General features: G+C 49.0%; 46 protein-coding genes, 1 tRNA gene and 2 pseudogenes (1 of these 49 running past the window's edge). 32 read left to right on the plus strand and 17 right to left on the minus strand.

The window, feature by feature from the left end:
• The 8 genes and pseudogenes from AC4IFB_RS00200 to AC4IFB_RS00235 all read left to right on the plus strand — a co-directional run.
• Positions 1 to 503 (plus strand): annotated as a pseudogene (locus tag AC4IFB_RS00200) (alpha-amylase family glycosyl hydrolase); the annotation flags it as partial.
• 370 nt (positions 504 to 873) lie between these two features.
• Positions 874 to 1,437 carry a hypothetical protein gene (locus AC4IFB_RS00205; RefSeq protein ID WP_490779033.1) on the plus strand — a complete coding sequence of 188 codons (564 nt, stop codon included), beginning with the start codon at positions 874 to 876 and terminating at the stop codon, positions 1,435 to 1,437.
• 170 nt (positions 1,438 to 1,607) lie between these two features.
• Entirely contained in the window at positions 1,608 to 2,138 is a 531-nt protein-coding gene (locus AC4IFB_RS00210; RefSeq protein WP_490779034.1) for a hypothetical protein, read from the plus strand.
• A 14-nt stretch (positions 2,139 to 2,152) separates the two neighbouring features.
• Positions 2,153 to 11,992 (plus strand): calcium-binding protein, encoded by a 9,840-nt coding sequence (locus AC4IFB_RS00215; RefSeq protein WP_490779035.1) that lies wholly within the window; start codon positions 2,153 to 2,155, stop codon positions 11,990 to 11,992.
• Between the two features lie 710 nt (positions 11,993 to 12,702).
• Entirely contained in the window at positions 12,703 to 16,431 is a 3,729-nt protein-coding gene (locus AC4IFB_RS00220) for a Kelch repeat-containing protein (protein ID WP_490779036.1), read from the plus strand.
• 6 nt (positions 16,432 to 16,437) lie between these two features.
• Positions 16,438 to 17,094 (plus strand): hypothetical protein, encoded by a 657-nt coding sequence (locus AC4IFB_RS00225; protein WP_490779037.1) that lies wholly within the window; start codon positions 16,438 to 16,440, stop codon positions 17,092 to 17,094.
• A 682-nt stretch (positions 17,095 to 17,776) separates the two neighbouring features.
• Positions 17,777 to 18,070, plus strand: coding sequence for a hypothetical protein (locus AC4IFB_RS00230; protein WP_490779038.1), 294 nt, complete (start codon positions 17,777 to 17,779; stop codon positions 18,068 to 18,070).
• 601 nt (positions 18,071 to 18,671) lie between these two features.
• The gene (locus tag AC4IFB_RS00235; RefSeq protein ID WP_490775912.1) at positions 18,672 to 19,274 is read left to right on the plus strand and encodes an SRPBCC family protein; all 603 of its coding nucleotides are present in this window, start codon (positions 18,672 to 18,674) and stop codon (positions 19,272 to 19,274) included.
• Positions 19,275 to 19,446: 172 nt separating this feature from the next.
• Here AC4IFB_RS00235 and AC4IFB_RS00240 read toward each other — a convergent pair whose 3' ends face one another.
• The 3 genes from AC4IFB_RS00240 to argS all read right to left on the minus strand — a co-directional run bounded on the left by AC4IFB_RS00240 (position 19,447) and on the right by argS (position 22,633).
• Entirely contained in the window at positions 19,447 to 20,019 is a 573-nt protein-coding gene (locus AC4IFB_RS00240; RefSeq protein ID WP_490779039.1) for an NnrU family protein, read from the minus strand.
• Between the two features lie 263 nt (positions 20,020 to 20,282).
• Complete coding sequence (locus AC4IFB_RS00245) at positions 20,283 to 20,867, minus strand: SPOR domain-containing protein (RefSeq protein WP_490779040.1); 585 nt, start codon at positions 20,865 to 20,867, stop codon at positions 20,283 to 20,285.
• Positions 20,868 to 20,872: 5 nt separating this feature from the next.
• Positions 20,873 to 22,633, minus strand: a complete 1,761-nt coding sequence (gene argS / locus AC4IFB_RS00250) for an arginine--tRNA ligase (protein ID WP_490779041.1) — start codon at positions 22,631 to 22,633, stop codon at positions 20,873 to 20,875.
• Positions 22,634 to 22,868: 235 nt separating this feature from the next.
• On the opposite strand from argS, the gene AC4IFB_RS00255 reads away from it, so the two are divergent.
• The 7 genes from AC4IFB_RS00255 (at position 22,869) to phoU (ending at position 29,708) form a co-directional block, all read left to right on the plus strand.
• Positions 22,869 to 23,222 (plus strand): PilZ domain-containing protein, encoded by a 354-nt coding sequence (locus tag AC4IFB_RS00255; RefSeq protein ID WP_490775908.1) that lies wholly within the window; start codon positions 22,869 to 22,871, stop codon positions 23,220 to 23,222.
• Positions 23,223 to 23,380: 158 nt separating this feature from the next.
• Positions 23,381 to 24,073, plus strand: coding sequence for a phosphate regulon transcriptional regulator PhoB (gene phoB, locus AC4IFB_RS00260; RefSeq protein WP_490775907.1), 693 nt, complete (start codon positions 23,381 to 23,383; stop codon positions 24,071 to 24,073).
• 198 nt (positions 24,074 to 24,271) lie between these two features.
• Positions 24,272 to 25,315 (plus strand): PstS family phosphate ABC transporter substrate-binding protein, encoded by a 1,044-nt coding sequence (locus AC4IFB_RS00265; RefSeq protein WP_490775906.1) that lies wholly within the window; start codon positions 24,272 to 24,274, stop codon positions 25,313 to 25,315.
• A 78-nt stretch (positions 25,316 to 25,393) separates the two neighbouring features.
• Positions 25,394 to 26,776: a phosphate ABC transporter permease subunit PstC gene (gene pstC / locus AC4IFB_RS00270; protein ID WP_490779042.1), complete on the plus strand. Its 1,383-nt coding sequence runs from the start codon at positions 25,394 to 25,396 to the stop codon at positions 26,774 to 26,776.
• Entirely contained in the window at positions 26,769 to 28,067 is a 1,299-nt protein-coding gene (gene pstA, locus AC4IFB_RS00275) for a phosphate ABC transporter permease PstA (RefSeq protein WP_490775904.1), read from the plus strand. The genes pstC and pstA overlap by 8 nt, the downstream gene beginning before the upstream one ends.
• A 33-nt stretch (positions 28,068 to 28,100) precedes the next feature.
• Positions 28,101 to 28,961, plus strand: a complete 861-nt coding sequence (pstB, locus tag AC4IFB_RS00280) for a phosphate ABC transporter ATP-binding protein PstB (RefSeq protein ID WP_490775903.1) — start codon at positions 28,101 to 28,103, stop codon at positions 28,959 to 28,961.
• Positions 28,962 to 28,979: 18 nt separating this feature from the next.
• Positions 28,980 to 29,708, plus strand: coding sequence for a phosphate signaling complex protein PhoU (gene phoU, locus AC4IFB_RS00285; RefSeq protein WP_490775902.1), 729 nt, complete (start codon positions 28,980 to 28,982; stop codon positions 29,706 to 29,708).
• 305 nt (positions 29,709 to 30,013) lie between these two features.
• Here the strand turns inward: phoU and AC4IFB_RS00290 are convergent, their stop codons facing one another.
• Positions 30,014 to 32,212: a primosomal protein N' gene (locus AC4IFB_RS00290; RefSeq protein ID WP_490779043.1), complete on the minus strand. Its 2,199-nt coding sequence runs from the start codon at positions 32,210 to 32,212 to the stop codon at positions 30,014 to 30,016.
• Positions 32,213 to 32,550: 338 nt separating this feature from the next.
• Between AC4IFB_RS00290 and AC4IFB_RS00295 the strand changes: the two genes are divergently transcribed.
• Together AC4IFB_RS00295 and AC4IFB_RS00300 are read left to right on the plus strand one after the other, a co-directional pair.
• On the plus strand, positions 32,551 to 33,429 hold the full coding sequence (locus AC4IFB_RS00295) for a fructosamine kinase family protein (protein WP_490779044.1): 879 nt from the start codon (positions 32,551 to 32,553) through the stop codon (positions 33,427 to 33,429).
• A 125-nt stretch (positions 33,430 to 33,554) separates the two neighbouring features.
• Positions 33,555 to 33,668 (plus strand): annotated as a pseudogene (locus AC4IFB_RS00300) (fructosamine kinase family protein); the annotation flags it as partial.
• A 457-nt stretch (positions 33,669 to 34,125) separates the two neighbouring features.
• On the opposite strand, the gene hisC reads toward AC4IFB_RS00300, so the two are convergent.
• From hisC to AC4IFB_RS00330, 6 genes are all read right to left on the minus strand, one after another.
• A complete protein-coding gene (gene hisC, locus AC4IFB_RS00305) occupies positions 34,126 to 35,181 on the minus strand; it encodes a histidinol-phosphate transaminase (RefSeq protein WP_490775899.1) in 1,056 nt (351 codons plus the stop codon).
• A 5-nt stretch (positions 35,182 to 35,186) separates the two neighbouring features.
• Positions 35,187 to 36,497: a histidinol dehydrogenase gene (gene hisD / locus AC4IFB_RS00310; RefSeq protein WP_490779045.1), complete on the minus strand. Its 1,311-nt coding sequence runs from the start codon at positions 36,495 to 36,497 to the stop codon at positions 35,187 to 35,189.
• Positions 36,498 to 36,599: 102 nt separating this feature from the next.
• Positions 36,600 to 37,238 carry an ATP phosphoribosyltransferase gene (hisG, locus tag AC4IFB_RS00315; protein WP_490775897.1) on the minus strand — a complete coding sequence of 213 codons (639 nt, stop codon included), beginning with the start codon at positions 37,236 to 37,238 and terminating at the stop codon, positions 36,600 to 36,602.
• A gap of 167 nt (positions 37,239 to 37,405) precedes the next feature.
• Complete coding sequence (gene murA, locus AC4IFB_RS00320) at positions 37,406 to 38,665, minus strand: UDP-N-acetylglucosamine 1-carboxyvinyltransferase (protein ID WP_490779046.1); 1,260 nt, start codon at positions 38,663 to 38,665, stop codon at positions 37,406 to 37,408.
• Positions 38,666 to 39,155: 490 nt separating this feature from the next.
• The gene (locus AC4IFB_RS00325; protein WP_490779047.1) at positions 39,156 to 40,226 is read right to left on the minus strand and encodes an adenylate/guanylate cyclase domain-containing protein; all 1,071 of its coding nucleotides are present in this window, start codon (positions 40,224 to 40,226) and stop codon (positions 39,156 to 39,158) included.
• A gap of 338 nt (positions 40,227 to 40,564) precedes the next feature.
• Positions 40,565 to 41,728, minus strand: a complete 1,164-nt coding sequence (locus AC4IFB_RS00330; RefSeq protein WP_490779048.1) for a trypsin-like peptidase domain-containing protein — start codon at positions 41,726 to 41,728, stop codon at positions 40,565 to 40,567.
• Positions 41,729 to 41,875: 147 nt separating this feature from the next.
• Here AC4IFB_RS00330 and AC4IFB_RS00335 point away from each other — a divergent pair, with 147 nt between their 5' ends.
• From AC4IFB_RS00335 to AC4IFB_RS00360, 6 genes are all read left to right on the plus strand, one after another.
• Complete coding sequence (locus AC4IFB_RS00335) at positions 41,876 to 42,628, plus strand: Nif3-like dinuclear metal center hexameric protein (RefSeq protein ID WP_490779049.1); 753 nt, start codon at positions 41,876 to 41,878, stop codon at positions 42,626 to 42,628.
• A gap of 209 nt (positions 42,629 to 42,837) precedes the next feature.
• Entirely contained in the window at positions 42,838 to 43,437 is a 600-nt protein-coding gene (petA, locus tag AC4IFB_RS00340; RefSeq protein ID WP_490775892.1) for a ubiquinol-cytochrome c reductase iron-sulfur subunit, read from the plus strand.
• A complete protein-coding gene (locus AC4IFB_RS00345; protein ID WP_490779050.1) occupies positions 43,434 to 44,675 on the plus strand; it encodes a cytochrome b in 1,242 nt (413 codons plus the stop codon). Before petA ends, AC4IFB_RS00345 begins: the two co-directional genes overlap by 4 nt.
• Positions 44,672 to 45,409, plus strand: a complete 738-nt coding sequence (locus AC4IFB_RS00350) for a cytochrome c1 (RefSeq protein WP_490779051.1) — start codon at positions 44,672 to 44,674, stop codon at positions 45,407 to 45,409. Before AC4IFB_RS00345 ends, AC4IFB_RS00350 begins: the two co-directional genes overlap by 4 nt.
• Before the next feature lie 134 nt (positions 45,410 to 45,543).
• Positions 45,544 to 46,167, plus strand: a complete 624-nt coding sequence (sspA, locus tag AC4IFB_RS00355; protein WP_490775889.1) for a stringent starvation protein SspA — start codon at positions 45,544 to 45,546, stop codon at positions 46,165 to 46,167.
• 50 nt (positions 46,168 to 46,217) lie between these two features.
• Positions 46,218 to 46,616, plus strand: coding sequence for a ClpXP protease specificity-enhancing factor (locus AC4IFB_RS00360; RefSeq protein WP_490779052.1), 399 nt, complete (start codon positions 46,218 to 46,220; stop codon positions 46,614 to 46,616).
• Between the two features lies 1 nt (position 46,617).
• Here AC4IFB_RS00360 and AC4IFB_RS00365 read toward each other — a convergent pair whose 3' ends face one another.
• Positions 46,618 to 46,965, minus strand: coding sequence for a DUF3301 domain-containing protein (locus tag AC4IFB_RS00365; RefSeq protein WP_490775887.1), 348 nt, complete (start codon positions 46,963 to 46,965; stop codon positions 46,618 to 46,620).
• A 77-nt stretch (positions 46,966 to 47,042) separates the two neighbouring features.
• On the opposite strand from AC4IFB_RS00365, the gene AC4IFB_RS00370 reads away from it, so the two are divergent.
• Together AC4IFB_RS00370 and AC4IFB_RS00375 are read left to right on the plus strand one after the other, a co-directional pair.
• The gene (locus AC4IFB_RS00370; RefSeq protein ID WP_490775886.1) at positions 47,043 to 47,558 is read left to right on the plus strand and encodes an O-acetyl-ADP-ribose deacetylase; all 516 of its coding nucleotides are present in this window, start codon (positions 47,043 to 47,045) and stop codon (positions 47,556 to 47,558) included.
• An 86-nt stretch (positions 47,559 to 47,644) separates the two neighbouring features.
• Positions 47,645 to 47,869: an RND transporter gene (locus AC4IFB_RS00375; RefSeq protein WP_490779053.1), complete on the plus strand. Its 225-nt coding sequence runs from the start codon at positions 47,645 to 47,647 to the stop codon at positions 47,867 to 47,869.
• 50 nt (positions 47,870 to 47,919) lie between these two features.
• Here the strand turns inward: AC4IFB_RS00375 and AC4IFB_RS00380 are convergent, their stop codons facing one another.
• The 5 genes from AC4IFB_RS00380 to thiS form a co-directional block, all read right to left on the minus strand.
• On the minus strand, positions 47,920 to 48,723 hold the full coding sequence (locus tag AC4IFB_RS00380; protein WP_490775884.1) for an ABC transporter permease: 804 nt from the start codon (positions 48,721 to 48,723) through the stop codon (positions 47,920 to 47,922).
• Positions 48,720 to 49,316 (minus strand): ABC transporter ATP-binding protein, encoded by a 597-nt coding sequence (locus AC4IFB_RS00385; RefSeq protein ID WP_490775883.1) that lies wholly within the window; start codon positions 49,314 to 49,316, stop codon positions 48,720 to 48,722. Before AC4IFB_RS00385 ends, AC4IFB_RS00380 begins: the two co-directional genes overlap by 4 nt.
• Complete coding sequence (trmB, locus tag AC4IFB_RS00390) at positions 49,316 to 50,008, minus strand: tRNA (guanosine(46)-N7)-methyltransferase TrmB (protein ID WP_490779054.1); 693 nt, start codon at positions 50,006 to 50,008, stop codon at positions 49,316 to 49,318. The genes AC4IFB_RS00385 and trmB overlap by 1 nt, the downstream gene beginning before the upstream one ends.
• Positions 50,009 to 50,141: 133 nt before the next feature.
• On the minus strand, positions 50,142 to 50,936 hold the full coding sequence (locus AC4IFB_RS00395) for a thiazole synthase (protein WP_490775881.1): 795 nt from the start codon (positions 50,934 to 50,936) through the stop codon (positions 50,142 to 50,144).
• Positions 50,937 to 51,010: 74 nt separating this feature from the next.
• On the minus strand, positions 51,011 to 51,211 hold the full coding sequence (gene thiS / locus AC4IFB_RS00400) for a sulfur carrier protein ThiS (RefSeq protein WP_490775880.1): 201 nt from the start codon (positions 51,209 to 51,211) through the stop codon (positions 51,011 to 51,013).
• Between the two features lie 141 nt (positions 51,212 to 51,352).
• On the opposite strand from thiS, the gene AC4IFB_RS00405 reads away from it, so the two are divergent.
• The 3 genes from AC4IFB_RS00405 (at position 51,353) to AC4IFB_RS00415 (ending at position 53,508) form a co-directional block, all read left to right on the plus strand.
• Positions 51,353 to 53,170, plus strand: a complete 1,818-nt coding sequence (locus AC4IFB_RS00405) for an AMP-dependent synthetase/ligase (protein ID WP_490775879.1) — start codon at positions 51,353 to 51,355, stop codon at positions 53,168 to 53,170.
• A gap of 17 nt (positions 53,171 to 53,187) precedes the next feature.
• The gene (locus tag AC4IFB_RS00410; RefSeq protein ID WP_490775878.1) at positions 53,188 to 53,391 is read left to right on the plus strand and encodes a hypothetical protein; all 204 of its coding nucleotides are present in this window, start codon (positions 53,188 to 53,190) and stop codon (positions 53,389 to 53,391) included.
• Between the two features lie 43 nt (positions 53,392 to 53,434).
• Positions 53,435 to 53,508 (plus strand) — tRNA-Gly (locus AC4IFB_RS00415).
• A gap of 35 nt (positions 53,509 to 53,543) precedes the next feature.
• Here AC4IFB_RS00415 and AC4IFB_RS00420 read toward each other — a convergent pair.
• Complete coding sequence (locus AC4IFB_RS00420; protein WP_490775877.1) at positions 53,544 to 53,795, minus strand: hypothetical protein; 252 nt, start codon at positions 53,793 to 53,795, stop codon at positions 53,544 to 53,546.
• 314 nt (positions 53,796 to 54,109) lie between these two features.
• On the opposite strand from AC4IFB_RS00420, the gene AC4IFB_RS00425 reads away from it, so the two are divergent.
• The 4 genes from AC4IFB_RS00425 to mutY all read left to right on the plus strand — a co-directional run.
• Positions 54,110 to 54,514 carry a hypothetical protein gene (locus AC4IFB_RS00425; RefSeq protein WP_490779055.1) on the plus strand — a complete coding sequence of 135 codons (405 nt, stop codon included), beginning with the start codon at positions 54,110 to 54,112 and terminating at the stop codon, positions 54,512 to 54,514.
• 130 nt (positions 54,515 to 54,644) lie between these two features.
• The gene (locus tag AC4IFB_RS00430) at positions 54,645 to 54,971 is read left to right on the plus strand and encodes a putative signal transducing protein (RefSeq protein ID WP_490775875.1); all 327 of its coding nucleotides are present in this window, start codon (positions 54,645 to 54,647) and stop codon (positions 54,969 to 54,971) included.
• 3 nt (positions 54,972 to 54,974) lie between these two features.
• Positions 54,975 to 57,116 (plus strand): AsmA family protein, encoded by a 2,142-nt coding sequence (locus AC4IFB_RS00435; protein ID WP_490779056.1) that lies wholly within the window; start codon positions 54,975 to 54,977, stop codon positions 57,114 to 57,116.
• A protein-coding gene (gene mutY / locus AC4IFB_RS00440) for an A/G-specific adenine glycosylase (protein WP_490779057.1) crosses the window boundary here: on the plus strand, positions 57,113 to 57,671 show its beginning. 575 nt of this gene lie beyond the right edge of the window; 559 of the gene's 1,134 nt are visible here — the first part of the coding sequence; its start codon is at positions 57,113 to 57,115; its stop codon lies beyond the right edge, outside the window. The genes AC4IFB_RS00435 and mutY overlap by 4 nt, the downstream gene beginning before the upstream one ends.

A 57,671-nucleotide genomic window follows, 5' to 3' on the forward strand; every position in this document is an offset into this window, starting at 1 on the left:
CCCTATTGACCTGTATGAGTTACGTTGACCTCAATCCGATCCGGGCAAAGATAGCCGATCGACCGGAAGCATCAGACTTCACCTCCATCCAGGATCGCATCAGACATTATCAAAAAACACTTGAGCAAACAGGGAATCGTGTAGAAGCAACAACCGCAGCACCAGAGCATTTAGAGCCGTTCGTTGGTGGCGAGCATCAAGACAAAACCTCTGGTTTGAACTTTAGCCTGCCAGACTATCTGGAACTGACCGATTGGGCCGGGCGAGCAATCAGAGAGGATAAATCTAGTGAAATTCCCTCAGATCTAGCACCAATCCTGGAGCGGTTTAATATCAACTCGGAAGCCTGGTTCGATAGCTTAAAGAACTATGGCAAAAACTACAATACAGTCATAGGAACAAGGGAAGGGATCAAGCAGTTCACTCAAGCAATAGGTAGAGGAAGGAAGTGGTTCTGCGCGAGTGGGTTTTCGTTGCAGATCTATCAGACATCACCCACCTGATATCTTTAAAGCCCAGCCAAGGTTATTTATGCCAATTAAAGTGTTTGGCAGGATGCTTCTTTCTCCTTATTCGGAAAATCCATATCAAGATCGCTCAATGAGAAGATGATTGTCGGCTAAACCTCTTGGATTAGTCGATGCTGGCCACAATTTTATTCCAATAGAAACAAATGGAAGCTGGGGAGCCTATTTTCTTCCTTCAAATGATGCCTGTCCTGATTAGTCTTAAATGCCTGTCCTGATTAGTCTTTGAAGACAGCGGCATGACATTGCCGGTTGGACTGATCGTATAGATTGGTTCTCACAACAAAAACAAGTATGATAATTTAGGTAATTAAATGGAATTTAAACAAAGATCAAGGAAGAAACGATGCAATTCCTATTCAACACTGACAATAGTGAATCTTTACGTGATTTGCTACCTGGACACAACCAAATGACAAATCACCAGATACAAGCGAGGAAAGTCATGGCTTTTGTCAATGAATATGCAACTGATGAAGATATTGATAAATATGATTTGAATGGAATATGGGATCAATATCACCCCGCCTGGAAAGGCGATTACTATCTTGGGCATAAACCAAAATTTACTATTGATCGTGATCAAAATATATTTTTTATGCCTATTCGTAGCGGAAGGTATGATGAGTCAAATAGAACGACTGCATTGTTATGGATTAATGGGCGTCATGTTATTGTGGAACTGGATACTATAGGTGGCTTGAACCCTAATGGGATAAAAAGTGATCCGTATCGGATGAGGTGGGAGTTGGCTGGCTATCATCCTCAGTTAGGTGGCCAGGAGTCAAAGGATCAGATTATGAGTATTCTTAAAAAGGCATTGATTGCCTATGGGTATTCTGGTGTGAGAAAACAGTTGCCCAATACAATCGTGGAATTTGTAAAGCAAATGAGTTGCTGGGCGCGGTAGAGAGTATTGATGATCTGCGTGAATAATCGTTTTTGTAGTTTTATGAAGACAGCGGCATGATTATGTCGATTAAACTGATCGCGTAGATTGGTTCTCTCAAAAAAGCAAGTATGATAATTTAGTAGCTTAAGTGCTTAAATAGAAATTAAACAAAGATCAAGGACGAAACTATGCAAACCCTATCCAATACTGAATCCTTTCGTGATTTACTACCTGGAATCAACCAAAATACAAATCACAAGATACAAGCGAGAAAAGATATGGCTTTTGTAAATGAATATGCAACTGACGAAGATATTGAAAAATATGATTTGTATGGAATATGGGACAAATTTCATCCCTTAAGGAAAGGAAAATACTATATTGGGCAACGACCTAGTTTTTGTATTGATAGAGAAAAAAATATATTTCTACTAAAAGTGGGAGGCGGTGGAAGAGAAGATCCAACAATAACAAAATTTCTACTTTGGATAGATCAAAAATATATTGTTGTAGATTTAGAATATGGTAAAGGAACTAGTAGTAGTATACATGATACTCCTTATATCATAGTCTGGGATCTTATAAAGTATTTTGCTGCTCCTGATATCCAATTATCTAAGGATGAAATATTAATTTTACTTAAAGATGCGCTAAACGCGTATGGTTTGTTAGGGGTTTATAGACAAGCACCTAATACAAATGTTGAATTTAACTTCTAGTCAAGGATGATCATATGTCAATCACTGCTGAGCAAGCAAACCAACGACTCAATTCTATCTATACAATAGACCATCTTAATGATTTAATAAATGAACTAGATGCATCTGGAACGTCTGGCACAACAATGCTGTTTAGTGGAGATGGTACTCTAGATATCGCTGAATCTCTATCACTAATAGCGCCTGGTGAAGGTCTAAGGTTGATTGGGGATACTGAGGCCGCAGTTTTTTTACATAATAACGATCTGCTTAACGATAAGTTGTATGATTTATTTGGTACAAATGCAAGACAAGAAGGATCGACAGCATACCAATATCTTAATGGGACAGCAGAATATATAGATGGAGAAATGGTTCCTAATACAAGGCAACCAAATGGTGCGTGGGACAATGTTTCGAGACGATTTGTAGAAGAAGCAACAGGCGAAGTACGTGTACTAATTAATAACGGCTCTCTGGATGGCATATTGGCACAAACGGAGATTCCTGCATTACTAAACAATCCTCAGATAACACGCGTTGAAGGTATACCGATTAGTGAGTTTAGAGATCTGAGTAATCCAACTGCCGTATTTTCACATTTAAGTATTATCTCGCAAATGAATGTGAGGCTCAGTGGTTTGGAATTTGTGGATATTGGTGATTCTTTTTCTGTTACACCAGGTGACTATTTAAGTAACGAGTTATTGGAAACAGATACTTATATTAAAAATAATCCAGGGAAGCATCAAATAGCGCTAGATTATTTTAGTTCGTTAGATAGTGCAGAATTTAGTGCGTTAAGAAATCAACTAGGAAGTTTAGTAGCATCTGCAGAATCACTGGCGAGTAGATATGACCTTTACAAACATGCCAATAGGTTAGGCATATTTGGAGCAATGATTGGTTTAACTGTTGTAGCTTATCAAGCTATGGAAGCAGAAACGGAAGAAGAACGTAATACGTTTTTAGAACAGTGGGCAGTAGACACCGCAGGATCGGAGATAGGTGCAATATCTGGGGCTGCCATAGGTGCTGCTGTAATTGCTGCAGTGGGTATAGTCAGTGCACCTGTAACTGCTGTATTGGTATTCGGTGCAAGTGTTGTTGGTGGGCTATTTGGCTCTGATGTTGCGAATGAATTCTATGATTGGTTTGGTGATCTGAATGATGACCAAAAACTTAATATAGTACAGCGCCTAGGTGATCTTTTCTTCGGTGAAGATGAGGGTTCTTCTGGTGAATTGCCAACAGATACCAATGGCGGCATGTTTTTATTCGATAGTGTGACCGGGTTTGACAAGGTACTACGAGATCGAATTGTAGATTATGCGAAAGAGAATATTGCTTGGCGATACGCTTTACGTGAATTGAATCCCTTCGGTGTTGATGACGCTGACTATGAACAACACAATGAAGATGACTCATTAGATCTTTATGATAATCAGACTAATGAAGGGGTAATGACCGATGCTTGGTTAGAAAACAGGGCAAATTTCCTTATTTTTGAGCGACTGTATCGAGATTCAGGTGGAACAGGTGGCGTCTACGAACTCTTACTCGATATGCCTCAAGCAGTGCCAGGTGATATACATTATGTAGATTGGGTTAATGATGATTATTACGAATTAACCATCGATCGTTTAGATTTAGGTATAACAGATACTAGGCAGATTATTTTCGGCAGCGATGACTCAGAAACATTTTCTGGTGAGGATAATGACGACTATATTTCTGGCGGTGGTGGAGGTGATATTCTTCATGGTAATGCCGGAAATGACTTGATAGAGGGTAATGAAGGTGTTGACTCTATTCTTGGTGACGATGGAGACGACGCATTATATGGGGGAGAAGGTATAGATTTTATCAGGGGGGGTAACGATCGGGATTTGTTAGTTGGTGGACTGGGTGAAGACAACCTCGCCGGCGATAACGGAATCGATGTCCTCTATGGTGATAATCGGTATTACGACGAAGCTCTAGGTGAATATGTACTCGTGGATGATGGTGTATCCGATCGGTTGGAAGGTGGAGAAGGAGAAGATCTCTACTATGCCGGTGCTGGTGACGTGATCAGTGATTCGGACGGCGCAGGCAATGTCTGTATGAGTGTTACAACCGGTAGCGGAGAGAATGTCTACGTGTTGCTCGGGCTCCACGCCATCAGGCAAATTGGTGATAGCAATGTGTATCAAGAGTACAATGACTATTATGATGTGACGATTCACTACACCCTCAACGGCAATACTCTTCTGGTCAGTGATGCCAGAAATCCCGCGAATACAATCACTATAGAAAACTACAGCGCTGCAAATCTCGGTATAAATACAGAAAACAGATATAACGAGCCAAACTGGTTAGATAGTGAACATATCAGCTATTGGTGGGATTTGTATCGTGATATGGAGTATTCCGACTATTATAATGTACCTTGGGAAACGTCTGAAAATATTTTCTTCAATGCAGTCAGAATGGTGCCCCGTTTCATCCCGCGTTCATGGGAAATCGTGCTTGGTGATTCCGTAAACAATGTTCAAGGCACGGACCTAGATGATCCAATTACCGGTAATGATCAAAATGACAACATCGACGGCGGCAGAGGCGATGACATTATCGTCGGCGCTTCAGGGGACGATTGGCTTGCCGGTGGTGAAGGAAATGACAATTTAACGGGTGATGATGGCTCCGATAATCTCAACGGAGATGATGGAAACGATAACCTCAATGGTGGTGATGGCAGTGATTACCTGCATGGTGGTGCGGGTGACGACATCCTGGATGGCGGAGCCGGCGCTGATCGAGTAATCGGTGGTGACGGTAACGATATTCTGTATGCAGGACATGAAGATGTATTGAACGGCGGAACAGGTGACGACCGTTTTGTGTACAACGCGGGAGACGGTGATGTATTGATTATCAGCCACTCCTATTCCAGCTCATCTGAAGCTGTGAGTCAGGATGTTTTACAACTTACAGGTGGCATTGACCCTGGTAATGTCGCTGTGAGCCGCGTCGACGATAACCTCTGTTTAACGTTTCTGGATAGTGGCGATGTAATAACAGTAAGTTACTATTTTTCTTCTCTTGATTCCGTTAATGGCCTGACCGGTATCGAATTTGACGATGGTACTCGTTGGGATACCGCCTGGTTTGAAAACTGGACGGATCAGACAGGAAACGGGGATGATCAACTTACAGGCACGGCAGATGCCGACCTGCTTGATGGGCACGCCGGGGATGATCGGATTAATGGTGCCGAAGGTGACGATACGCTTCACGGAGGGGATGGAGACGATGTGCTGCATGGTGATGCGGGCGATGACACATTAACCGCCTCGGAAGGTAACGATTGGTTATATGGTGATGCCGGTAATGACTATCTCGATAGCGGTAGTGGTTATGATCATCTGTGGGGAGGTGATGGTAACGACCATTTGATCAGCGGAAGTGGAGAAGGCTGGGATGAGCTCCATGGTGGCGATGGCGATGACTTACTCGAATGTCATCGGGGTGTCTGTAACGGCGGTGCCGGTGATGATACCTATATTCATATCGCAGGGCAGGGTGATGTTCGCATTAACAATCTCTCATCGGCGGATGATAGCCCTGAAAGCAGTGAATTCGATGAATTGATTCTCCGCGGTATTGACAGTACTGATGTTAATTGGGTAAGTCGTCGAGAGATTATCCGCTCATTTGGCAGCTTTGCCGGAAATGCATTAGTGATCAGTTATTCTATTGATGGTGATTTTGAGACAGTGGTGCTCGATGGGTACTTTAATCGGGATGGCGGTAGTGATCAAACTCTCGACAGAATAACTTTCGATGATGGAGTCTCGTGGAGTTTTGATGATGTGAATGCCATGGTGCGTGCGGCAACTGATGGTAATGACAGTCTGTTTGCCCATGACGATGGCGACACGCTTTCTGGTTTAGCTGGTGATGACAATCTGCATGGTTCAGATGGTGACGATCAGTTGTTTGGAGGTGAGGGAAGAGATTACCTGGATGGGGGAGACGGGAACGATGTGCTCTCCGGTGGCGTTGGAAATGATCGTTTGAATGGTGGTCGTGGCTCAGATGTATATCTTTATAACCTGGGAGACGGGAACGACCAAATTTACGATAATGAATCTGGGCTTTCTGTTACTGATATCAGTGATGTCAATACTGTCAGGCTTGGAGAAGGAATATCTCTGGATAGTATCCGTTTTCGTTCCACTCAATATTACGGACATGTCTATGATCCTACCCCAGAGTATTCAAGTTTGCCTGGTGATTCTCTATTGATCGAGTTTTTGGATACAGGTGAGTCACTTCTCCTCCAGCACTATTTTTCGGAGTATTTACAATCAGACACCGGGAGGTTGTATAACTATGAGATAGAGTTTTCTGATGGAACGTCGATTACCTTCGATGAAGTTCTGGCAATGGTAACCGATACGAGTGCGGACTCAGATAACTACCTTGGGGATAGTAGCAATAATACGATTGAACTCCAGCAAGGCGACGATTTTGCTAACGGATGGGATGGTGATGACCAGTTAGATGGCGGGGAAGGAGATGATTTACTCTATGGCGCGGAGGGTAATGATGAGTTAATTGGTGGTCAAGGCAGTGATACGCTTCATGGTGACCAAGATGATGATACTCTGCTCGGTGGGGCTGGTAATGACCTGTTAGCGGGTGGTTGGGGTAATGATGAATTGATCGGTGGAGATGGTGATGATGAACTGGATGGTGGGTACGGTAACGATGTTCTAAACGGTGGTGCTGGTAATGATGCTTTAAGTGGGGGGGGTGGGGATGATGTCTATCTCTTTAGCATTGGGGACGGTCAGTGCACGATCGATAATCATGACGCGATTTCGAGCAGTCGTGATTTGTTACGATTTGGAACTGGTATAGAGGTTTCAGATGTAACAATGGCCCGTGAGGGGTTGGATCTGGTTATCACTCTGAATGGTGGAACAGATCGTGTAACCGTAACAAATCATTTCACCGGTGGGAGTAACGGCGAATATGCGCTTAATGCCATTGAGTTTTCAGATGGAACAGTATGGACTGCACAAACTATCTCAGATTCAATATTGGTGCCCAGTACAGGGGATGACTTGCTCTATGCGGTAGCAGAAGGCAGCGTTATCAATGGGCAATTAGGCGATGATACCCTGGTTGGCGCTGAGGGTGATGATCATTTCTCTGGTGGCGAGGGTAATGACAGCTTGGACGGAGGCGCCGGTGAAGATATGTTGTTAGGAAACCAAGGTGACGATGAGATCCTTGGTGGAGAGGGCAGTGACATATTATTAGGTGAATCTGGTAATGATATTTTACAAGGTGGTCTGGGTGATGATCGTATCGACGGTGGTGAAGGGGTAGACCAGCTTCATGGAGATGAAGGTGATGACCAGTTAACAACTTCCGCAGGAATAAATACCTTATATGGTGGGGCTGGTAACGATACCTATTTACTTGGTCAGGTTGCTGGTGAAAATACCATCATTAATCGCAATGGTTTAAATGAAAATGCTTATGACAGGATTGTCTTTGATGAAGGGATTACTCCTGACATGGTTGTACTGTCACGTGATGAGGATGATCTGCTTATCGAATGTGCTGGGTCTACAACACGTGTCGAGAGATTTTGTATCGCCAATATCAATGAGCGAATTGATGCGCTTATTTTTCTAGATGGTACCTATTGGAGCTATGATGATGTTTTAAGCGGATTGCTTGAAGGGGATGATACTGATCAGCACCTGGTTGGGTATGACTCAGATGACCTGATCGATGGCCAGGCCGGAAATGACACAATCAATGGTATGTTGGGTGATGATCAGCTCTTTGGTGGTGCTGGTAATGACCTGCTTATAGGCCAAAGCGGAAATGATCAATTGTCAGGTGGTACGGGAGATGACCGTCTGGAAGGTGGTGAAGGCAACGACACCTACCGCTATGTAAGTGGTGATGGGCATGATGTTATTTTTGATATCAATGATGTCAATCATATTGAGATTGTCGATCTGGTGTCGGATCAGATCGATATCAATCGCTCTGGCGACGATCTGATCATTACTGACCTTGTAGGTGGTGGACAGATTACTGTTTTGAATCAGTTCGGGGGAATCAACAACTCTGCTGTTATAACCCCTATTCAGGAGGTCCACTTCTCTGATGGTGTCATCTGGGATGCTGAAGAGTTGCTTAACCAGACTGTTCAGGGTGGCGCCGGTGATGATGTACTCGAGGGCACCTCTGATGCGGACGTAATTCAAGCGCTGGCCGGTAATGACGATGTACTTACGCGCGAAGGCGATGATTATGCCGATGGTGGAGCCGGCGATGATTATCTGTTCGGTGAGCAAGGAAACGACCTGCTACTGGGTGGTGAGGGTATCGATTATGTTTTGGGTATGGAAGGAAATGACCACTTGGAAGGTGGTAGTGGTAACGACATCATAATTGGTTCAAACATATGGCCGTACTACTATGAGCTGTCCGAACTGAGGGCTCAGTTCACCAGTGACAACTTTGGAGTAGATACTTGGGATCAGCCTTATTGGGTGGATGATACACGAACAGAGTATGACATTCTCCAAGGCGGTGAGGGAGCTGATGTTCTGATTGGTTCAGGGGAGTTATATGGTGGTAGTGGTAATGACAGTTTGTTAGGAAGTGGTGTTCTGTATGGCGGTGAAGGAGATGATCACCTGATCGCTGAGGGTGTCGATGATAGCGTGTCAGGGGAATACTATGTGAGAGATGACCCTGATTCGCCAGGTTCCTACTATCAACGTTATAGACTTGCCGTCTATAACGAAGATTATGGCATGTCTTTGTTAGATGGCGGGCAAGGTAATGACTTGCTAGAGGGGCGCGGTAATACAACCTATCGTTTTAATCTTGGTGATGGACAAGACACAATCATAAATAATGACAACTCCCAACGGGGGCTCAGGGGAAGAGTGCTATTTGGAGATGGTGTTGATTCGTCTACGGTCGTATTCGAACGTCAAGGTATGGATCTGATCGTTAGTTATGGTGGGGCTGGTGATGGTATCACGATCCAGAATTGGTTCGAGTTAATTAATAGCCCAGGATATTCCTATCACAACACCTATCGCTGGCAAGTGGAGCAGTTTGAATTTACCGACGGAACAATCGTCAGTGCGGAAGATGCTTCGTCAGGTTTGACGACAGACGAGGGGCCGTATGCTGATGAGCCTCCTTTTACTGCAGACCCAAGAACGCTGATTGGTGATGATTGGTATAACCAGTTATGGGGTTCCGTAGGAGATGATAATCTGTCCGGTGGAGGAGGGTACGATGATCTTCATGGCTCGGGAGGTGACGATATTCTCCGGGGTGGGACCGGGCCTGACTTATTAGAGGGTGGTGATGGTAATGACACCTATCTATATGCTTCAGGTGATGGTCTGGATATTATCGACAATCAGGATAGCGATGGTGGCCGGGATGTACTGCGTTTTGAAGAAGGCATATCACCAAGCGACGTTACCCTTACCCGTGACAGAACCAATCTGGTACTAACCTTTACCGGTGGTGGTGTCTCTGTCGTCAGTTACTTTCAGGATGACGGTGCGAATACCTTCGCATTGGATGCAATCGAATTCCACGATGGTACAACTTGGGATTATGACTATGTTGCGTCTCATCTGACTTTAGGTACTGAAAGTGATGACGAACTCTATGGTAATACTTCTGGTGACGTATTGGATGGACTTGTTGGTGACGACACGCTTTACGGTTCCGGTGGTAATGATCAACTTTCAGGTGGTGAAGGCGCTGATCGTCTCTATGGTCAGGAGGGCGCTGACACGATATCAGGCGATAGCGAAGATGACCTGCTCTATGGCGGTACCGGAAATGACTCGCTGCAAGGTGGTTTAGGTAATGACAACTTGGTAGGTGGTTTGGGCGATGACGCCCTCAGCGGTGGTGCTGGCGATGACCACTATTATTACAGCCTCGGAAATGGACAGGATGTCATAGACAACACCGGTGGCGGTGTCGACCGTCTCTTTTTTACCGATGTGACCAGTGATCGGCTGAGTTTTCATCAGGATGGGGACGATCTTGTGATTCTGGTTGATGGGGATCTTGAACAGTCGGTTCGAGTAACCAGCCATTTCCTGGGTGGAGATGCTGTGATTGATCTCATTCAGACTGGTGAAGCCAATGAAATTTATGCCGAACAGATAGGCGGACTCCTAACCCCGTTGCCTGAGGCGCCAGCCCCTGACAACGATGGTCAAGATGCTCCTACCACAGGGGGTGATGAAGGTGCGACCGACTCGGGTGATACAACTCCGCCGGATACAGGTGGTGATACCGGTACTGGAGCCGATCCTGTTGACGACAGTACGACCATCGATCCTGTAACACCTCCGACGCCATCTGGAGACGATACCCTGACTGGTAGTGATGCTCACGAGACGTTGATTGTCGGTGCGGGTAACGACACCCTTGGCGGTGGCCTTGGTAATGACCTGCTTCTCGGTGGTACAGGTGATGATACCTACATCTTCACCGGTGGGCAGGATAGCTTGCTGGAAACCTCGGGTGTCGACCGTTTGCGTTTTGAAAACGGCATCACCTTCAGTCAGGTTGCCTCCGGTCTCCTCAAGTCAGGTGACGATCTGGTGTTGAGCATCAACGGCGGTCCCGATCAGATAACTCTGGGTAATTTTTTCTTGGGTGGCGACTATTTGGTGGAAACCATAGAGTTCGCTACCGGGGGATCAATCAGCGCTGAGCAGATCTTCGGTGCCTTCGGGTTGGCCGTACCTGCCGCGCAGCCGGATTTCTCTCAGACCCTGATCGGAGAATCAACGGATGATGCTGCTTTGAGTGGTGGTGATCAGGCCGACCTGATTCAGGGTTTCAATGGCAACGATCAGTTATTGGGTAATGGGGGTGATGATCGTCTTGATGGTGGCAATGGCGCCGATAGTCTGAATGGGGGTGCGGGCAATGATGCTTTGGTTGGTGGCCGAGGTAATGACACCTATGTCTTCATGGCAGGTGGTGGACAAGACTTGATCGACAACCAAGGCGGTGGCTTTGATACTTTGCAATTTGAGGGTATCGATTTCGGTCAGGTCGCCAGTGGTCTGACGAGATCAGGAGATAACTTGATCCTAAGCATCAGTGGTGGTGATGACCAAGTAACTCTGCAGAATTTTTTCCTGGGTGGTGATCATGCTGTTGACCGTTTTGTGTTTACCAGTGGTGGTGAAATCAGCGCCGATCAGATTTTTGGCGCCTTCGGATTGAGTAATCCAGATCCACAGGGCTCTCCTGACTACACAAATCTTCCAGATGAACGGGGATATGAAACGGTAACCTTGGGTGATGGGAGCGATAGTCTCTATCTTGCATCAAACGGCAACGATTTTATCGATGGTGGAGCAGGAGACGATCAGCTGCAAGGTAATGGGGGCAATGACTATCTGATGGGGGGATTCGGTAACGATCTCTATCTGATCGGAGCGTCCTCGGGGCAGGATCGGATCAACAATTACGATGCCGGTGATAGTGGAACGGACACGCTTCGATTTGAAGAGGCAACGGTTGATGCTCTGTGGTTTAGCCGTACAGGTGACGACCTGACAATTACCCTGGCGGGTAGTGATGAGCAGGTGACGGTCGATCAGTGGTACAGCGATCCTGCCCAAGAGGTGGATCGGATCGAGGCGGGCGGTTCTGTGCTGCTTAGCCAGCAGGTAGATCAATTGGTCATGGCAATGGCAAGTTACGATGCGCCTTCCGGTGTTGGCAATGTTATTCCTCAGGATGCGGCTGACGCTCTTCAGCCACTACTTGCTGAGAGCTGGCAGGCCACTGCCTAGTGTGGTGCGTCATACTAATTGACGATTATAGAAGCCAGCTCAGGCCAGGAGAGAAGGCGCAATGCGCAGGGAATGGCCCGCCCTTTCCAAGCATTGCAACGCAGTATCCTGGCCTGAGCTGGCTTCCCTTCGGGCGAGACGCTAAGCGGTCATCCGCGTTGCACCCCAAGGGCACTTCCTTCGGGGCGTTGCGCACCTTGGAAAGGGCCTGCTATTCCCGGCGGCACGCGCCTAGTGGCTGACCACTTAGCGTCTCGCCAGAATCGTCGATTAGTTTGACGCACCACACTAGTCTGGATTTATTTCGTTCTTCCAGACTGCCCTCCAAGGTCAACCTTGCCGGGATATTCATGAAACTGTAAAGGTTGCATGTGGTTTTGAAGTTTTCGGCAAGATTTTTGGTGGGGCATGGCCCCGCTCTTGCACTTATTCCAGTAGGTAGTGCGTGGCCCTACTGTATCAGTAATGTACTCGCTGAAGATGAGGCGTGCATGTCTTTACTCAAGCCTTCTCCTTGAATATAGATCAAGTCTAACTATTAAATGTTTAGAAAGTAAATGACTTGCTCTAATTGTGGTTATCTATGCTACTCTTTTATCTGTTTTAAAAAGTTGACTGTATACAGGCTCTTTAGAGCTGATTAGGTCGAAGCTGTGCTCTGCAGTTTTGTGTGTCAGTCTTGCCTAACTGAAGTGAAGGGGCTTTTCCACTTGAGCCGTCCTACCTATATATCAACGATCCACTACTTTTGGTTGTTCCTTTCTCTATTACCTTTCGCTACAGCTAATGCCGGTCTCAGCGTGAAATATGAGACACGCAATGCTGAATCATGTCGTGAGATGGTCAATGAGAACTATGATGCCCTCATCGAGAAGATGCGAAAAAGCGGGAGCTCATCCCGTAGTCTCTTGAGTGTCGAGACCCGAGGGCGGCATGTTGATTTGAATGATTGCAAGGTGATGCATCAGAAGGAGCAGTTGGCTGTTTTGGATCAGGCTTATGATCGTCTCTCAAAGGTGGTGGATCTCTACAGAACCCAAGGGGTAGTGAACGTAGCGCTACATCGGGTTTTGGCGGAAGATTTTAGATCGATAAACAGGCTGCCTAAGTCTGATTATCATAGCGCTTATCTTCGTCTATATAGCGATTATCAACGATACAAATCCGCAGCCCCCGCTGCGACTCAAAAAAACATTAACAAACAGCTTGTGCACCAGTGTGTTGATGAGTTTGGCAAAGTTACTTTGAGTGATCGTCCCTGTATAGCTGAATTATCTGTCCAACAGAACAAATTACCGCTAGAGCGTGATGCGGGTAGTACGAACCCGAAAGTTTGTAGCGAGCTCAAACAGAAAGCGAGTCAGGCGAAACGGCGTTATCAAAAGGCAATCTCCACATTGATCGCCATAGACCCGGATTCACCGGAACTTGATGATGAATGGAAGCTTGTTGATGAAGTACGTATTGACGCCCTATATGACTATAAATATCAACTTACACGGGCTGGGTGGGCTGGTTGTCCAGTCGATGTAAAAGAGCAACCAAAACCTGATACTCCATCTGATAGTCGCTCTCCAGTGGCAGGTCCTGATCCTTTTTTGGATCTATCCTTTGCCGCGGGCCGATTGCTCTATGCAGGAGAGCCTGGTAATAAAATAAGAGGTAACACGACCACACAGTTGAAGAGTGGCTCGATCCTTCAATATGGTGGGGGTCTGATAGCACCAGGTCATATACTTCGTGACGATTATTTGGAGAGTCTAAGAAGAGAACGTAGAGCATTAAGTCGTTCAAATGAGAGTTTTGTACTGTGGGATACAGAGTTAGAAGGTTGGGTGAAGCTCTCCCATCCCGATGAGTGTCCTTATGGGGCTCGAATGTTCCATACAGCAACCCTAATTGAAGCGGGTAAAGTTCTCTATGCCGGGGGGATTTGTGATGCGGAACTTTCAAAAACCACATACCGTTATCCCGAATATACCGCCTTGTCACTTTGGGATTCGGTGACTCGTAAGTGGCTTCCAGCACCGTCACTCAAACAGGGTCGTCTCTACCATACCGCATCACTTTTAAAAGATGGCAGTGTATTGTTTGTTGGTGGTGAAGGGGATCCAGGGGTCTATCTGACACCCAAAGAGCCGGTAATAAATAGTGTGGAGCGCTATATTGACGGAAAAGTTGAGGCCATGCCTTCACTCAATGTGGCTCGTGCAAAACATACCGCTACGGTGCGTGAAAACGGATGTGTAGTGGTCAGCGGTGGTTTCGATAGCCAAGGCCTGCCAATTAGTGATGTTGAGCATTGGTGCCCAGGCGAGAGCATGTGGCGACTCATCTCTCAATTAAAGACGCCTCGTTATGACCATACCGCCACTCTGTTGAAGGATGGCAGGATTATTGTTGCGGGGGGTAAAGGGGAAGATGAACGAACATTAGATAGCAGTGAGATATGGGAGCCAACAGCGAAACGCTGGGTGGCGGGGCCTCGACTACCTTTTGCGTTACACCGTCATGCTGCGACACGACTCTCTGATGGGCGGGTACTCATTGCTGGCGGTACCTGGGAATCGGCGACACCCTGGGCCTGGGTATGGGATACACAGGCTGACTATTGGATTCTGGCTGGTAATGCAACGCCACAAATGGCCTGGAATAAACATAATCATGTCAGGTTGATGCCACGGGAGAATGGTAAAGCGTTGCTGTTTACCGAAAGCGCAATTATGCGTTGGGAGCCGCTGGCGACCGGGCAAACTATTTCAACACCAGTCTGGAGGAACACGCCCGCTGCGACAGAGTTGCATGATGGCCGGGTTATGATGGTTGGCGAGGAGTATGGCGATCCAGAGTTGGGGCGACACAATGCGAGGATCTGGAACCCCCGTAATAATCGTTGGCAATATGCAGGAAGCCCAGGAAAACCGTTTGTAAAAAATAGTAACCTCATAGAGCTTAAGTCAGGGGATGTTATCTATCTGGCAAGAGATAACAGCCAGCGTTACTCCTGTGATATCTGGAAGCCCAATAGCATTCAGTGGAAAAGTTGTGGTCTGATCGAGTTTGAGTATAAAAGCAGTTGGTCTCCTGAGTTGGCAACGCTCTCGGATGGTCGGGTGATCACACTGATTAACAAACATGAAGCCTATGTCTACGATCAGCAACAGGGTGACTGGCAAAAATTTCAGGTCGAGTGGGACATGGCTGGAATAGTGAAAGGTTCACCGGTTCGTGTGCCTATGCCTGTGACTGTTGCGGTCGATCCTGGCAGCGGTCTGCAGTTTGAAATCAATGATCTCGGCTCAAGGATGTTATGGCCAAGATCAACCTCAGCTTATTCTATGTCGTGGAATGAAGATGCAGAAGAGTGGCGCTTTGTACTTTCTCCCGGTGAGATGGGGTTGGATACTCACGTTCTTCCTGATGGTTGCGCCATCTCTTCATCACCCCTGGCGGTTTTTAATCCAGAAACGGGTGAGGTGACCAAGCTGGCAGATCCTGGTTTCGGCATTAAGTCCGAGATAAAGATGTTAGTGTTAGAAAATGGAGATGTGATTTTTGCCGGAGAGCCCAGTGGTGCAAACGACCCTGGGAATGGTTTTTTTCATGCGCGGGCAAGTTGTGATGGTATATCACTGTTCCCTGGCAGTGAGGAGTATTTTAGTTTACGTTGGCTGGATAAAAAAACACCTCACTATCGTACAAAGCGTTTCACTTCGTTAAAAGCGGTTGAAAAAAGCATCAACAAAAAAGCGCGAAAATTAAAAAACGATCCACTTGAAGTGAAACCTGGTCAAGCTGAGCAGGTTTTTGCATTAGTGCATAGATATAGAGAGTGGTTATTTCTTGCACTGGCTGCTTTATTGGTGATTTCATTTCTAAATGTTCTCAAAGTACCTTATATTCCGCATATCCCAAAATGGCTCATGCGACTGCTGGTATATGGGATTGTGGCGATCTATGCCGTACCGCCAATATGGTCCTATATTGCCACTGGGAAGCGCCAGGAGCTCTCCTTGTTTTCATCCTCTGGGTTCAATGGGCAGAGATGCCGTGATGACCCCAAGGCGTGCCTGGATCCGGAAACCGGTCTCTTGGTAAACCGTAAAGGGGAGAGTCGTATTCCTTGCCATATCATAGGAGAGTGGACGCTAAGACAAAAAAATAACATGTACCGAATACGATTTAAGGATGATGGCAGTTATATTATGACTAACAGCTTTTCAGGTGGCGGGCGCAGAGCTGGGTATCATGGTTACTGGGCAATACAGGATAAATATATGGTTTGGCGCCACTATAGCGGACAGGATAGATTTGATATCAACGAAATCATCCCCGAGAGTGATCAGCGCTTTAAGGTGATAGAGATGAATGGCGTGGAGAGCAGTTATGAGTTGATTAAACTGGAAAGATCGACAAGTTGTAGTAAATCGGCCTGGTGACAAAGCGTGATGATCACAGATTTTTATAGATCTCAAAATTTACTGTTTCTGGTATTCATGGTGATAAGTGGTTTTACTTATGGTGACATGAGCTATGAGTGTGTTAGCAATGGCAAAAAGAGTTATCAAGATAGACCTTGTGTCAAAGTGGGGGCGCCTCAGAAGAATCAGCAACACCAAAATCAGGGAGCCATTGAAGCAGTTTATAAGAAATTAGACTTTTTGGCCTACCAGGGATATGGCCTCTCCCAAAGCAGGAAACCAAAATCTCAATCAAAGCCTAGTCAATATGTGGAAAGCGTCTGTGGAAAACCGAAAAGTTGGCAGGTTGGAAAAGCCTACAGACTCTGTAGTGCAAGTGCTTTGCAAGAGTTGACTCAGCGTAAGAATGCAAGATCTGTAGCGCAGTTGAGCAACTTTTATGATGAGATAAAAGAGTTCTGTGGAGCAAAGTGGCGGCAATTGCCGAGTGTTGGTATGACAGATGAAGATTTCAAGTTCTGTAGTAGCCACGGCGCTATAAAGCAGGAGGTATTAATAGATGAAGATGGGACTTTCGCGGCGCTTTATGTATTGGCCGATAAGAAAAACAACCGAGTCTATTCAATTAATGGTGTCGTCAAAAAAATCTCTACATCCGCGACTAATCGTTCTTTTAGGTGAATTGAGTTGAGAGTAATGAAGCGATGTTCCTGCCGCTCCCTCAGGTTGATAATCCCCCAGAAAAATCCAAGATATTTTGTTGATTGCCAGCTAGATCTGTAGATTGACTTGTATGGTGGTTTTGGTTTTAGTTGGACATGGTGCGGCAGGGCCGCACCCTACATTTGAATCTATTTCGAGGAGTCATCTGGATTTTGTATTGTCTCCCTGGTCGATTTACGTTCCTTGTTCCCACGCTCCAGTGTGGGAGTGAATACGAAAGCAATGATGAATCGTAGGGTACGGCCCTGCCGCACCTTTTGTTAATAATAGAGATGCCCAAATGTTTGATCTTGTTTGGCTCTTCATTTTGAGTCGGTTTTGAGACAAGAAAAAACACAATTAATCAGTGACAAACAGGATGAGTGCTCCCCTCTCTCGTCAGGGCTAGGGGGTGTTCCGGCATTCGCAGAAGTAAAGAAACACAGCTTCGTTAATGAAATACGACATAGTTAGAAGAGGTTGAGAGGACTAGATAGGTATGTATGTGGCCATTATTAGTATATTTTTCCTGAAATGTTTTTTTGGCCCGGTTATTTTCAAAGATCGCTCCATAGATAGACTCTCTACATTATATTACTATATATAAGCAGTTATCCCTTTTCCTTTTCTATATATAGAGGCTTTTACAGCTAAAATAGTGATGATTAAAAATAATTTTCCATTTATTGCCTTGGGTCTTGGTCTGTTTCTTATGCTGCTGGTAATGAAAGGCAGTGAAATAGGGAGTGATGGAGTTACCTTGATCCCCCTACTGACACTCCTCTTTGTATGCGAGTTTGCTTTTGTTGTAACCGCCATTGGTTCATATTTAGGTATCAGAGGCACACTGGCAAGCGGTTTTAAGCCGTTCTACTCAACAGTCACCTTGATCTGCATTCTGCTATCTCTCAGCTTTTTCTGGCAGGGAGTGACACTATGGCAGTCTGCCATGTAAGAGTCTCTCTCGCTCTCTAACTCTTCCGCCTTATAAAAAAACTTGTCGAAAAGATAAATGCCTGATCAGAGATGGATGGTTGCAAGATAGGCACAGGTTGGTTTTTTACACGTATATAACTTCTCCAGGATGTTTAAATAATGTTTCTAAGGAGGCGAGTGTTGCTATGTAAATGCTATTTCAATCTGGTTGGAATTTACTCGATGCACTGCTGTCCAAGATTTAGGTTCTGGTTGCACAATCACAACAATTTAAGCTATCGGTAAAAGTGCCAATCCGCATCTGAACATCGATCATTACGATCAGGTTTTATAGAATAGGCAGGCCACCTCACATTCCCTCACATTACTTATCGAAGTGACGTTCATTGTGTAACAGTAAGTTTAACGGGAGTTTAAAAAAACACCGTTATGAATTACTTCTCAATTTCCATCGCGGTATCTTCTAGTTGTCATGGGGATTGAAAGCAATTGAAGAGCTTACTGTGAGCATGGTTTTCGAGCTTAACTATTGCTGAAAAGTGCCGATATACAGAGTGCGATTTGATTACAACTTTCGACAAATGACCATTATATGATTAATTAATACTCTGGAAATAACGATGTTAGTTAACAATATTCATAATATTGACAGGGCGTGGAGCAGAAAGAAAAGCAATAAAAGTGTTGTCTGTTATGAGCGAAAATTAATCAAAACATATTTCATGGAGTACCGCGCTAATACTCTATTAAACGCTACATATGCGAAAGTTGTTGATGTATTGAAGAATATATCCGCCTACCCAGAGTGGATGTACAATTGTACTGAGGCCATGGAGCTTGAGGCGAAAGATGATTTTAGTAAGGTAATCTATTATGCCCAAGGCTCCTCTTTAGGGCATTGGAATGGTGACATCATACTATCAGCAAGAAAGATGTCCGATATAAGTGATGAAAAGATGGTGATTACTATAAATTCTATTGATAATCATGCTTATAAACATCCCAATTTGAAAGTGCGCGCTAAACGTTTTCGGATGACTGGATTTAAAGGCTGCTGGAGACTTACTGCAGTGAGTGAAAAATCAACTCAGGTGAGTTTCACTGTTCATGCAGATCCGGGTATGGTGAACCAGGAAAATCTAATTAATAATCTTATGCAAAATATATGCTTTAGCTCGTTACAAGGATTGCTTCGCATGACAGGAAGAAGCAGCAAACTCTAAGCCAATCAAAATTTATAACTATAAATCTTATTGAGTTGTTACAAGTAGCAATTCATTGGCCAGGCCCATGACAAGCCCAGCATACACAACCTGTGAAACTTGATAGGGAGTTACCACTCTTTCCAAGGAGCAGAATAAAGAGATGGTCGCTGAGTGTATGCTACATAATCCGTCAGACCCCGACCAGGGAGACGCCGGATAAATACTCATGAAACCAGACCATAACCAAATCCAATACAACACCTAAAACTATTATGATTGCATCCATATGCAACGGTATGTATGTTTGCGGTTTTTGCCATGGCCCATCACGCAGGTTGATGGTTATCATCGATACTACACTCCAAAATGCAAGTGCGGAAAATAGTAACAGTGAACGACTGTCGCCGTTGGTAAGTAAATGGGCGATAGCCCAAAGCAGGAGACCAGTCAGTTGCGGATGTCGTATGAACCGTTTAACTCGGGTGTTGGGTGAATTTGCAGCGGCCATCAGGATAAAGCCAATAACCACCAATACTATTGCGATAGTGCCAAGGGTAGGCATGGGGTCATAGACAGGCGAGGTAGCAGAGTTGCGCCAGCCTATTATAATCAGTGCCACACTGGAGAATATGCATAGCGAGAAGAGACCCTGGTATGGCATTTCGCCCAGTTTTCCGCTCAGTGCTTTACGTGTATTGGGCGCTAACGAAGGAAGAAGATGAACGCCTATCCACAGCACCAACCCTAAAATCAGTAGAGACATGGCAGTTTCCTGTGTTTGTTTGCCCTCTATTCTAATTGAGAAAAATATTATTAACAGGTAGTAATTGCACCAGGCTCAGAATGTTATCTATCGTTATTCACTACAACAATTGAATATTTTAATATTAGAGTAATGGTTGTCCAGATTAAGGCGCCGGGTTATTAGCTACCAGATCCGATCGAGTGCGTTATATATAAAGATGTTACTGGTGTGTGCGAATAAACCCTGATTTCAACTCAGTACAATTTTCGGAGTCAAAAATCTTACTCTTTAAGCTTGATCACCAGACTGGTGATGCCATTTTTCTTCGCCAGGCTACGGGCGCTGTTGAGCTGGGATTGAGAGCGATAGGGGGCACTTCGAACCCGGTGATAGGTGTCCCGGTTGTTGATGCTGACTTTCTGGATCTCTGCTTCGATTCCCATCAGTGCCAGGCGGGCTTTGAGACGATCTGCATCCTGATATTTTCGGAATGATCCCATCTGCAGGATATAGCTACCCTTGGCTTGTGTGGCAGCTCGTGTCTCCTGTTGCGCTTTGGGCTTTCGCTGGCTAGGCGAGGGTTCTGGTGTAACAATCTCCTCATCGGGGATAACCACTTCCATCTCTGGAAGAATGGTATAAAACTCAAAGTTGGGTTTTGGCGCGGGGGGTTGCTCCTGCCTGGTCTGTTTGGGTTTTGTTGCAATGCCTGGAACCTCATGAACGGAGAGGCGAGGGCTCAACTGCAACCAGGCCAAGCCGGCCAGAAATATGCCAGCCACCAGGCCGCCGAAAAAAAAGAGTCCATGACTGCAGCTGCTGGGGCGCTTTTTCTTAGTGCCAGCGCGATGTTTATAATCTGCCATGGTTGTTACATCTTTTCAGGGGCAGAAACCCCCAACAGACTGAGTCCGTTGCGCAGCACCTGACGGGTGGCAATGATGAGTTGCAGCCGCGCATCTCTGATCGATATATCATCTATCAGGAACTTGTGTGCGTTGTAGTAGGTATGGAAATCGGTGGCCAGTTGACGCAGATAGTGGGTTAACTGATGTGGCTCCTCATTCAGTGCCGATATCTCCACAGCTTCAGGGTATTTTGCCAGGTTTGTCAGCAGGGCCTGCTCCTGGGATTCTGTTAAGCAGGCGTAGTCGACTGTGCCTGGATCGCTGGCAATGGTGATCTGCTGCTCAGCGGCCATCTGTAGCACACTGCAGATGCGGGCATGGGCATATTGTACATAGTAGACCGGGTTGTCATTGGACTGGGACTTCGCCAGGTCCAGGTCAAAGTCCATGTGTTGTTCACATTTACGCATCACGTAGAAAAAGCGGGCGGCATCAGCGCCTACCTCTTTACGCAGCTCCCTCAGAGTGACGAATTCACCGGAGCGGGTGGACATTTGAGCCTTTTCACCACCGCGGTAGAGAATCGCAAACTGAACCAGCAATACATCGAGTTTATCTGCGTCTTCTCCCAAGGCCTTCAATGCTGCCTTGACCCGGGGTACGTAACCGTGGTGATCAGCACCCCAGACATCGATAACCCGTTCGAAACCGCGCTGAAGTTTATCCAGGTGGTAGGCGATGTCGGATGCGAAGTAGGTGGTTTGGCCGTTGTCGCGCACCACGACCCGATCTTTCTCATCACCAAAATCGGTGGAGCGGAACCAGAGTGCCCCCTCCTTTTCGTAGAGATGGTCGCTGTTGCGCAGGCGCTCAATGACCTGGTTGACTGCACCAGACTCCATCAGGCTGCGTTCTGAATACCACTCTTCATAGTTGACCCCAAACTGGGAGAGGTCGTCTCGAATGTCATCTAGTATGGTGTTGAGGCCCAATTCAAAGACGAAGCGGTAACGATTGTCGCCCAGCACTCTCTTCGCCTGGTTGATCAAGGCATCAATGTGGAGCTCTTTATCGCCACCATCGGGCTCGTCTGCAGGCACCCCCTCAAACAGGGTTGCGGCATCAATTTTGTAGGTCTCCCCATGATCCCGGTGCAATGTGGCTGCGATGTCCCAAACATAATCGCCTTTGTAGCCATTTACAGGGAAGGTCAGTGTTTCATCGCACAGTTCCAGATAGCGCATCCACACAGAGGCGGCGAGAATGTCCATCTGTCGTCCGGCATCATTGACGTAATATTCCCGATGTACTTCATATCCAATCGCCTCAAGCAGGTCGGCGACGACCGAGCCGTAGGCTGCCCCCCGGCCATGGCCAACATGCAGCGGACCAGTCGGGTTCGCTGATACATATTCAACCTGTACTTTTTTGCCGGCTCCCAATTCACTGCGGCCATAGTGGTGGCCCTGCTTGATAACAGATGGGATCAGGCTGTTGTAAGCGCTGGGTGAGAGGGTGAAATTGATGAATCCCGGGCCAGCGATGTCACACTTCTCAACAATATCGGATGTGGGCAGTGAATCGACTATTGCCTGGGCCAGTTCTCGAGGGTTTTTTCTGGCCAGCTTGGACAAAACCAGGGCAGCATTGGTCGCAAAATCACCATGTTTGCTATCTTTTGTCCGCTCAATTTTAGGTATTGCCAGGTTGTCTGACGGGATAATGCCTTCTGCGACGAGATGTTGCAGCGCAGAAACTACCAGTTGTTCGATTTGCTTCTTCATTTCTGTTGCCGATTAAACCACTCTGAGAGGCCGGCAAGGATACCAGGAATTACGCATTACGTGGGAGATTCAGCACAATTTGTTTCATTTCGTGACCCTGTTGATAGCTGCGTCTGTGGGGGCAAGATTTCACCTCAGGATCAAATGCGGGTCAGAAAGGGTTCATCCTCATGTCATACGTTAGTCATCTTGGCTTTCTACACTTTATTGGTATAAAAACAGCAAGGATAAAAAGATGCCAGTTGAGAAAAGATACAGTAAGCGCTATCCGATGGATGGTGATGTCTACATCCGCTACCGTAAACAGCGCTTATTTCCCGCCAGGGCAGAGAATTGCTCTGTGCAGGGTATGTTCCTGCAGACAGAGAGTTTAACCCTGCTGACAGGTTCATTGGTCGAACTGGAACTGTTTCGCCATGGACGACATTGGTCCATTATGGGGGTTGTTACACACTCCCATCAGGGCGGTGTGGGTGTGATGTTCTGGAAACCACAGTCTGAACTTTATGAATCAGTCATTGCGGATGCCTCAAGTCGCAGAAGAGTAGAGGCAGTTTCCAGCCCTGTTGCTATGGAAGTTCATCCTTAAGTTTCACATTTAAGCCAATCTATGGAATCAGTAAATGGATTTAGCCGAGTTATGTCGTTGATCTTCACCGGCCCCCTAAAACAGCATTCTGTTGTCATCTCCATGTAACAAACCTCCTGTTTAATAATGCGCTGATTTTGCAAAATATGGACATGGAGATGACAATCCCCCGAATACTTGCAGTCGACGACGAGCCGGCCGTTGGCGAGATGTTGCGTTTCATCCTCGAGCAGGATGGTTTTCAAGCCGATTTCGCTGAAGATGCGACTCAGGCAATCAGTCAAATCAACAAATCACGCCCCGACCTTATCCTGCTGGATTGGATGCTGCCGGGTATGAGCGGTATCGAATTAGCTGGTCGTCTTAAGAAAGACAGTAAGACCGAGTCTATTCCCATCATCATGCTAACTGCAAAGGGTGAGGAGAACGACAAAGTCCGTGGATTGGATATTGGTGCCGAGGATTATGTTACCAAGCCCTTTTCCGCTCGGGAGCTACTGGCCAGGATTCGTTCAATATTAAGACGGGTTTCACCCTTGTTGGCCGGAGAAATATTAGGTTGCGGCGGCTTGCAACTCGATCCGGTCAGTCATCGGGTAACTTCAGATGAAGAGGTGATTGAGCTGGGACCGACTGAATTCCGTCTGTTGCACTACTTTATGACTCACCGGGAGCGTGTCTTTTCCCGCAGTCAGTTGCTCGACCGGGTTTGGGGTACCAATGTCTATATAGAAGAGCGCACTGTGGATGTACATATTCGTCGTTTGCGCAAAGCCCTTGAACCTTCCAGCAAAGACAAACTGCTGCAGACTGTTCGCGGGGCGGGATACCGCTTCTCAGACAAGCTCTGATCGTATGTTTCAGAGCGGATTGGTACGCTAAGTTTATCTACCTGCTGTCCTCCTGTTCAGGAGGCGGTAGTACGTTTTAGTGTAATAAAACTGTCATCTAATTCTCATCCAGTATTCATCTTTTCCGCCTATCCTCTGCACACCTGATTAAGACGTCTCGCCACACTGTTGGCTACATTCTCGAAGGAGAGAAAAACTATGAAGAAGCTGATTTCAGCAGCGGTCGCACTCTCGCTGACCGGTTTTGTGAGCATGGCCTCCGCCCGCGACTACATAAGTGTAGTTGGTTCCTCGACCGTATATCCTTTTGCTACCGTGGTTGCTGAGCAGTTCGGCAAAACCACCAAATTCAAAACCCCAAAGATCGAATCTACCGGTTCTGGTGGTGGTTTGAAATTGTTCTGCGCAGGTGTTGGCGTAGAGCATCCTGATATCACCAATGCTTCCCGTCGCATCAAGAGCTCTGAAGTAGAGCGCTGCGCAGGCAACGGCATAAACGATATCATCGAAGTTAAGGTCGGTTACGACGGCATCGCTCTGGCCAACTCCAAGAAGGCCCCGCTGTTCAAAGTAACCCGTAAGGACATCTTCCTGGCCCTGGCTAAGCAAGTTCCAGATCCTAAAGATCCTACCAGCGGCAAGCTGGTTGCCAACCCTTACAACACTTGGAAAGAGGTCAACAAGGATCTGCCTGATATGGCGATCGAAGTACTGGGTCCTCCTCCAACATCCGGTACCCGTGACGCTTTCGCTGAGCTGGCACTAGAAGGTGGCTGTAAAAAGGTCGATTGGATCAAAGCCATGAAGAAAAAGGACAAAAAGGCTTACAAGTCACTTTGCCATACTGTTCGTGAAGACGGCAAATACATCGAAGCTGGCGAGAACGACAACCTGATCGTGCAGAAACTGGAAGCCAACAAAGGCGCACTGGGTGTGTTCGGTTACAGCTTCCTGGATCAGAACTCCGACAAGGTACAGGGTTCTCTGATCGACGGCGTTGCCCCGACTTTCGAACTGATTGCTGATGGCAGCTACCCAGTCTCTCGTCCGCTCTACTTCTACGTGAAGAAAGCACACATGGGCAAAATCCCTGGCATCGTTGAGTATCTGGCTGAGTTCAGCAGCGACAAAGCCTGGGGTGAAGAGGGTTATCTGGCTGACAAGGGCCTGATCCCAATGCCTACCGAAGAGCGCAAAGCGTTCAAGAGCGACATCGAAGCTATGAAGCCTCTGAAGCTCTAATTTACTGACGCTTTGGCTGCAAGGAGCGGCTACTTGTTTAACAGCAAGTAGCCGTTTTTTTCTGGGTAGAGAAGAAAGATGCATACATCGACACTGATTATTATGTTGCTAGGCCTGATGTCATTGGCCTACTACTTTGGACGTAAACGTTCTCTCACTCTTGTTGGGGGAAGAGTACGTGATCTTCATTCTCTACCCTCTTACTATGGAATGCAGACCGCTATGTGGTGCGGTATTCCGGCTTTGATCCTACTATCTCTCTGGATCTCATTTGAAGAGACAGTGGTCACCGGAATGGTGGTGGAATCGCTTCCACAGGAGGTGCAGGAGCTGCCTCCCGAACGTCTCAATCTGGTGCTTAACGACGTTCGTAATCTCTCTCAGGGTGATATCGTCTCCTCGACAGTGGATCAGACCATGCAGCAGGCGGCAGACCACTATAGCAGCCTGATGGATATCAGCCACATGGCGCTATTCGTTGTGGCGCTGAGCGTCGCTATCCTGGCCGGCCTCTGGGCTCAGCGCACTATTACCCGTGAGCAGAGGGCGCGAAACCGGGTTGAAAAAGCGATTAACTTCTTTCTGCTCTCAAGTTCAACACTGGCGATCTTCACCACGATAGGTATCGTGTTGTCGGTACTGTTTGAATCAGTCAGATTCTTTCAACAGATCCCAGTCACAGAATTTCTGTTCGGTTTGGAGTGGTCACCCCAAACCGCCATTCGGCCTGATCAGGTGGGTTCATCCGGTGTATTCGGATCGATTCCCCTGTTTGCGGGCACAATGTTGATTACCCTGATTGCAATGGTTGTCGCCGTACCTATCGGCTTGATGTCTGCAATCTACATGGCCGAGTATGCGAGTAAAAGTTTCCGTACCCTGGCAAAGCCGGTATTGGAGGTTTTGGCAGGTATTCCCACAGTGGTTTATGGATTCTTCGCCGCACTTACCGTGGCCCCCTTCTTCCGAGATCTTGGTACCGACATTGGATTGACCGTCTCCTCTGAATCGGCACTGGCCGCCGGAGTGGTGATGGGCATCATGATAATTCCCTTTGTCTCATCCCTCTCTGACGATGTCATAAACGCGGTACCTCAGGCGATGCGCGACGGCGCGTACGGATTGGGCGCCACCCGTTCTGAAACTATCCGCAACGTGATCATACCTGCGGCACTCCCTGGTATCGTCGGTGGTGTGCTGTTGGCCGTTTCCCGTGCTATCGGTGAGACCATGATTGTGGTGATGGCCGCCGGCCTCTCTGCCAACCTCACAGCGAACCCTCTGGAAGCAGTAACCACAGTTACCGTTCAGATCGTCACCTTGCTGGTAGGGGATCAGGAATTCGATAGTGCCAAGACCCTGGCTGCGTTTGCCCTGGCGCTGGTGCTGTTTGTCATCACTCTAGCGCTCAACATGATCGCACTGCACATCGTTCGCAAGTATCGGGAACAGTATGAATAATCAGCAGCAACAACATGATAGGACCATGGACAGGGTTCAAAAGGGGCTGGATCGCCGTTATCGCAAGGAGAGACACTTTCGCTGGCTTGGACTGGGCGCGATCATGCTCGGTCTCTTGTTTGTATCGTTTCTCTTCATCACAATTTTTTCGAACGGTTATACCGCTTTTCAGCAGACCTATGTGAAGCTGGATGTGTTTTATGATCCGGAGCTGATTGCCCCGGTTGGTGAGACCGATCAAGATGTGCTTTCGGGGGCAAACTACGGTGGTGTGATCAAGGCCACGATGCGTCAGATGTTTCCTGATGTGAACAACCGTCGTGAGAAAAAAGTTCTCTATGGACTGATCAGTACCGGCGCCTCTTATGTACTCAGAGACAGGGTGATGAGCAATCCCGAGCTGATCGGCACTAAAGGTGAGCTCTGGGTGGCGGCCGATGACGATGTGGATATGTTGATTAAAGGACATATCGACCTGCTGCTTCCAGAGAGCGATCGGCGTATCAAGGACAATCAGCTTGCCTGGATCCATGAGCTGCAAGAGCAGAATCGTGTAGAGAAGCGTTTCAATACTACCTTCTTCACTGCCGGTGACTCCAGAGAGCCGGAGCTGTCAGGTATCAAAGGTGCCGCATTCGGTTCCTTCTTCACTTTGATCATATGTCTGTCAATCGCATTTCCCGTTGGTGTTGCCGCGGCGGTTTACCTTGAGGAGTTTGCTCCCAGGAACCGTTGGACTGATCTGATAGAGGTGAACATCAATAATCTGGCAGCTGTACCTTCAATCGTATTCGGTCTGTTAGGTCTGGCAGTATTCATCAACTTTTTCGGCCTCCCGAGATCGGTACCGGTAGTTGGTGGACTTGTGCTGGCATTGATGACGCTGCCCACGATCATTATTGCCAGTCGTGCTGCACTGAAGTCTGTTCCTCCCTCAATTCGGGAAGCTGCACTGGGTATAGGTGCTTCACCGATGCAGACCGTTACACATCATGTTGTGCCATTGGCGATGCCGGGTATGTTGACCGGTACCATAATCGGCATGGCGCAAGCATTGGGTGAAACGGCACCGTTGTTGATGATCGGTATGGTGGCCTTCATCGTCGATATTCCGGGTAGCGTGATGGATCCCTCGGCTGTGTTGCCTGTGCAGATCTATCTGTGGGCAGACAGTCCGGAACGGGCGTTTGTAGAGCGTACATCTGCGGCAATTATGGTACTGCTGGCCTTTCTCATCAGCATGAATCTGCTGGCGGTATGGCTGAGAAAGAAATTTGAACGTCGCTGGTAAGCCGGCGTAAGTGAGGACACTGTGGAACAAGTTATGAATGATACAAGTGCCGCCAATGCTGGTGTGAAGACTGGTGCCGTTGCTGCGGTAACTGAGAATACAAGCAACGAAGGAACTGTTGGCGAGATCTATGTCGAAGACCCGCGGATGACCTGTCGTAATGTGAACGTCTACTACGGCGAGAAGCAGGCCATTTTTGATGTCAGTCTGGATATAGGTAAAAACCAGGTGATATCGATGATTGGTCCATCAGGTTGTGGTAAGTCGACCTTCCTGCGCTGCCTCAATCGTATGAATGACACCATCGATATCTGTCGGGTGACCGGTTCGATTAAAATGGATGAGATGGATATCTATGACGGTGGATTGGATGTGGTGCCACTGCGGGCCAGTGTTGGCATGGTGTTCCAGAAACCCAACCCATTTCCGAAATCGATCTATGACAACATTGCCTACGGTCCCAGAATTCACGGACTGAGTGATGACAAGCCGCACCTGGATTCTATTGTAGAGCACTCACTGCAGAAAGCGGGTCTCTGGGAAGAGGTAAAGGATCGTCTCGATCAACCGGGTACTGGTCTATCCGGTGGGCAGCAGCAAAGACTCTGTATCGCACGTGCGATTGCGGTCAGTCCTGAGGTTATCCTGATGGATGAACCCTGCTCAGCGCTTGATCCCATCGCGACAGCTAAGATCGAAGAGTTGATCGATGAGTTGCGTGAGAACTTCACCATCGCCATCGTTACCCACTCCATGCAGCAGGCCGCCCGTGTCAGTCAACGCACTGCCTACTTCCATCTGGGTAAACTGATCGAGGTTGGCGAAACCGATCAGATCTTTACTTCACCGCGACACAAACTGACTGAAGACTACATCACTGGCCGATTTGGCTAATACCAGGGTTGATCTGTAATGAATGAGATGACAAACGGACATATCGTAAAGGCCTATAGCACTGAGCTGAAGCATCTGAACAAGCTGGTTCTGGATATAGGTAACCTGGGTCAGGATCAGTTACGCAGAGCGATCCAGACATTGAAGGATGAGGATCCAAAAGCTGCGGGTCAGGTGATTGATCGTGATCGCAAGCTTAATGAGATCGATGTTCAAGCTGATGAAGAGATCATTCGTCTGATCGCCAAACGTCAACCGATGGCCAAGGATCTGCGGGATATTCTCACGGTGCAAAAAACCGTGGCAGATCTGGAACGAGTGGGTGATGAAGCAAGAAAGATCGCCAATCTTACCATCCACTTTTATGACAACGGTAAAAATCCACCCAACAAAGAGATTCTGCACGATATCTATGATATGGCAGAGTTTGTTGATGAGATGCTGGGCATCTCTCTGCAGGCCTTCATCGAGCTCGATCTGGACAAGGCGTTGGAAGTGATTCAGATGGATAAGAAACTCTACGAAGATTTCAGGGGAAGTCTGCGTCGCCTCTCAACCTTCATCATGGAAGACTCCCGCAATGTTGGCTCTGTTGTTGATATTGTTCTGGCACTTCGTGCCCTGGAGCGTATCGGTGGACATGCTAAGAATATCGGTGGTTTTGTGATCTTTCTGGTTACCGGGAAGGATGTACGTCACGAAGATATTCAGGCGATCTCAGATGAGATTCAAGCCGCTCGGTTGTAAGTTCCCTGATTGAGTTTCAATAGCCATTTAAGATGGGTAATCCTTCTCATCCATGAAAATTGTGCGGATAATCTAAGCTAAATAAAATGAGATTAGCAATCAATATAAGTAAATGACGTTGAAATAAATGGCGCTGCTCTGCACCATCTTTTAGGGAAACTGGATTACTAAATTGATATTGGTGTGTTGAAGATTCTTTTAAGTCTGCAGGCAGGCACACTTCGGCCTGTCTTTTAAAAAATCATATTGTTAGGGGTTTCAAGTCTGAAGACGACATACTTAGTCGCCGGGTTAATAGTAGTGGTTTAAAGCATCTCTTGTGGATCAACGTCCACGGACCAGCGAACCCTGCGGGCATGGGATAGATCTCCAAACAGATGGATAGCCTCAGAAAGCCAGCGATGCAGTGGTTGTCGTTGTGCTGACTGAATCAGCAGATGGGCTCTGGTTTTGCCTGCACGTCTCTCCATTGGTGCTGGCACCGGTCCCCAAAACTCAAGTGTTGCGGCGCTGGGTAGTTGTTGGCAGGTCTGTAACAACTCCTTTAGAAACAGCTCTGGAGAGTCTTGCCGGTTTGAATCGGCACGAATCAGGATCTGATGGGTGAAAGGCGGTAGCATGGCCAACGCCCTCTCCTCTAGCGCCTCCTTGGCAAAACCGGGGTAACCCTGTTGAATCAGCAGTTGCATCAAGGGGTGGTCGGAGTGGCGGGTCTGGATCAAAACCTTACCAGGTCGTTCGGCTCTTCCTGCTCTACCGGCAACTTGCAGAATCAATTGCGCCATCCGTTCTCCAGCTCTGAAGTCTGCCCCAAACAGACCCTGATCAACATCCAGAATAGCAACCAGGGTAACCGCCGGAAAATGGTGCCCTTTTGCCAGCATTTGTGTGCCAATCAGTAACGGAGTTTTCCCTGTATGAATCTCTGCCAGCAACTTCTCCAGCGCCCCTTTTCGACTTGTCGAGTCGCGGTCGATACGGGCCAGCCCGGTACCCGGAAAGAGCTTCTGCAGGGTCTCTTCAACCCGCTCTGTACCCTGGCCAACAGGGCGTAGATCTGGACTGCCACAGCTGGGACATTGTGCAGGTACCCTTTGTTGATGACCGCAATGGTGACACCAGAGCAGGTGTTGATGTCGATGATGCGTCATACGGGCATCGCATCGTGGGCAGTCGGTCAGCCAGCCGCAGGCATGACAGGTCAGCATCGGCGCATAACCGCGACGATTCAGAAACAGTATCGCTTGTTCGCCCGCATCCAGCGTCTGTTTGAGTTGCTTGATCAGGGCAGGGGAGAGACCACCTTTAATCGGCGCATCGCGAATATCGATCAGTTGCAGTTTCGGTAGGCTTGCGTTGGCTGCTCGATGGGGTAGTTCCAGCTGATGGTAGCGCCCCTCTTGAACATTTCTCAATGATTCCAGGGAAGGGGTGGCAGAGCCGAGGAGTACAGGGCAGCCGGTCTGCTGGGCGCGAACCAGGGAGAGATCTCTGGCGGAGTAACGAAACCCCTCCTGTTGTTTGTAGGAGAGGTCGTGCTCTTCATCAACAATAATAAGCCCCAATCTGGGTAGTGGTGTGAATATCGCCGATCGGGTGCCGATCAATACCCGTTGCTGGGCCTGTCGCATTGCGTGCCATACTTTTTCACGCTCACCATCAGCCAGCCCAGAGTGCATAACGGCCACTTCGTGACCAATTCGTTGACGAAATCTTTGCAGTAGCTGTGGGGTGAGGCCGATCTCAGGAACCAGAATCAAGGTTTGTCTGTCTTTGGCCAGAACAGATTCAACAAGGTGTAGATAGACCTCTGTCTTGCCACTACCGGTAACACCATTCAGAAGAAAGGCATGGAAGCCATCCAGTTTTTTGCGGACGGACTCAACGGCATTTGACTGTTGAGGGTTCAGTTGAAAGCCTTCAATTGCCGCAACTGGTGTTGGGGGCGGGTTGCAAGGTGTAGCTAACCCCTTTTCCTGTAACGCACGGAGTACTGATGGGGTTGCGCCAAAGTCTGTTACGAGTTGGCTTTTTAGTAAGCCGTCTGGGTGTTGTTGCAGTGCTTCAATCAAAGATTGCTGCTTGGGTGCCCTTGATAGGCTCTCAGGTTGCAGCTTCTGACCAGCTTCGGTTAAACGCAATCCCGTTGGTTTTGTCTCTCCCTGGGTGAGTTTTTTTCTCAGGTTGACCGGTAGGGCGTGAAATATCACATCACCCAATGGATGTTCATAATATTCAGAGGCCCAGCGCAACAAGCGCAGATCAGCGGGCTGGAGTAGTGGGATTGGGTCGAGTTGGCTGATAGCCCGTTTCAGTTTAGTGGTTGGTAGTGTGCTTTTGTCGGTGAGTGCGATCAGAACTCCGACTCGACTGCTGCGCCCGAACGGTACCTGGAAACGACATCCGGGGAGCGGGGAAGTGGCTTGATCTTTGGGCGGTAAGTAGTCAAAACAACCGCGAAGTGGCCCAGCGAGAGCGATCTGAAGAATGGGATCCGAATCCATGGCGAGACTCTATCATGTTGCCGCTGGCTAGGCGCCAAAATCTCTACAGTCAGAGGCCACTTTTTTTTCCACAAGAGCTGTGGATAACTTTGTGGACATTTATGGTATAGAAGTGCCAAAGCCTTGTGTTTATTGGTTTCCTGTTAATTTGACTATTTTTTTGTCAGTTTGGCTAACACTATAATTAACAAGCAGTTATAGTATATTAACCACTTCTAATAGTAATGAAATTCGTATAGTGAATAATGTTGCGATGCAATATCAGCAGTATGTGAATAAATCCGGGTAGTTGTGGGCTCTATATAGTGCCGATTGTAGGCATCGGAAAGGGGTTATCCATGAATCAGTGGCAAATTATCGCGCAGCACATCTCTCAATCTATTGGTGCACCCTTTAATCCTTTGGAGCCAAAATCTATCGGCGGTGGTTGTATCAATATTGGGGTTCGCCTGACCGATGGCGAGAAGACATTTTTTGTCAAACTTAACCAGTCGGCTCTGCTGGATATGTTTGAAGCAGAATCTGAAGGGCTAAAAGCGCTCTCTGATACCCTGACCATAAGGGTACCTAAACCGATCTGTAGTGGGCTTTGTGGTGATCAATCCTACTTGGCAATGGAGTTTATAGAGTTTGAGCATGGCAGTAGAGAGGGGCCTGAACTTGCAGGCCGACAGCTTGCGGAGATGCATAAGATCAGTCAGCCACACTTTGGCTGGCATCGGGACAATACCATCGGCTCGACGCCGCAACCGAACCGGATAAATGAGAATTGGGTGAAATTCTGGCGTGATCAGCGTCTGGGGTTTCAACTGAAATTGGCAGCCAGTAATGGTTTTTCGGGCAATCTACAGCGGAAAGGGGAACGATTGTTGGAAGGGTTTCAGCTGTTGTTGGAGCATCAGCCGGCACCCTCCTTGCTGCATGGGGATTTGTGGGGTGGAAATCTCGCCTATGATCGATCTGGGCAGCCGGTGATTTACGACCCGGCTGTCTACTGTGGTGACCGGGAAGCTGATCTGGCGATGACTGAGCTGTTTGGTGGATTCGGAAACCGCTTTTATGACGCCTACCGGGAGAGCTGGCCACTCTCGCCGGGATATTCAACACGAAAGGTTCTTTATAACCTCTACCACATACTCAACCACCTCAATCTTTTTGGCGGTGGGTATCTTGGTCAGGCTGAAGGGATGATCGAACGCCTGTTGGCAGAAGTGTAGGGTACGCACCACACACTCTGAAATGTAGCCTGGATGGAGTGCAACGGAATCCAGGAAGGTTGGAGCGCGATTCCCCCCGGATTCCGTTGCACTCCATCCAGGCTACGGACTGAGTTGGTCAATCTCCGGGATATTCGGCAGGTAAGGTTCTCTATAACCTCAACCACCTTAATCTGTTTGGTGGAGGATATCTTGGTCAGGCTGAAGGGATGATCGAACGCCTGCTGGCAGAAGTGTAGGGACCGCACCACACACTCTGTAATGTAGCCTGGATGGAGTGCAGCGGAATCCAGGAAGGCTGGAGCGCGATTCCCCCGGATTCCGTTGCACTCCATCCAGGCTACGGACTGAGTTGGTCAATCTCCGGGATATTCGGCAGGTAAGGTTCTCTATAACCTCTACCACCTTAATCTGTTTGGTTGAGGTTATCTCGGTTAGGCTGAAGGGATGATCGAACGCCTGCTGGCGGAAGTGTAGGGACCGCACCACACACTCTGAAATGTAGCCTGGATGGAGTGCAACGGAATCCAGGAAGGCTGGAGCGCGATTCCCCCGGATTCCGTTACACTCCATCCAGGCTACGGATTATGGAGGGTGAATTCCAAAGAGCTACCCAGATTACGCATACTGGAATCATATTCAAGAAGTGCAGGGCACTTCTCCTGAGGCATCACAGACTACGGATTCAGGCAGCAATCAGAGAATCTCTCTCAAAACCTCGAGTAACCGTTGATTCTCATCCGGCGTACCGACAGTAATACGCAGGTAGTCCTGAATGCGGGGTTGTTTAAAGTGGCGCACAATGACGCCCTGCTCACGCAATTTTGTTGAGAGGGTCTGAGCCACTTGCTCTGGATGGGTGGCAAAAACAAAATTCGCTGCGGAGGGGAGTACCTTGAAGCCCAGTCCAGTAAGTTCATCGCTCAAGGCTTCCCGTGAACTGATTATCTGTTGGCGGATCTGTTGAAAATATTTCTCATCCTGGAAAGAGGCGATGGCTGCCTTTGCCCCTATGCTATCCATCGGGTAAGAGTTGAAACTGTCTTTTACCCTGATCAACCCTTCGATCAAGCCGGCATCCCCCAAGGCAATGCCGATCCGCAACCCGGCCAGTGAGCGGGACTTTGACAATGTCTGAACCACCAGCAGATTGGGGTAGCTGTTAATCAGGCTGACTGCACTCTCTCCACCAAAATCGATGTAGGCCTCATCAACCACTACCGCAGAGTTCTGATTTTTAATCAGTACTCTTTCAATCGCCTCTAATCCCAGCACTCGCCCGGTAGGCGCGTTGGGGTTGGGGAAAATGATGCCGCCGTTCTCCACTGCATACGGTTCCAGATCGAGGGTGAAATCTTCCGCCAGTGGCATGGTCTTGTAGTCGATACCATACAGACCGCAATAGACTGGGTAGAAGCTATAGGTGATCTCAGGAAACAGTAGTGGACGGGGCTGTTGAAACAGAGCAAAAAAAGCGTGTGCAAGTACCTCATCTGAACCGTTACCGATAAACACCTGGTTGGCATTAAGCTGGTAGTAGTCTGCTACAACTTTACGCAATTGTTCTGAATCGGGTTCAGGATAACGTCTGAGATCCTTATTGGCGGCCTCCCGGATCGCTTCGATTACCCGTGGCGAGGGGGCATAGGGATTCTCGTTGGTATTAAGTTTTACCAGGTTGTCGATTTTCGGCTGCTCCCCCGGTATGTAGGGCGAGAGCTTTTCGATCGCCGGGCTCCAAAAGGGGTTCATCAGGATCAGTCCTTGTCTGCTTTGAATCGGTACTCTGCGGATTGGGCATGTGCAGTCAAACCCTCACCTCTTGCCATCACAGATGAAGTTCTTGCCAAACTGTCTGCCCCCTCTGGTGATGCCATGATCAGGCTTGAACGCTTCTGGAAATCATAAACCCCCAAAGGCGAGGAGAAGCGGGCAGTTCTGGATGTGGGCAAGACATGATTGGGGCCTGCACAGTAATCACCCATTGCCTCTGCAGTATGGCGACCCATGAAGATCGCACCGGCGTGGCGTATACGCTCGGCCATCTTTTGTGGTTCGTCGACTGAGAGTTCTAGATGCTCCGGGGCGATGTGGTTGGCGACATCCACAGCTTCATCCATGTCTTTGACTTCGATAAGTGCACCGCGTGTACTCAACGCTGTGGCAATGATCTCCTGCCGCTCCATGGTAGGTAGAAGTTTGTCGATACTGGCCTTTACCTGACGCAGATACTCCCCATCAGGAGATAACAGGATCGACTGCGCATCCTCGTCATGTTCTGCCTGGGAGAAAAGATCCATAGCGATCCAGTCCGGATCGGTTTTTCCATCACAGACGATCAGAATTTCCGATGGCCCAGCTACCATGTCGATACCGACCTGCCCGAAGACTGCACGTTTTGCCGTGGCGACATAGATGTTGCCCGGGCCCACGATCTTATCGACTGGCGGGATGGTTTCTGTGCCATAAGCAAGGGCTGCAACAGCCTGGGCGCCCCCTACTGCAAATACCTTATCGACACCTGAGACATGGGCTGCAGCCAGTACCAACTCATTGAGATCTCCATCTGGTGTGGGCACCACCATGATCAGCTCGGCGACCCCAGCGACTTTGGCGGGGATTGCATTCATCAGCACCGATGAGGGATAAGCTGCTTTACCACCAGGCACATAGAGTCCGACCCGGTCGAGGGGGGTGACCTGTTGTCCCAGAAGAGTGCCGTCTGCTTCAGTATAGGACCAGGAGTCCATCAGTTGACGTTCAGCATAAGCACGAATCCGTTCCGCAGAGAGTTGAAGTGCAGTCTGTTGCTCTTGAGGAATGGTCTCCCAGGCTTGTTCTAAACGGCTGAGGGAAATTTGCAGGCCATCATCCCCGTCTGCTTGCCAGCGGTCGAAGCGCTGGGTGTATTCGAGCAGTGCGGCATTACCCCGTTTGCGGATCTCCTGGATAATCTGATTGACCGTATCATTGACTGCTGTGTCCGAAACCGACTCCCAGGCAAGCAGGGCATCAAGCTGCTGCATGAAGTCACTGTTACTGGTCGAGAGTTGGCGTATTTCACTCATGTTTAGGTTCTCGTATTTGGTGGTCGTACACCTTTGAAGAATGAGAAATTCCGATTTAATAAAAAAACCAGATGGCTGGTAGTTTTAAGGCAATCTGCGAGTCTACTCTTTTACCGCTTCCCGAAAGGCGTCTATCAGCTGCGTGATGAGGGCGTGTTTCATCTTCCAGGACGCTTTGTTGATTACCAGACGGGAGCTGATATCAGCAATATGTTCAAGCGGTACCAATCCATTGGCCTTCAGCGTGTTACCGCTCTCAACCAGGTCGACAATGATATCCGCCAAGCCAACGATTGGGGCCAGTTCCATGGAGCCGTAGAGTTTAATGATCTCAACCTGCTCGCCTTTGGCTGCGAAATAGCGTTGAGCACTCTTCACATATTTAGTAGCGACCCGCAAACGCCCCTTTTGTTCGACAGCATCGGGAAAACCGGCTGTCATCATTCTGCAGCGGGCGATATTCAGATCCAGGGGTTCATATAAGCCTTCACCACCGTGCTCCAGTAAAACATCTTTCCCGGCTATACCGATATCCGCTGCCCCATACTCCACATAGGTGGGAACATCGGTGGCGCGGATAATCACCAGTTTAACCTGCTCGTGATTGGTATTGAGAATCAGCTTTCTGCTTGTTTCCGGGTCATCTGTTGGCTCTATCCCGGCATGGGCCAGTAGTGGCAGGCTCTGGTTAAAGATTCGGCCTTTGGATAGGGCAATTGTAATAGGTGCGTCGAATTTCATGGTTCGCTTCGGCTTAGTCCAGCTTAGGATGTGCAAGGATAACAAATGATGAACGCGAAGGAATAAGAGAAATGGGTTAAATTCCCATAATACTCTCGCACTGCACAGCAATCTGAACAGTCCAGGCTAACCTTTCCACGTTCCAGCTTCTTGATTACGGTTAATGCTTAACTCGGTAGTCGCCGTATCTCTCCACCCAGGCCGGCCAGTTTTTCCTCGATATTCTGATATCCACGGTCGATGTGATAGATCCTGTCGACCAGAGTTTCACCTTCTGCAACCAGGCCAGCAAGAACCAGACTGGCGGATGCACGCAGATCGGTGGCCATTACCGGGGCCCCTGTCAGCTTCTCTATTCCGGTACAGATGGCAGTATTGCCTTCGAGTTTGATTTGAGCCCCCATACGTTGCAACTCGTGCACATGCATGAAACGATTCTCGAAGATGGTTTCGGTGACTATGCCCACCCCTTCCGCCACTGAATTCAAGGCGGTGAACTGGGCCTGCATATCTGTCGGAAAAGCTGGGTAAGGCGCAGTATAGACATCGACAGCTTTGGGGCGATTACCCATCATGTCCAGGCTGATCCAGTCATCCCCTGTCTCGATGGTAGCGCCGGCTTCGCGGAGTTTTTGCAGCACGGAATCTACCAGTTCAGGACGGGTATCGCGAATTTTAATGCTTCCACGTGATATGGCTGCAGCGACCAGGAAGGTGCCGGTTTCGATTCTGTCGGGCAGTACGTTATATTCTGTGCCGCTAAGGGTGTCGACACCCTCGATGGTGATGGTGGGTGTGCCAGCCCCGGTAATCTTCGCGCCCATGGTATTGAGGCACTCGGCGAGGTCTACTACCTCTGGCTCCCGTGCTGCATTTTCAATTATGCTGGTTCCTTTCGCCAGGGCGGCTGCCATCATCAGATTTTCTGTGCCGGTTACAGTCACCATATCCATCACAATGCGGGCGCCATGCAGGCGTTTGCAGCGGGATCTGATATAGCCGTTTTCCACATCGATAGTGGCGCCCATGGCCCTTAAACCCTCTATGTGGAGATTGACCGGTCGTGAACCAATGGCGCAGCCACCGGGCAAGGAGACGTCGGCCTGGCCAAAGCGTGCCAGCATGGGGCCCAAAACCAGGATCGACGCACGCATGGTTTTAACCAGCTCGTAGGGCGCATTGAACTCTTTTATAGTATTGGCATCCACCTCGATGCCCATTTTCTCATCCACCATCAGGCTGACGCCCATGCCACCCAGTAGTTCCATGGTTGTGGTGATGTCCTGCAGGTGCGGCACATTGCCTACCCGCATCGAGCTCTCAGAGAGAAGCGTAGCTGCCAGAATTGGCAGTGCTGCATTCTTAGCGCCAGCGATGCGGACCTCGCCTGATAGGGGTAAACCCCCGCGAATGATCAATTTATCCATGGTTTTTCCGGATGGTCACTTTAAAGTAACGGTATATTGAACCAGTCAGCCTGATTCGTTAGCAGTAAGCGATTGACTCAGTCAAAAACTCTCTAACAGTCCGACAATGGCGCTGGATGACAATAAGCTCACAACGCAAAATGGTGCAGCTTAGAATGCCATCCTCGCCCCGAACCCAGGGATTCTGGTGAAAAAGACTGGAAATGATAACGAAATTGAATAGAAAACGGGAGTATTTGTTAAAAACATCCTGATTACCCCCCCATGCTCAACAAAAGAGTATCAACCTGTATAACCGTAATATGCGGCTAGTGCAGTTGGTGGGGCATGGCCCCACCCTACACTTTATCGACAGGTAGGGTGGGGCCCTGCCCCACCAAATCGCGCTGGAAATGCACAAAACCCCCTGCAACCTTCGTAGATCATTATGGGCACCTCTCTTAACAATCACTGTAGCTGACCTTGGAGGGTAATCAGGAAAAACATTAAATCAGCGTCGGCTAACGGCCTGGTCGATATAATCTTTTATTGCCGCCTGCCCTGCGTCATCAATGCCGGTGAATTCCATTCGGCTCAACCAGTCATTACCCTGTTTTTCGTTATCGAGTATCTTGGCGTAGATATGGCTGCTCTGCTCACTCATCAGTGAGGTGTAGAGGGTGATGCGAATATCAGAAAGGGTTTGCAGTTGAATGGGTAACAGCGCTTGAAGCCCATTGTAGCTCAAGTCGACGGCCCGTCCTGCAAAGCTGGTTGGTGAGACGGATTTTCCATTAAGTGGTTGAAATGATAGGGGGAAGTCGACCTCAATGCGTGGGCTTCGTCGAGACTCGACCCGCGGCACTTCCAGATGTCTGGGGCGACTGGTGGCAAGCAGTTCATACAGGTTGACCGGTACCTGTTTGCCTTTGACTAATACCTGATTCGGTGCAGTACATTCGATATAGTCTTTGGCGAGTTCTCTTGAATGTTCACTCAGCAGAATTTGACCACGAAGGCTATAGGCTTCAATACGTGAGGCAAGATTCACTTCATCACCGATGACGGTATATTCATGGTGCAGTTCCGAGCCGAGATTCCCGGCAACTACATAACCTGTATTGATACCTATACCCATGAACAGGCGTGGATGACCATGTTTTACATTTTCGCTGTTAATGTTCTGCATGCTGCGTTGCATCTCTACAGCACAGGCGATGGCCCGCTCTAGGTCGTCATCCCGTTGTTCGGAAAGTCCAAACAGCGCCATGATGGAGTCACCCATGAATTTATCGATACTGCCACCGAAGCGAAAAATGATCTCGCACATACGGGAGAAATAGAAGTTCAGAATCTCAATTACAATGTCAGGTTGGTAGTGTTCTGATAACGCAGTGAATCCTCGCAGATCCGATAGAAGGATGGTGACCTGTTTTGTCTGAGGTTTCTTTCCGCCCTCCGGGAGATCAAGGGTTTTAATCAGTGCCTGATGCAGACGACTCTTCTGCATTGGCGATAGCTTGGTTTCCAGGACGTCACCGACAGTATCGATAATACGCTCGATCTCTTCGGCTTGTTTCATTGTCTGGCTCCCAGCTTCTCTAAATTGATTAGCCCGGTAATCGCCTTGATGACTGTCATCCGACTGGTGAAAGGTCTGAAGACATTCGATAGTGGGCATGGGCTCCAATTTTCAGTATAGCCAGCGGGAGGTATTCTGGAACCTGTTATTAACCCTTGTGTGGTGCAGTTTATACGTTACACCGCACTAGTCCTGTTCTGGGCTTCAAGGATGCTTCGGCTGAATATGGCTTTTCAGATGCAGGGTTAATGATCTTTAAATGAAACCGAGCTTTTAAACGCTTTCAACTATCCGGGAAGTAGGCAGCAATACACTCCATTGCTGTCTGTATGGATTCTCTATTTATCGAATGCAGGTCGTTCATCGGATACTGCATTCAGGCTGAAGGCGTCGTTACCCCGCCAGCCGCCAATCACAAGTTGGGTGCCTGGTGGTTGTCCGGCGATATTTTGCATCAGATCCTGTGAGTTGCTCAGCTCTGTGTTATTAATGCTGGTGATCACGTCGCCGGGACGTAACCCAGCCTTGCTTGCCGGCCCATCTTCAAGTACTCCGGTCACCAATACCCCATCCTCGATATGCAGACCGAAGGCTTCGGCCAGCTTTTTTGTTACATCCTGACCCTGAATGCCAATCCAGCCCCGTACTACATGACCGGAGCGGATCAGCTGCTGCATGATGCCCTCGGCCAGATCATAGGGGATCGCAAAACCGATGCCGTGAGAACCGCCGGTTTTGGAAAAGATAGCGGTGTTGATGCCAATCAGCTCCCCATGTCCATTCACCAGGGCGCCTCCAGAGTTTCCGGGATTGATGGCAGCATCAGTCTGAATAAAGTTTTCGAAGGTGCTGATACCCAGGCGTGAACGACCTGTTGCGCTGATGATGCCCATAGTGACCGTCTGCCCCACACCGAAAGGGTTGCCAATAGCCAATACCACATCACCCACCTGTTGAGTGCCTGAGTGGCCCACAGGGATAGGCTGCATCGGCTGATCACTGTTGATTTTAAGCACCGCAACATCGGATTCCGCATCACTGCCAACGATACTGACGCTGACGCTCTGGCCATTTGCCAGTACCACTTTGATTTCGTCCGCACCATCGATGACATGGTGGTTTGTCAGAAGATATCCATCTTCAGTGACAATGACTCCGGAGCCAAGGCTGGTGTCGAGGCGCTGGCGGGTCTTTTCCGGGAGTATGCTGCCAAACAGGTGCTGCAATACCGGGTCTTTGAAGCGCATCGCCTGGGATTCAGTAGTGATTTTGGTGGTGAAGATATTGACCACCGCAGGCGCTGCTTTTTGTACCGCTTCGGCATAGGAGACAGGCCCCGCTTCCCGAGGCAGAGCGACTGCAGGTTTTTTATGTTGCTGTAGATATTCTGCGGATTGAGGAGACAACGTTCGCTCGGGCAAGAGGAACAGTACGACAAAGGCTCCAGCCAGACCTGCAGTCAGAGCAGTGAGTAGAAGTGAAAACAGTCTTTGCATGCGCATGAGATGATTTAGTGTGGTACAAAAGGATACTCTACAGACGCCTCTGCACTACATAAAGTAGATAGATTATACCCTTGTGTGATGCCGGAAAATCTCCGTCACAGGTAGCTGAGCGTCATTAGGAATCCCGTTTCAGGTAAACATAACATGATTGACCTATTAACGCTTGAAGACTATTGCAACAAACTACTCTGCGTAGAGGCGTTTGAGGACTATTGCCCAAATGGTATACAGGTAGAAGCCTCGAATGAGGTTCAGAAACTGATGGTTGGGGTGACTGCATGTCAGGCGCTGATTGACGAGGCGGAGCGTTGGGGTGCTGATGCGCTGTTGGTTCATCATGGATACTTCTGGAAAGGAGAGTCTCAGCCACTACGTGGTATCAAAGGGCGTCGGATTGCCACCCTGTTTCGTCAAGGTATCAGCCTGTTGGCCTATCATCTGCCTTTGGATGCTCACGAGATCCATGGTAACAACCGGCAATTGGGGAATTTGCTCGGATTGACACAGGCTGAGCCATCCCAAGCGGGTCATGGTCTTGTTTGGACTGCCACCCTTGCAGAGCCGATTTCACCGCAAACTCTGGGGTCTCAGCTGGCTGATGCGCTGGGTCAAGCACCGCTGCATATCAGCGCTGATCAACAGATGTTAAAGCGTATTGGGTGGTGTACTGGTGCGGCCCAGGGTTATATTGAAGCTGCGGCAGAACTTGGCCTGGATGCTTATATCTCAGGGGAGATATCAGAGCCAACAGTTCATCTTGCCAGGGAGCTGGGTGTCCACTACTATGCTGCAGGTCACCACGCCACTGAGCGATATGGTGTTCAGGCTCTGGCAGAGCATCTATCAGAGTGTTTTGAGATTGAATGTCGTTTTTGTGACATTCAAAACCCTGTTTAGATCCGGCTCACCATATACTGGCAAGAGCATAGGTATTTAATCTTTTTCCATGAGAATGCGCCTTGACCAGCGCGGACACATTGTGGAGAATGCGCGGTTAATTTTCATTGTTTTATGTAAGTATATTCTAATGTCCTGAAAATGTGGGTCGGGAAGAGGTCAGTTTGGCCTTCAAGGCTCACATCAGTATCCGGGGAGTCCATAAAGTTATGAGCGCAGATGGCGTTGATTTAAAGAAGCGGCGTACTCTTACGCTTGCTACCAGTGCGGTCGGGGCGGTTGGTGCCGGTTTCGTGATCTATCCATTCCTGGCGGCCTGGGCCCCCAGTGAAAAGGCTAAAGCGGCTGGAGCGCCGGTTGAAGCCGATATCAGTAAGCTCGAATCCGGGCAGCTGATGAGGGTGAAATGGCGCGGAAAGCCGGTTTGGATCGTCTCTCGTACCGAACAGAATCTTGCAGATCTACCGACACTTGACGGTGACCTGCTCGATCCGATGTCTGAAGATACCGGTCAGCAACCTGATTACTGCAAAAACCCAGTTCGGTCAGTCAAGGAGAAATACCTTGTTGCTGTGGGAATATGCACTCATCTTGGTTGCTCCCCGACATATCGGCCTGAAGTGGCCCCTGAGGATCTCGGTGCCGAATGGAAAGGTGGGTTCTACTGCCCCTGTCACGGTTCAAGATTCGATCTGGCCGGTCGTGTGTATGCTGGTGTGCCTGCACCTAAAAACCTGGAAATTCCTCCCTACCAGTATCTCTCAGAGACAAAGATTCTGGTTGGTGCTGACGGAGGCGCAAGCTCATGAGTATGATGAAAAATTTTATGGGCTGGATAGATGAACGCTATCCGGCTACCAAAGCCTGGAATGAGCATCTCGCTCAATACTACGCCCCGAAGAACTTTAATTTCTGGTACTTCATGGGTTCACTGGCACTGCTGGTTCTGGTGATCCAGATTTTGACCGGTGTCTGGTTGGCGATGAACTATAAGCCTGATGCCGAGCTGGCATTCGGTTCTGTTGAATACATCATGCGTGATGTGGACTGGGGTTGGCTGATTCGCTATATGCATTCAACCGGTGCCTCAGCCTTCTTTATTGTAATCTACCTGCATATGTTCCGTGGCCTGATGTACGGTTCATACCGCAAGCCTCGTGAATTGCTGTGGATTATCGGTGTAATCATCTATCTGGCGATGATGGCGACAGCCTTCTTCGGTTATCTGCTGCCCTGGGGCCAGATGTCCTTTTGGGGTGCTCAGGTAATCGTCAATCTGTTCTCTGCGGTGCCGGTGATAGGCCCTGATCTGGGTGTCTGGGTACGTGGTGACTATGTTATCTCCGACGCGACCCTGAACCGCTTCTTTGCACTCCACTTCCTGTTGCCCTTCGTATTGGCGGCATTGGTGTTTGTTCACATCGTCGCGCTGCATAAGGTTGGTTCCAACAACCCTGATGGCATCGAGATCAAGAAGGGCCCTAAGGGCAACCGCTGGTCTGACAAGGCGCCGGCAGACGGTATCCCTTTCCACCCCTATTACTCGGTGAAGGATATTGCCGGTGTTGCCGGGTTCCTGTTTCTATTTGCGGCAGTCGTCTTTTTTGCTCCGGAGATGGGTGGTTACTTCATTGAGCATCCCAACTTCGAGCCAGCCAACCCGCTGAAGACGCCTGCACACATTGCCCCAGTCTGGTACTTCACCCCTTTCTACGCGATCTTGCGTGCGGTGCCTTCGATTGCTGGTTCAGCATTCCCTGGTGTGGTGGCAATGTTTGCCTCGATTCTGATTATGTTTTTTCTACCCTGGCTCGATCGCAGTCCGGTGAAATCGATTCGCTACAAGGGTGGTCTCACTAAGGTCATGCTTGGGTTGTTTGTCGTCGACTTTATTATGTTGGGTTACCTCGGCACCCAGCCGACTACATGGCTCTATACACTGTTGGCGCAGATTGGTACAGCATACTATTTTGCTTTCTTTTTACTGATGCCCATCTACAGCAAAATGGACAAGACTAAACCAGTACCGGAGAGGGTGACCGAATGAAAAAGCTGATTGTTGCATTCTTATTAGCCGCGGCCCCTATGCTCGGATTGGCAGCTGGTGGCGGTGTTCATCTGGATGACGCTGATATTGACCTGAGTGATCAGGCTTCATTGCAGCGTGGCGCCAAATATTTCATGAACTACTGCCTGAGCTGTCACTCGGCCAAGTACCAACGCTATAACCGTATGGCAAGGGATCTGGGTCTGACTGAGCAGGAAGTTGTGGATAATCTGATGTTCACCACCGATAAAATCGGTCAGACCATGAACATTGCCATGACCTCTGACAAGGCTACTGAGTGGTTCGGTAATCCCCCACCTGATCTGAGTGTTATCGCTCGTGCCCGTGGTGTCGACTGGATCTACACCTATTTGCGTAGCTTCTACCTTGATGAGAAGCGCCCATTTGGTGTTAATAACCGTGTCTTCCCCGATGTAGGTATGCCCAATGTACTATGGCAGTTGCAGGGTGATCAGAAGGCTGTATTCAAGACAGTCAGCCATGACGGTATTGAAACTGAGGTGCTTGATCACTTAGAGCCAGCTAGTGAAGGCGCGATGAGCCCGGAAGAGTTTGATCAGGTTGCCCGTGATCTGACAGCATTCCTCAGCTACATTGGTGAGCCGATTCAGATGGAGAGAAAGCGCCTGGGTGTATGGGTGCTGATGTTCATTGCGGTGTTCTTTGTGTTGGCTTACTTGCTCAAAAAAGAGTACTGGAAAGACGTTCACTAGCACGGTTTAGTGTTTAGCTGACAAAAAGGCGCACAGTTGCGGTATACTGTGCGCCTTTTTTTATGTGAAAACTATCAGTCTGCACTCATATCGTACTTGGATATGGTGTCGGACGTTTTGCAGAGAGGCAATAAATGGCAGCAGTTGCGAATAAACGCTCAGTGATGACCCTCTATTCGGATCCGACAGACCCTTACTGCCATCGGGTCAGGATGGTGCTGGCGGAAAAAAATATCACTTATGAAGTTGAGGATATTGATCCGTTGAATGTGCCTGAAGAGGTCATGGAATTGAACCCTTATGGTACCCTTCCCACCTTGGTGGATCGGGATCTGAAGTTGTACGAATCCCGTATTATCATGGAATATCTGGACGAGCGGTTTCCTCATCCGCCACTGTTACCGGTAGATCCGGTGTCACGCTCTACCTCGCGTTTGCTGATGTATCGTGTTGAAAGCGACTGGTACAGCCTGCTGGATATCATTATGAGTGGCAAGAAGGAGGCGGCGAAAGCCCGCAAGGAACTTCGTGAGAGCCTGATCACTACCGCGCCTGTATTTGGCGCCAAGCCATACTTCATGAGTGATGAGTTTTCACTGGTGGATTGTGCCATTGCCCCCTTGTTATGGCGTCTTCCAGAGCTGGGCATCGAAATTCCTGCCAGCGCTAAAGGCCTCTATGAATACTCCCAACGCCTGTTTGAGAAAGAGTCTTTTATCAAGAGTTTGTCAGAGGCAGAGCAGGAGATGCGCGGGTGAACCTGGATTTCCCACAAATCCATCTTCAACTGCGGATTTTAGGTTGAACCATGACTGAGATGTCATCCAATCGGCCATACCTTATTCGTGCTCTGTATGAATGGTTGGTCGACAATGGCAAAACCCCATATATGATGGTCAATGCTGACTATCAGGGGGCTGTTGTGCCGACTCAGTATGTTGAAAATGGGCGCATTATTCTGAATGTGGATCCATCCGCTGTCTCTGGGCTTGAGTTGGGTAATGAGTGGATCAGCTTCAGCGCAAGGTTTGGAGGATCAGCAGAAGAGATTATGATCCCCCCCGGTGCTGTGATGGGCATTTACGCCAAAGAGAATGGGCAAGGCATGTTGTTTCCGGATGAAGAGGTCGATAACGACAATGAGCCGGAAGATGACCCCGATCCTAATCCGCCCAGCACTCGTCCGGCATTGAAGGTTGTAAAATAGCTCAGTCGTGCTTCTCTTCTTCAGCTGCCACATTAGGTTGTGGTGGCTGAGGAATATCCATATGAAGACTGACATTGTGAACCCCCAGCATGACCAGGTAGCCTGTCCTGCGGCCTGACCCCTCCAGACTATAGTCAAAGGCGTATACACGACGGATTTTCGGGCCGCTGCGAAGCCAGCGGAGGCCAAGCCGATGCAGGGCAACGGTCTGATCCAGAAGCTGTACACCATGACTCTGGCAGCTTTTTCGGCAGATGCGTATAGCGACTTCCCTGACCCGTAAGCTGTCACGCCAGAACCAGGCGAGTAGCATCAGTAGTATTAATAGATTAAGTGTTGAATAGGACATGATGATGGTGTGTCATTAGAGGTGGCGTTAAGCGGGCCTCTGATTTTAGCAATCAACATGAGAGACAACACGAGCCAATGGGTGTAATCCATATTGTAACTGCAGATATCACTCTCCTGGAAGTGGATGTCATCGTAAATGCCGCAAATACCCGATTATTGGGTGGTGGTGGCGTGGATGGAGCAATACATCGGGCTGCCGGGGAAGAGCTTCTTGAATATTGCAGAACCCTGGGTGGCTGTCCGGTTGGTGAGGCAAAAATTACTCCTGGATTCAGATTACCGGCAAAGTGGGTGATCCATACGGTTGGCCCTGTTTGGCAGGGTGGGAGCTTGGGTGAGCCTAAGCTGTTGAGAGCCTGTTACGAAAAGAGTCTGGCACTGGCGGCAGAGCATCAATTGCAGAGCATCGCTTTTCCGGCTATCAGTACGGGTGTTTACGGTTACCCTAAGCAGCAGGCCTCAGAAGTGGCAATATCGGTGATGCAGGCATGGTGTGACCGATTTGAACGAATCATCGCATGCTGTTTCAGCCATTCAGATGCAGAGCTATACCATGACCTCTGCCCTGAGTGTTTCATGAGTGATGGGTAGTTATCATGCAGCCTGGCTAGTATGACGCAACTAGAATAACCGGATTATCTTTAACCTATAAAAATATATAGAGGAAGCAAAACAAGATGTTCAACTGGCTTGACCGAATGCCAATGCATATGATCGCTTTGCCAGCACTGCTGTTGGCAATGGCACCCTTTGTGCCTGAGCCCCATCTGTGGGAGAAGTTGAAAATGTTGATGGAAGGGACGCTGCACAGGCCTATCGATATCTTCGATCTATTGATGCATGGCACCCCCCTGGTGCTGCTTGTGATCAAAGTGATTCGGGGGGAGCGGGAGACGGGCTGAAAGCAAAAAGTCAGTGACTGAGTGAATTGAGTGGGCCTTCAAAGTCCATATCAATCCCGCTTTTTACTCAGTCGCTCCAATCGCAGGCGATGTCGCTCGTCAAACAGCCGTTTTGAGCCTATCCAGACCGCCACAGTCGCACCAAAGCCCGTACCTGCAGCAATCAGTAGCATGATCAATATCTGGTATTTTGAGGCCTCCATAGGCGGGGCGCCGGCGAGTATTTGTCCGGTCATCATACCGGGAAGACTGACTATACCGGCCGCGGCCATGGCATTGATGATCGGGATCAGGCCACTGCGCAAAGCGGTTCTGCGAATATCCCTGATTGCTTCATCCCAAGTGTGCCCCAGGATTAAGCGCGCTTCGATCTCCTGGCGTCTTTGCCAGCCATTCTGGGTAAGGTTATCCAAGGCAATCGCAACTCCTGACATGGTGTTACCCAATAACATCCCCAGTAGGGGGATGAGGTACTGCACCGAATACCAGGGTTCTGCCTGGATGATGATGATCAGTGCAAGAATAGTTACGCTGAAGGAGGAGATAAACATGGAGAGGGTTCCGACGCCAATCCCCCAGATGCCTTTGAAGCGACGTTGCTGTCTGGCCATTACCTCATAGCCGGCAACCACCAGCATGAACATAGCCAGGGAGGCGATCAAGGCAGGATGTGATTGCACGAACAGAAACTTCAACACCAGACCCAGCAGACTGAGCTGGATCACGGTACGCAGGGCAGCGATCAGTAATTTCCCTTCAATACCCAGTGAGAGCCGTAGAGAGAGCAAAGCCAGGAGTAGCACCAGTGTTGAGGCGATAAACAGATCGAGGGGGGTCAGCTGGATCAGGTTCATTGCTCTCTCCTGAGACGTCCTGAATCGATTACCCAGCTCTGTTTACTGACCCGCTGGCGCTGCTGGGGGTCGTGAGATACCCAGAGAACAGCGACCTGATGTTGTTGGCGCCAGTATTCGATCAATGCCTCCACTTTGGCACTATTCCCTTGGTCCAGGTTGGCAGTCGGCTCATCCAGCAGTAGTACCTGAGGGTGGTTACTCAATAGTCTGATCAGGGATAGTCTCTGTCGTTCACCACTGGAGAGTCTGCTGATCTCCCACTCCACTGCATCATGGGGTATCTCGAGACGATCAAAGAGTTCAGGCTCCGGCCTGCTGAAATGGTCACCGACCCGTTCAGTCCACCAGCCACTCTCTGCCAGCAGAAGCCCGACCTTGTGACGCCACTGGGGGCCTGTGATGGTTCCTTTCTCTTCTTTGTTCAGCCAGACCCTGCCCTGGGAGGGCTCCAGGTCGGCCAGTGCCCGTAGCAGTCGCGTTTTTCCAGACCCTGATGGGCCGTTGATGGTTATGCAGTCACCTGCAGGCAGTTGCAGGTCGATGGGGTCCAGTAGTGGGGATTTGAACTGCTCCAGGGTCAGGCTGCCCATTAGCCCAGACGCTCGAAAATCAGATCCCAGACGCCATGGCCCAGGCGCTCACCACGTCGTTCAAATTTTGTCAGTGGCCTGGTGGCCGGGCGGGGTGAAAACTGCCCATCCCCCGCCTTATTGAGAAAGCCTTTGTGTGAGGAGAGTACTGACATCATCTGTTTGGCATAATCCTCCCAATCTGTGGCCATATGCAGGATACCGCCAGCTGCCAGGGTACGGAAAGCCAACTCAGAAAACTCTTCCTGAACGATGCGTCTTTTATTATGTTTTCGCTTGTGCCAGGGGTCGGGGAAGTAGAGCAGTATGCGGGAGAGGCTTGCGGCTTTGATATGGTGGCGAAGCAGCTCCATGGCATCGGTCTTGAGGATGCGAACATTGGTTAACTCCTGTTCGGCCAGCCGTATCATCAGATGGCCTACGCCTGGGCCATGTACCTCGACGCCCAGAAAGTTCTGTTCCGGTTGGGTTTCAGCAAGCTGGCTTAAAGTCTCGCCATTGCCAAATCCGATCTCCAAGGTGACCGGCTGTGTTTGATTGAACAGGTTCGGTAGATCCAGCGGGTCGTTATCCAGTTCCAGGCCATATTTTGGCCATAGCTCTTCATAGGCTCGTTGCTGGCCTTCGGTCATGCGCCCCTGTCTGAGTACATAACTACGAATTGGACGTTGCTTTTGATCGGATTGCGGCATGATTTAAGGGTTTGATCGTGTCGTCAGCTCAGGTAACCGCTGGGTTACAGATTATAGTGTTTGAAGGGCAAACTTCTGTTTGCCCGTCACTTGGATCTACTACTATCAATCACACTTGCCCCAATAACTCAGCTCAGAAGAACAGACCATCCAAGGGTGATGAGGCCGAGGCGAAGCGCTTTGCCGGCATACGTCCCGCAAGATAGGCCTCGCGACCTGCCTGGATCGCCTTTTTCATGGCTGAGGCCATCAGCACAGGGTCCTTTGCTGCGGCAATGGCGGTATTCATCAATACACCGTCACACCCCAGCTCCATGGCTACTGCCGCATCAGAGGCGGTGCCGACACCGGCATCAACCAGAATCGGTACCTTGGCATTTTCTACGATGGTACGGATATTCAAGCGGTTGCGAATACCCAGACCGGAGCCAATCGGGGCTGCAAGGGGCATCACTGCAACACAGCCCAACTCTTCAAGGCGCTTCGCCATAATGGGGTCGTCATTGGTGTAGACCATGACATCAAAATCCTCTTTGATCAAAACCTCTGCAGCTTCCAGGGTCTGTACCACATCTGGAAAGAGGGTTTTTTGATCTCCAAGTACTTCCAGTTTCACTAAATTGTGGCCATCCAGAAGCTCCCTGGCGAGACGGCAGGTACGGATTGCAGTTTTGGCGTCAAAGCAGCCTGCTGTATTGGGCAGATAGGTGAATTCACTGGGAGGCAGCGTTTCCAGCACATTGGGCTCATCCTGATTCTGACCGATATTGGTGCGGCGTACTGCAATAGTCACAATCTCAGCTCCGCTTGCATCAATAGCGGCACGGGTCTCCTGCATATCCTTATATTTACCGGTTCCCACCAGGAGGCGGGAGGTGAATGTGCGTCCTGCGACGCTAAAGCTGTCTGTGTTGTTATCGTTTGACATTGGATTCTATCTTCGAAGGTGAAACAAAAGGTGTGGGCGGGTATTGCAAGTCTAGTGTCGACACTACGATAGACTCATCCACCGCCAACGGCATGAATAATCTCAATCCGGTCCATGTCATGTATCGCATGACCGTTGAAGGTGCTTCTTGGTACCAGCTCTTCATTGACTTCGACAGCTATGCGCTGACCTTTCAGTTCAAGCATTTCTATAAGACCTGCCATGTCGAGGGTATCTGGAATTTGCTTTTCCAAGCCGTTTAAGTAAATCTGCATCTGAATGTAATCTCTGTCAGGAGTAGAGTCAGGTTCAATTGCGAATTCTACCTCAACTCAAGGAGACAAAGTATGCGCAGCAGCAAATGATAACAGCCTCCAACCTGGCAGAATGGTAAAAGGGGGCGGCAGGAGGATAATGTGGAGTGGAGTGAAGATCTCATACCTTTGGAACAAGCGGGCACATTGGACGGCCTCTTTTTTCAACGGATGCGGCGAACGCCTGACGTGGTGGCCTATCGCCACTACGAGCGAAACCGGAAGCAGTGGTATGAATTGAGTTGGGGGGATATGGCCCGCCATGTGGAGCGCTGGCGCCAGGCGCTTGCTGGAGAGGACCTGGAGCCAGGCGACCGGGTCGCCGTGTTGCTGCGTAATTGCCCGGAGTGGGTGATGTTTGATCAGGCCGCGCTCTCCCTGGGGTTGGTGGTAGTGCCTCTCTATACCGATGATCGGGCTGATGCCATTGCCTATATTCTGAAAGATGCAGCAGTTAAACTGTTACTGGTACAGGATACCGGTCGCTGGAACCGTATGGCGAATGTGGTTGAGGATCTACCAAATCTACAGCGGGTGGTCGTTCTGGAGACGATGAAGCAGCCAGATGCCAGAGAGGATGATCTGTTGAGAGAGGCTAAAACCTGGTTGCCTTCCCGAGGGGAAGCGTTGCAGAAGCGTAAGGCTGACCCTCATAGTCTTGCTTCAATTGTCTATACCTCTGGCACTACGGGTCGTCCCAAGGGCGTCATGTTGAGCCACTTCAATATGCTCTCTATTGCCCACGCGTCGTTGACGGTGGTGGATTGCTATCAACAGGATAGCTTTCTCTCCTTCCTGCCGCTATCCCACACCCTGGAGCGAACAGGGGGCTACTACCTGCCGATGATGGCTGGGTCTTCAGTCTCATTCGCACGTTCCATCTCTCAATTGGCTGAAGATCTTCAAAAGATACGACCTACGGCGATCATCGCTGTGCCGAGGATATTTGAACGGGTCTATGCTCGGGTACAGGATCAGCTGAAGCATAAGCCCGCTTTTGCACGAATACTGTTCCAAATGGCCTTGAAGGTTGGCTTGAAAGAGTTCGAGTACCGAATGGGGCGACAGCGCTGGTTTCCCGGATTGTTGATTCACCCGCTGCTACGGCGACTGGTTTCAGCAAAGATTCTGGATAAACTGGGTGGACGATTGCGCGTGGCGGTCAGTGGTGGCGCTGCAATTTCGCCAGAGATTGCCAAGGTGTTTCTCGGTTTGGGGTTGCCCATGCTGCAAGGTTACGGGTTGACAGAGACCAGTCCGGTCATCAGTGTCAATCCGGTAGACAATATCAAGCCCGAGAGCGTCGGTGTACCACTGCGTGGCGTGAAAACAAAGATAGGGGATGATGACGAGTTACTGGTGAAAACCCCAGGCATGATGCTTGGATATTGGAACAACCATGCGGCGACTGCTGAGATGATCGATCAACAGGGTTGGCTGCACACCGGTGATCAGGCGCGCATAGATGAGGATGGCCATATCCATATCACCGGGAGGATAAAAGACATCCTGGTACTCTCAAATGGAGAGAAGATTCCACCATCGGACATGGAGATGGCAATTGCGCTCGACCCGCTGGTGGAGCAGGCGATGGTGGTGGGGGAGGGAAAACCCTATCTGGGGGCACTGGTGGTGTTGAACCCTGATTTATGGGGTGGCTTCGCTGAAGAGTTCGACTGTGACTCCTCTCGTGAGGAGAGTCTGCAGAATGAACATATTCAGGGGGCAGTTGTAAAACGGATACGTGCTGCGCTGAAGGATTTCCCCGGCTACGCCAAGATAAGACGGGTTGCTCTGCTGCTCGAACCCTGGAGTATAGACAACGGCTTAATGACCCCCACCTTGAAGATCAAGCGCCAGAAGGTCACTGAGCATCACAAGGCGCTCATCGATTCACTCTATGGCGATGGTCTGGTGTGAGCTGGTTGGGGGGATGAATGACAGCCGATCAACTGAACAAAGCCCGCAACCCGTTATTGCCTGCTGCCATGGTGGCCATTCAGCGGGCAGCAGAGCGGGCGCGGAATGAGGCAGTTCGTACCCATACAGGGGTTATCATTGCTCGGGCCGGCATAATCGAGCGGATTGTATTGAATGATTTGCAGTCGATAGGAAGTAGTACCTCCGAAGAGGTACACTAGAATAGGGCAGAGCAGTTGTGTAGGATCTGAACCAGCTCTCGCTGCGGGTGTAGTTCAATGGTAGAACTGTAGCTTCCCAAGCTACTAACGTGGGTTCGATTCCCATCACCCGCTCCAATTCTGTAATAGACGAAGTGGAACCTGGTACTGCTTCATTCAGTGCAAGCCTGTTTATGTCGCTCAATAGCGGCGTGTCGGCGTTGCGGCTTTCCTTTGAGCGCCTCAATCTCCTTTAGAAGTTGTTCGCACTCTTCTGCCTGGCTCGGTTGCTTGGGTGGAGGCTCGACGAACGGGTGTTCAGTTGGCTTGAACATCACTGACTCGCCACGCTCTGCCATCACTGCGAATGTGGCAAAAAGGAGTAGAAGAGAGAGTAGGACAAGCCAAGATAGGGATGCTTTCATCGTCAGTCTTTTCCTGTGGTCTATTGGTTCGTACCCAGAAATATTTCATGGATACCTAAGTGGAGAATTTTAAAACAGTATATGCCACAAATGGGGGTAAAAAGTACTGATCAGCGGTATCTTTCACTATTTACCTCAGTGTTAGACTACTATAGATGCGGGGTTTAAATTCACAGAATGTTACATAGACTAAGAGGGGATATACACCAAGAAGTCTCTTGTGCATGTATGATTCATGTAAAGGAACATAATGAGGTGGCTGGTTGGTAGGCGCCGCCCGTCGCGCTATCTGAAATGTGTCAGAGATCATCAGATTGAATGTTTTGTTAAACAGCAGGGGGTTGATGGTGGCTAACTGGAAAAAAATATTTGTCCTGGTATTGCTTTTTGCCTTTGTGACATCGGCAGCTGCGGTAGGATTTCGCATGGCTGAGATTATGCCCGCAAAATATTTCACCGAAGAAGACTGGGCGTTGGCTAAAAAAACTGTGAATAACGCGTTGGAAAAGGGAAAGATGGATGAAACCTTTTCCTGGCGAAACGACTCTACCGGACACCGGGGTTTATATCGGGTTTTAAATAGCCTTGAAGTGGATCAGAAGCAATGTCGTGATCTGCTGGTGTTGCACGAGGCAGGTCAGGCTAAGGCCAATGGCAAATATCGCTTTTGCAAAGTTGAGAGTGGTGAATGGAAGACAATAGGCAAGACGCCGGAATAGCAGGCTCGGTCAACAGAAGTCATCCAGGAAATCTGGATAGAGATGGCCTGTTTTGTTCTGTAGCACGGGTAATTAATGTCTTGAGGTGTCCTCTGAATAATGATAGTTATTTCAGGGGGATAAGTTGGCGATGATAGAGCTGTATCAAGCGCAGGACAGGGTTGAAGCTCAAATGTTGAAGGATTTTCTGTTTCAACAGGGTGTCGAGGTGGTTATTTTCAACGATCTTCTTAGTGGTGCGGCTGGTGGGGTGCCAGCTAATATATATCCGACTTTATGGTTGTTGGAAAACCAGGATTTCGAAAAGGCAAAGCAGCTTGCTGAACAGTTTTTTAGCCAGAGCCTGTCGAGTCAGGAGCCTTGGCACTGCAAGATATGTGGAGAACGTATCGACGCCGGGTTTGAGGTATGCTGGAATTGCGGTACACCTGGCCCAAATCAAAATAATAAGGAGTAGAGGATGGGCAAGATCCTGAAAGTGCTTGGTTGGTTGGTGGGGATGCTGGTGGTGCTGGTCATCGCCGCAGTCATTCTCATTCCGATGTTTGTTGATCCGAATGACCATAAAGAGCGAATTGTCGCCGAGGTTAAGAAGGCTACTGGGCGTGATCTGAGCATCAGTGGCGATATCGGCCTATCGGTATTTCCACGCCTGGCCCTGGAATTGAATGGCCTTAGATTAAGTAATGCGCCTGGATTCAACGGCTCTGAGTTTGCTTCAATAAAGCACGCAAAAGTAGGCGTCAACCTGCTACCGCTGATATTCAAACAACTGCTTGAGGTAGACACTGTTCAGGTGGATGGTGTCAGACTCAATCTTGCAAAATCCAAAAGCGGGGCAACCAACTGGGAAGATATGACAGGCAAAAAGGCACCAAAAAAGGTGCCCGGTTCGGCCGAGTCTAAATCTGAAGGGGGAACGAACATGCTCGCATTTACCGTTGGTGGCTTGAACATCAACGAAGCGAATGTGGTCTGGGACGATCAATCCACCGGAGAGAGATACACCATACAAGATATTCAGTTGGAGACCGGCGAACTGGCCCCTGGTGAGCCTGTTGACGTTGCATTCAGTCTGGCGCTTGCGAGTAAAAAGCCTGCAATGCAAGGGAAGTTAGCACTCACTACTGTACTTGTTGTTAACCCTGATAACGAATCCATCAAATTGGATGATCTTGACCTTGATGTTGAAATGACAGGTGAAGGTCTGCCGGAAAAGGGTGTTGTTGTTTCGTTGCAATCAGATGTGTTGCTGAATCTATCCAATAGTACCCTGGATATTCAGGATCTGCTGCTGGAATCGGGAAAAATCAAACTGACCGGCAAGCTGGAAGGGATCGATATCCAAAACAATCCCAGCATGAAGGGTAATATCAAGCTGGCAGAGTTCAGTCTGCGTGAGTGGATGGAGCAGTTCGGTATGCCGATACCTGAAACCGCTGATCCGGATGTTTTAAATAGTCTGCATTTCTCAACCGAGTTTACAGCAAACACTGAGCAGGCTGTGTTGACCAACCTGATGGCTGAAGTGGATCAAACCACGCTCAAGGGAAATTTCGAGATAGTTGACCTTGCATCGCCAACCTACCTCTTTAATCTCGACGTCAACAGCATTAACCTGGATAGATATCTACCGCCACCAAGCGAGACATCCCCAGCGCCTGCTCGCCAGAGAGGCAAACAAAAGGTAGCTAAGGAAGAGCCACTGTTTCCCATAGAGCTGCTACGTGAGTTAAAGCTTAATGGCACTATCCGTATAGGTAATCTGATCGTAAATAATCTCAACTCTGAGGCGATTCTGGTCAAAATCAGAAGCCGGGATGGCAAGCTCAATATCGACCATGAGATCGGGCGTTTCTACGATGGCTTGATGAAGGGTGATGTGCAGCTTGACGTCAATGGCTCAAAACCGGTTTTGAAACTGAATCAATCTGTCTCCAGGATTCTATCCGGGCCTCTGCTGAAGGATCTCACTGGAGAAGATACCCTTCTGGGCAGTGGAGATTTGGATATGGCGCTGAGCAGCAAAGGGGATACTGTCAGCCAGCTCAAAAAAGCACTGAATGGTGATGTAACTTTCGATTTTCGAGACGGCGCAGTGAAAGGGTTCAATCTGGCGAAGATGATCCGTGACACAAAAGCCCGTCTTAAAGGTGAGCCGATAACCAGCTTCAATGAACCTGAACAGACCGATTTTTCTGAGCTGACAGGAAAAGCCAAAATTGTTAACGGGGTGGTCAACAACCAGATTCTCAATGCAAAATCACCTTACTTTCGCCTGGAAGGGAGCGGTAAGGCCTACCTGGCAGAAGAGCGACTTAAATACACCGTCCGCCCAGTCATAGTGAACACCTCCACAGGGCAGGATGGTAAGGCGCTCGAGGAACTGAAAGGGATACCAATCCCGGTGAAAATCAAAGGAGACTGGAATGATCCGGAATTCTCCATACAGCTGTCGAAAATTCTGGAAGAGCAACAGAAAGCCAAACTGAAGAAGAAACTCGACGAAAAGATCGATGAGAAGGTGTCTGAAGAGCTGGAAGAGAAGCTCCCTGAAGAGTTGCAGGATCAGTTAAAGGACAAGCTGAAAGGCCTGCTTTGATACAGCCAGGCTCTGATGACGTAGAGGGGCGCCTCTCTACGCAAGAGGCGAATGGATTTTGCAAAAAGGTACTGGCCTGGTTTGCGCTGCATGGTCGCAAACAGCTTCCCTGGCAACAACCCAGAGATCCCTATCGGGTGTGGGTCTCAGAGATTATGCTGCAGCAGACCCAGGTTGCCACAGTAATCGACTACTTTAACCGCTTCATGGCGACCTTTCCCGATATGAAAACACTGGCTGAAGCTGACGCCGATCAGGTGATGCACCATTGGTCGGGGCTTGGCTATTACGCCCGTGCACGCAACCTTCATCAATGCGCAAAACAGGTTATTGCACAACACCAGGGCGATCTCCCTGATGACCTGGAGATGCTGCAGAGGCTGCCTGGTATAGGGCGTTCCACGGCCGGTGCCATCCGTTCACTGGCATTCGCTAAATTCGCACCGATTCTGGATGGCAATGTAAAGCGGGTGCTTGCACGCCGTTTCGCCATACAGGGCTGGCCAGGGCAGACAGCTGTCTCCAAGCAGTTGTGGCGGCTGAGTGAGGCGTTGA

This window comes from Candidatus Thiodiazotropha sp. AKIB8, assembly GCF_058244675.1.

Bases quoted from the DNA above. Each gene is read 5' to 3' on its own strand.
- pstA (WP_490775904.1), top strand. From the start codon at position 26,769: ATGAATAATCAGCAGCAACAACATGATAGGACCATGGACAGGGTTCAA.
- trmB (WP_490779054.1), bottom strand. From the start codon at position 50,008: ATGCCGCAATCCGATCAAAAGCAACGTCCAATTCGTAGTTATGTACTC.
- AC4IFB_RS00245 (WP_490779040.1), bottom strand. From the start codon at position 20,867: ATGGCAGATTATAAACATCGCGCTGGCACTAAGAAAAAGCGCCCCAGC.
- AC4IFB_RS00385 (WP_490775883.1), bottom strand. From the start codon at position 49,316: ATGGGCAGCCTGACCCTGGAGCAGTTCAAATCCCCACTACTGGACCCC.
- AC4IFB_RS00435 (WP_490779056.1), top strand. From the start codon at position 54,975: ATGGGCAAGATCCTGAAAGTGCTTGGTTGGTTGGTGGGGATGCTGGTG.
- AC4IFB_RS00255 (WP_490775908.1), top strand. From the start codon at position 22,869: ATGCCAGTTGAGAAAAGATACAGTAAGCGCTATCCGATGGATGGTGAT.
- sspA (WP_490775889.1), top strand. From the start codon at position 45,544: ATGGCAGCAGTTGCGAATAAACGCTCAGTGATGACCCTCTATTCGGAT.
- phoB (WP_490775907.1), top strand. From the start codon at position 23,381: ATGACAATCCCCCGAATACTTGCAGTCGACGACGAGCCGGCCGTTGGC.
- hisG (WP_490775897.1), bottom strand. From the start codon at position 37,238: ATGAAATTCGACGCACCTATTACAATTGCCCTATCCAAAGGCCGAATC.
- AC4IFB_RS00380 (WP_490775884.1), bottom strand. From the start codon at position 48,723: ATGAACCTGATCCAGCTGACCCCCCTCGATCTGTTTATCGCCTCAACA.
- hisC (WP_490775899.1), bottom strand. From the start codon at position 35,181: ATGAACCCCTTTTGGAGCCCGGCGATCGAAAAGCTCTCGCCCTACATA.
- AC4IFB_RS00295 (WP_490779044.1), top strand. From the start codon at position 32,551: ATGAATCAGTGGCAAATTATCGCGCAGCACATCTCTCAATCTATTGGT.
- AC4IFB_RS00335 (WP_490779049.1), top strand. From the start codon at position 41,876: ATGATTGACCTATTAACGCTTGAAGACTATTGCAACAAACTACTCTGC.
- AC4IFB_RS00240 (WP_490779039.1), bottom strand. From the start codon at position 20,019: ATGTCTCTACTGATTTTAGGGTTGGTGCTGTGGATAGGCGTTCATCTT.
- argS (WP_490779041.1), bottom strand. From the start codon at position 22,633: ATGAAGAAGCAAATCGAACAACTGGTAGTTTCTGCGCTGCAACATCTC.
- murA (WP_490779046.1), bottom strand. From the start codon at position 38,665: ATGGATAAATTGATCATTCGCGGGGGTTTACCCCTATCAGGCGAGGTC.
- AC4IFB_RS00410 (WP_490775878.1), top strand. From the start codon at position 53,188: ATGACAGCCGATCAACTGAACAAAGCCCGCAACCCGTTATTGCCTGCT.
- AC4IFB_RS00265 (WP_490775906.1), top strand. From the start codon at position 24,272: ATGAAGAAGCTGATTTCAGCAGCGGTCGCACTCTCGCTGACCGGTTTT.
- pstC (WP_490779042.1), top strand. From the start codon at position 25,394: ATGCATACATCGACACTGATTATTATGTTGCTAGGCCTGATGTCATTG.
- AC4IFB_RS00205 (WP_490779033.1), top strand. From the start codon at position 874: ATGCAATTCCTATTCAACACTGACAATAGTGAATCTTTACGTGATTTG.
- AC4IFB_RS00325 (WP_490779047.1), bottom strand. From the start codon at position 40,226: ATGAAACAAGCCGAAGAGATCGAGCGTATTATCGATACTGTCGGTGAC.
- AC4IFB_RS00290 (WP_490779043.1), bottom strand. From the start codon at position 32,212: ATGGATTCGGATCCCATTCTTCAGATCGCTCTCGCTGGGCCACTTCGC.
- AC4IFB_RS00375 (WP_490779053.1), top strand. From the start codon at position 47,645: ATGTTCAACTGGCTTGACCGAATGCCAATGCATATGATCGCTTTGCCA.
- hisD (WP_490779045.1), bottom strand. From the start codon at position 36,497: ATGAGTGAAATACGCCAACTCTCGACCAGTAACAGTGACTTCATGCAG.
- AC4IFB_RS00235 (WP_490775912.1), top strand. From the start codon at position 18,672: ATGTTAGTTAACAATATTCATAATATTGACAGGGCGTGGAGCAGAAAG.
- AC4IFB_RS00395 (WP_490775881.1), bottom strand. From the start codon at position 50,936: ATGTCAAACGATAACAACACAGACAGCTTTAGCGTCGCAGGACGCACA.
- AC4IFB_RS00230 (WP_490779038.1), top strand. From the start codon at position 17,777: ATGATTAAAAATAATTTTCCATTTATTGCCTTGGGTCTTGGTCTGTTT.
- petA (WP_490775892.1), top strand. From the start codon at position 42,838: ATGAGCGCAGATGGCGTTGATTTAAAGAAGCGGCGTACTCTTACGCTT.
- AC4IFB_RS00420 (WP_490775877.1), bottom strand. From the start codon at position 53,795: ATGAAAGCATCCCTATCTTGGCTTGTCCTACTCTCTCTTCTACTCCTT.
- AC4IFB_RS00360 (WP_490779052.1), top strand. From the start codon at position 46,218: ATGACTGAGATGTCATCCAATCGGCCATACCTTATTCGTGCTCTGTAT.
- pstB (WP_490775903.1), top strand. From the start codon at position 28,101: ATGAATGATACAAGTGCCGCCAATGCTGGTGTGAAGACTGGTGCCGTT.
- thiS (WP_490775880.1), bottom strand. From the start codon at position 51,211: ATGCAGATTTACTTAAACGGCTTGGAAAAGCAAATTCCAGATACCCTC.
- AC4IFB_RS00330 (WP_490779048.1), bottom strand. From the start codon at position 41,728: ATGCGCATGCAAAGACTGTTTTCACTTCTACTCACTGCTCTGACTGCA.
- AC4IFB_RS00365 (WP_490775887.1), bottom strand. From the start codon at position 46,965: ATGTCCTATTCAACACTTAATCTATTAATACTACTGATGCTACTCGCC.
- AC4IFB_RS00350 (WP_490779051.1), top strand. From the start codon at position 44,672: ATGAAAAAGCTGATTGTTGCATTCTTATTAGCCGCGGCCCCTATGCTC.
- phoU (WP_490775902.1), top strand. From the start codon at position 28,980: ATGAATGAGATGACAAACGGACATATCGTAAAGGCCTATAGCACTGAG.
- AC4IFB_RS00345 (WP_490779050.1), top strand. From the start codon at position 43,434: ATGAGTATGATGAAAAATTTTATGGGCTGGATAGATGAACGCTATCCG.
- AC4IFB_RS00370 (WP_490775886.1), top strand. From the start codon at position 47,043: ATGGGTGTAATCCATATTGTAACTGCAGATATCACTCTCCTGGAAGTG.
- AC4IFB_RS00215 (WP_490779035.1), top strand. From the start codon at position 2,153: ATGTCAATCACTGCTGAGCAAGCAAACCAACGACTCAATTCTATCTAT.
- AC4IFB_RS00210 (WP_490779034.1), top strand. From the start codon at position 1,608: ATGCAAACCCTATCCAATACTGAATCCTTTCGTGATTTACTACCTGGA.
- AC4IFB_RS00430 (WP_490775875.1), top strand. From the start codon at position 54,645: ATGATAGAGCTGTATCAAGCGCAGGACAGGGTTGAAGCTCAAATGTTG.